General features: G+C 70.6%; 51 protein-coding genes and 2 pseudogenes. 22 read left to right on the forward strand and 31 right to left on the reverse strand.

The genetic code is table 11. From position 1 onward, the window contains the following. Positions 1 to 63 precede the first annotated feature (63 nt). Positions 64 to 789: a helix-turn-helix domain-containing protein gene (locus ACWD4G_RS42375; protein WP_451303483.1), complete on the reverse strand. Its 726-nt coding sequence runs from the start codon at positions 787 to 789 to the stop codon at positions 64 to 66. 180 nt (positions 790 to 969) lie between these two features. Here ACWD4G_RS42375 and ACWD4G_RS42380 point away from each other — a divergent pair, with 180 nt between their 5' ends. From ACWD4G_RS42380 to ACWD4G_RS42390, 3 genes are read left to right on the forward strand one after another with little or no spacing between them, the layout of a single operon-like run. Beyond that, the gene (locus ACWD4G_RS42380) at positions 970 to 1416 is read left to right on the forward strand and encodes an ATP-binding protein (protein WP_451303485.1); all 447 of its coding nucleotides are present in this window, start codon (positions 970 to 972) and stop codon (positions 1414 to 1416) included. Continuing rightward, the gene (locus ACWD4G_RS42385) at positions 1404 to 1664 is read left to right on the forward strand and encodes a hypothetical protein (protein WP_451303487.1); all 261 of its coding nucleotides are present in this window, start codon (positions 1404 to 1406) and stop codon (positions 1662 to 1664) included. The genes ACWD4G_RS42380 and ACWD4G_RS42385 overlap by 13 nt, the downstream gene beginning before the upstream one ends. Further along, on the forward strand, positions 1655 to 1969 hold the full coding sequence (locus ACWD4G_RS42390) for a hypothetical protein (protein WP_451303488.1): 315 nt from the start codon (positions 1655 to 1657) through the stop codon (positions 1967 to 1969). Before ACWD4G_RS42385 ends, ACWD4G_RS42390 begins: the two co-directional genes overlap by 10 nt. Before the next feature lie 139 nt (positions 1970 to 2108). On the opposite strand, the gene ACWD4G_RS42395 is transcribed toward ACWD4G_RS42390, so the two are convergent. Next, positions 2109 to 2891 (reverse strand): DUF899 family protein, encoded by a 783-nt coding sequence (locus ACWD4G_RS42395; protein WP_451303490.1) that lies wholly within the window; start codon positions 2889 to 2891, stop codon positions 2109 to 2111. 107 nt (positions 2892 to 2998) lie between these two features. Between ACWD4G_RS42395 and ACWD4G_RS42400 the strand changes: the two genes are divergently transcribed. Next, positions 2999 to 3217 (forward strand): hypothetical protein, encoded by a 219-nt coding sequence (locus ACWD4G_RS42400; RefSeq protein ID WP_451303492.1) that lies wholly within the window; start codon positions 2999 to 3001, stop codon positions 3215 to 3217. Beyond that, positions 3214 to 3585, forward strand: a complete 372-nt coding sequence (locus ACWD4G_RS42405; RefSeq protein WP_451303494.1) for a fic family toxin-antitoxin system, toxin component — start codon at positions 3214 to 3216, stop codon at positions 3583 to 3585. The genes ACWD4G_RS42400 and ACWD4G_RS42405 overlap by 4 nt, the downstream gene beginning before the upstream one ends. A gap of 79 nt (positions 3586 to 3664) precedes the next feature. Here the strand turns inward: ACWD4G_RS42405 and ACWD4G_RS42410 are convergent, their stop codons facing one another. The 3 genes from ACWD4G_RS42410 to ACWD4G_RS42420 form a co-directional block, all read right to left on the reverse strand. Further along, the gene (locus ACWD4G_RS42410) at positions 3665 to 6082 is read right to left on the reverse strand and encodes a serine/threonine-protein kinase (protein ID WP_451303496.1); all 2418 of its coding nucleotides are present in this window, start codon (positions 6080 to 6082) and stop codon (positions 3665 to 3667) included. Positions 6083 to 6362: 280 nt separating this feature from the next. Continuing rightward, positions 6363 to 7289 carry a VOC family protein gene (locus ACWD4G_RS42415; protein ID WP_451303498.1) on the reverse strand — a complete coding sequence of 309 codons (927 nt, stop codon included), beginning with the start codon at positions 7287 to 7289 and terminating at the stop codon, positions 6363 to 6365. 255 nt (positions 7290 to 7544) lie between these two features. Next, complete coding sequence (locus ACWD4G_RS42420) at positions 7545 to 8006, reverse strand: Hsp20/alpha crystallin family protein (RefSeq protein WP_451303500.1); 462 nt, start codon at positions 8004 to 8006, stop codon at positions 7545 to 7547. Positions 8007 to 8679: 673 nt separating this feature from the next. Here ACWD4G_RS42420 and ACWD4G_RS42425 point away from each other — a divergent pair. Then, positions 8680 to 9327 (forward strand): TetR family transcriptional regulator, encoded by a 648-nt coding sequence (locus ACWD4G_RS42425; RefSeq protein WP_451303502.1) that lies wholly within the window; start codon positions 8680 to 8682, stop codon positions 9325 to 9327. Between the two features lie 177 nt (positions 9328 to 9504). Here the strand turns inward: ACWD4G_RS42425 and ACWD4G_RS42430 are convergent, their stop codons facing one another. Both ACWD4G_RS42430 and ACWD4G_RS42435 read right to left on the reverse strand, forming a co-directional pair. After that, a complete protein-coding gene (locus ACWD4G_RS42430) occupies positions 9505 to 9981 on the reverse strand; it encodes a nitroreductase/quinone reductase family protein (RefSeq protein WP_451303504.1) in 477 nt (158 codons plus the stop codon). Positions 9982 to 10013: 32 nt separating this feature from the next. Beyond that, the gene (locus tag ACWD4G_RS42435; RefSeq protein WP_451303506.1) at positions 10014 to 11297 is read right to left on the reverse strand and encodes an acyl-CoA dehydrogenase family protein; all 1284 of its coding nucleotides are present in this window, start codon (positions 11295 to 11297) and stop codon (positions 10014 to 10016) included. Positions 11298 to 11431: 134 nt separating this feature from the next. Here ACWD4G_RS42435 and ACWD4G_RS42440 point away from each other — a divergent pair, with 134 nt between their 5' ends. After that, positions 11432 to 12628 carry a thiolase C-terminal domain-containing protein gene (locus ACWD4G_RS42440; protein ID WP_451303508.1) on the forward strand — a complete coding sequence of 399 codons (1197 nt, stop codon included), beginning with the start codon at positions 11432 to 11434 and terminating at the stop codon, positions 12626 to 12628. A 35-nt stretch (positions 12629 to 12663) separates the two neighbouring features. Here ACWD4G_RS42440 and ACWD4G_RS42445 read toward each other — a convergent pair whose 3' ends face one another. Next, positions 12664 to 12807 (reverse strand): hypothetical protein, encoded by a 144-nt coding sequence (locus tag ACWD4G_RS42445; RefSeq protein WP_451303510.1) that lies wholly within the window; start codon positions 12805 to 12807, stop codon positions 12664 to 12666. On the opposite strand from ACWD4G_RS42445, the gene ACWD4G_RS42450 reads away from it, so the two are divergent. Then, entirely contained in the window at positions 12787 to 14181 is a 1395-nt protein-coding gene (locus ACWD4G_RS42450) for an RNA-guided endonuclease TnpB family protein (RefSeq protein WP_451303512.1), read from the forward strand. The two genes, ACWD4G_RS42445 and ACWD4G_RS42450, sit on opposite strands and share 21 nt — an antisense overlap. Before the next feature lie 32 nt (positions 14182 to 14213). Continuing rightward, the gene (locus ACWD4G_RS42455) at positions 14214 to 14942 is read left to right on the forward strand and encodes a pyridoxine/pyridoxamine 5'-phosphate oxidase (RefSeq protein WP_451303514.1); all 729 of its coding nucleotides are present in this window, start codon (positions 14214 to 14216) and stop codon (positions 14940 to 14942) included. Between the two features lie 46 nt (positions 14943 to 14988). Here the strand turns inward: ACWD4G_RS42455 and ACWD4G_RS42460 are convergent, their stop codons facing one another. Beyond that, positions 14989 to 16116, reverse strand: coding sequence for a DUF3500 domain-containing protein (locus ACWD4G_RS42460; RefSeq protein ID WP_451303516.1), 1128 nt, complete (start codon positions 16114 to 16116; stop codon positions 14989 to 14991). Here ACWD4G_RS42460 and ACWD4G_RS42465 point away from each other — a divergent pair. Continuing rightward, positions 16085 to 16327 (forward strand): hypothetical protein, encoded by a 243-nt coding sequence (locus ACWD4G_RS42465; RefSeq protein ID WP_451303518.1) that lies wholly within the window; start codon positions 16085 to 16087, stop codon positions 16325 to 16327. The two genes, ACWD4G_RS42460 and ACWD4G_RS42465, sit on opposite strands and share 32 nt — an antisense overlap. Positions 16328 to 16459: 132 nt before the next feature. On the opposite strand, the gene ACWD4G_RS42470 is transcribed toward ACWD4G_RS42465, so the two are convergent. The 3 genes from ACWD4G_RS42470 to ACWD4G_RS42480 form a co-directional block, all read right to left on the reverse strand. Next, entirely contained in the window at positions 16460 to 17281 is an 822-nt protein-coding gene (locus ACWD4G_RS42470) for a class I SAM-dependent DNA methyltransferase (protein ID WP_451303520.1), read from the reverse strand. Positions 17282 to 17379: 98 nt separating this feature from the next. Then, positions 17380 to 17799, reverse strand: a complete 420-nt coding sequence (locus tag ACWD4G_RS42475; protein ID WP_451303522.1) for a Zn-ribbon domain-containing OB-fold protein — start codon at positions 17797 to 17799, stop codon at positions 17380 to 17382. A gap of 83 nt (positions 17800 to 17882) precedes the next feature. Continuing rightward, complete coding sequence (locus ACWD4G_RS42480; RefSeq protein WP_451303524.1) at positions 17883 to 18083, reverse strand: type II toxin-antitoxin system VapB family antitoxin; 201 nt, start codon at positions 18081 to 18083, stop codon at positions 17883 to 17885. Between the two features lie 633 nt (positions 18084 to 18716). On the opposite strand from ACWD4G_RS42480, the gene ACWD4G_RS42485 reads away from it, so the two are divergent. Beyond that, positions 18717 to 19883, forward strand: a complete 1167-nt coding sequence (locus ACWD4G_RS42485) for a flavin-containing monooxygenase (protein ID WP_451303577.1) — start codon at positions 18717 to 18719, stop codon at positions 19881 to 19883. A gap of 86 nt (positions 19884 to 19969) precedes the next feature. Here the strand turns inward: ACWD4G_RS42485 and ACWD4G_RS42490 are convergent, their stop codons facing one another. Then, a complete protein-coding gene (locus tag ACWD4G_RS42490; protein ID WP_451303526.1) occupies positions 19970 to 23443 on the reverse strand; it encodes an HD domain-containing protein in 3474 nt (1157 codons plus the stop codon). 189 nt (positions 23444 to 23632) lie between these two features. Between ACWD4G_RS42490 and ACWD4G_RS42495 the strand changes: the two genes are divergently transcribed. The 4 genes from ACWD4G_RS42495 to ACWD4G_RS42510 all read left to right on the forward strand — a co-directional run bounded on the left by ACWD4G_RS42495 (position 23633) and on the right by ACWD4G_RS42510 (position 28370). Next, entirely contained in the window at positions 23633 to 23953 is a 321-nt protein-coding gene (locus ACWD4G_RS42495) for a hypothetical protein (RefSeq protein WP_451303528.1), read from the forward strand. Between the two features lie 249 nt (positions 23954 to 24202). Continuing rightward, the gene (locus ACWD4G_RS42500) at positions 24203 to 26497 is read left to right on the forward strand and encodes an acetate--CoA ligase family protein (RefSeq protein ID WP_451303530.1); all 2295 of its coding nucleotides are present in this window, start codon (positions 24203 to 24205) and stop codon (positions 26495 to 26497) included. Positions 26498 to 26615: 118 nt separating this feature from the next. Further along, positions 26616 to 27497 carry an enoyl-CoA hydratase/isomerase family protein gene (locus ACWD4G_RS42505; RefSeq protein ID WP_451303532.1) on the forward strand — a complete coding sequence of 294 codons (882 nt, stop codon included), beginning with the start codon at positions 26616 to 26618 and terminating at the stop codon, positions 27495 to 27497. A gap of 102 nt (positions 27498 to 27599) precedes the next feature. Continuing rightward, positions 27600 to 28370 (forward strand): flavin reductase, encoded by a 771-nt coding sequence (locus tag ACWD4G_RS42510; protein WP_451303534.1) that lies wholly within the window; start codon positions 27600 to 27602, stop codon positions 28368 to 28370. Here the strand turns inward: ACWD4G_RS42510 and ACWD4G_RS42515 are convergent. Both ACWD4G_RS42515 and ACWD4G_RS42520 read right to left on the reverse strand, forming a co-directional pair. Then, entirely contained in the window at positions 28367 to 28942 is a 576-nt protein-coding gene (locus tag ACWD4G_RS42515; RefSeq protein ID WP_451303536.1) for a hypothetical protein, read from the reverse strand. The two genes, ACWD4G_RS42510 and ACWD4G_RS42515, sit on opposite strands and share 4 nt — an antisense overlap. A 55-nt stretch (positions 28943 to 28997) precedes the next feature. Next, positions 28998 to 30242 (reverse strand): MFS transporter, encoded by a 1245-nt coding sequence (locus ACWD4G_RS42520; RefSeq protein ID WP_451303579.1) that lies wholly within the window; start codon positions 30240 to 30242, stop codon positions 28998 to 29000. 179 nt (positions 30243 to 30421) lie between these two features. Here ACWD4G_RS42520 and ACWD4G_RS42525 point away from each other — a divergent pair, with 179 nt between their 5' ends. After that, a complete protein-coding gene (locus ACWD4G_RS42525) occupies positions 30422 to 31429 on the forward strand; it encodes a GlxA family transcriptional regulator (RefSeq protein ID WP_451303538.1) in 1008 nt (335 codons plus the stop codon). Between the two features lie 10 nt (positions 31430 to 31439). Here the strand turns inward: ACWD4G_RS42525 and ACWD4G_RS42530 are convergent, their stop codons facing one another. The 7 genes and pseudogenes from ACWD4G_RS42530 to ACWD4G_RS42560 all read right to left on the reverse strand — a co-directional run bounded on the left by ACWD4G_RS42530 (position 31440) and on the right by ACWD4G_RS42560 (position 35640). Further along, positions 31440 to 31658 (reverse strand): hypothetical protein, encoded by a 219-nt coding sequence (locus ACWD4G_RS42530; protein ID WP_451303540.1) that lies wholly within the window; start codon positions 31656 to 31658, stop codon positions 31440 to 31442. Positions 31659 to 31890: 232 nt separating this feature from the next. Beyond that, positions 31891 to 32433 (reverse strand): annotated as a pseudogene (locus tag ACWD4G_RS42535) (zinc-binding dehydrogenase); the annotation flags it as partial. Positions 32434 to 32453: 20 nt separating this feature from the next. After that, positions 32454 to 33650: an ATP-grasp peptide maturase system methyltransferase gene (gene tgmC / locus ACWD4G_RS42540; protein WP_451303542.1), complete on the reverse strand. Its 1197-nt coding sequence runs from the start codon at positions 33648 to 33650 to the stop codon at positions 32454 to 32456. Next, positions 33647 to 34618 carry an ATP-grasp ribosomal peptide maturase gene (gene tgmB, locus ACWD4G_RS42545; protein WP_451303544.1) on the reverse strand — a complete coding sequence of 324 codons (972 nt, stop codon included), beginning with the start codon at positions 34616 to 34618 and terminating at the stop codon, positions 33647 to 33649. The genes tgmC and tgmB overlap by 4 nt, the downstream gene beginning before the upstream one ends. Then, positions 34618 to 34881, reverse strand: a complete 264-nt coding sequence (gene tgmA / locus ACWD4G_RS42550) for a putative ATP-grasp-modified RiPP (RefSeq protein WP_451303546.1) — start codon at positions 34879 to 34881, stop codon at positions 34618 to 34620. The genes tgmB and tgmA overlap by 1 nt, the downstream gene beginning before the upstream one ends. Positions 34882 to 34969: 88 nt before the next feature. Further along, positions 34970 to 35170, reverse strand: coding sequence for a hypothetical protein (locus ACWD4G_RS42555; protein WP_451303548.1), 201 nt, complete (start codon positions 35168 to 35170; stop codon positions 34970 to 34972). Between the two features lie 56 nt (positions 35171 to 35226). Further along, entirely contained in the window at positions 35227 to 35640 is a 414-nt protein-coding gene (locus ACWD4G_RS42560; protein ID WP_451303550.1) for an ATP-binding protein, read from the reverse strand. Between the two features lie 530 nt (positions 35641 to 36170). Here ACWD4G_RS42560 and ACWD4G_RS42565 point away from each other — a divergent pair. After that, positions 36171 to 37166, forward strand: coding sequence for a hypothetical protein (locus ACWD4G_RS42565; RefSeq protein ID WP_451303552.1), 996 nt, complete (start codon positions 36171 to 36173; stop codon positions 37164 to 37166). Continuing rightward, positions 37151 to 37687, forward strand: a complete 537-nt coding sequence (locus ACWD4G_RS42570) for an N-acetyltransferase family protein (protein WP_451303554.1) — start codon at positions 37151 to 37153, stop codon at positions 37685 to 37687. Before ACWD4G_RS42565 ends, ACWD4G_RS42570 begins: the two co-directional genes overlap by 16 nt. A gap of 263 nt (positions 37688 to 37950) precedes the next feature. Here ACWD4G_RS42570 and ACWD4G_RS42575 read toward each other — a convergent pair whose 3' ends face one another. From ACWD4G_RS42575 to ACWD4G_RS42585, 3 genes are all read right to left on the reverse strand, one after another. Further along, entirely contained in the window at positions 37951 to 39000 is a 1050-nt protein-coding gene (locus ACWD4G_RS42575; protein ID WP_451303556.1) for a Zn-dependent alcohol dehydrogenase, read from the reverse strand. Between the two features lie 53 nt (positions 39001 to 39053). After that, the gene (locus ACWD4G_RS42580) at positions 39054 to 40199 is read right to left on the reverse strand and encodes an acyl-CoA dehydrogenase family protein (protein WP_451303557.1); all 1146 of its coding nucleotides are present in this window, start codon (positions 40197 to 40199) and stop codon (positions 39054 to 39056) included. Positions 40200 to 40525: 326 nt separating this feature from the next. Further along, positions 40526 to 41437 (reverse strand): SDR family NAD(P)-dependent oxidoreductase, encoded by a 912-nt coding sequence (locus ACWD4G_RS42585; protein ID WP_451303559.1) that lies wholly within the window; start codon positions 41435 to 41437, stop codon positions 40526 to 40528. Between the two features lie 106 nt (positions 41438 to 41543). Here ACWD4G_RS42585 and ACWD4G_RS42590 point away from each other — a divergent pair, with 106 nt between their 5' ends. Continuing rightward, complete coding sequence (locus ACWD4G_RS42590; RefSeq protein ID WP_451303561.1) at positions 41544 to 42491, forward strand: cyclase family protein; 948 nt, start codon at positions 41544 to 41546, stop codon at positions 42489 to 42491. A gap of 627 nt (positions 42492 to 43118) precedes the next feature. Here the strand turns inward: ACWD4G_RS42590 and ACWD4G_RS42595 are convergent. From ACWD4G_RS42595 to ACWD4G_RS42610, 4 genes are all read right to left on the reverse strand, one after another. Then, positions 43119 to 43718: an ATP-binding protein gene (locus tag ACWD4G_RS42595; RefSeq protein WP_451303563.1), complete on the reverse strand. Its 600-nt coding sequence runs from the start codon at positions 43716 to 43718 to the stop codon at positions 43119 to 43121. A 522-nt stretch (positions 43719 to 44240) separates the two neighbouring features. Continuing rightward, on the reverse strand, positions 44241 to 45119 hold the full coding sequence (locus ACWD4G_RS42600; protein ID WP_451303565.1) for an acyl-CoA dehydrogenase family protein: 879 nt from the start codon (positions 45117 to 45119) through the stop codon (positions 44241 to 44243). Between the two features lie 8 nt (positions 45120 to 45127). After that, positions 45128 to 46282, reverse strand: a complete 1155-nt coding sequence (locus ACWD4G_RS42605; protein ID WP_451303567.1) for an acyl-CoA dehydrogenase family protein — start codon at positions 46280 to 46282, stop codon at positions 45128 to 45130. An 11-nt stretch (positions 46283 to 46293) separates the two neighbouring features. Next, entirely contained in the window at positions 46294 to 47487 is a 1194-nt protein-coding gene (locus tag ACWD4G_RS42610; protein WP_451303569.1) for an amidohydrolase family protein, read from the reverse strand. Between the two features lie 144 nt (positions 47488 to 47631). Here ACWD4G_RS42610 and ACWD4G_RS42615 point away from each other — a divergent pair, with 144 nt between their 5' ends. Further along, positions 47632 to 49143, forward strand: a complete 1512-nt coding sequence (locus ACWD4G_RS42615) for a class I adenylate-forming enzyme family protein (protein ID WP_451303571.1) — start codon at positions 47632 to 47634, stop codon at positions 49141 to 49143. Positions 49144 to 49205: 62 nt separating this feature from the next. Here the strand turns inward: ACWD4G_RS42615 and ACWD4G_RS42620 are convergent, their stop codons facing one another. Next, the gene (locus ACWD4G_RS42620; RefSeq protein WP_451303573.1) at positions 49206 to 49718 is read right to left on the reverse strand and encodes an EF-hand domain-containing protein; all 513 of its coding nucleotides are present in this window, start codon (positions 49716 to 49718) and stop codon (positions 49206 to 49208) included. Positions 49719 to 49942: 224 nt separating this feature from the next. Beyond that, a complete protein-coding gene (locus ACWD4G_RS42625) occupies positions 49943 to 50401 on the reverse strand; it encodes an STAS domain-containing protein (RefSeq protein WP_451303581.1) in 459 nt (152 codons plus the stop codon). 474 nt (positions 50402 to 50875) lie between these two features. On the opposite strand from ACWD4G_RS42625, the gene ACWD4G_RS42630 reads away from it, so the two are divergent. Together ACWD4G_RS42630 and ACWD4G_RS42635 are read left to right on the forward strand one after the other, a co-directional pair. After that, the gene (locus ACWD4G_RS42630; protein WP_451303575.1) at positions 50876 to 51457 is read left to right on the forward strand and encodes a sigma-70 family RNA polymerase sigma factor; all 582 of its coding nucleotides are present in this window, start codon (positions 50876 to 50878) and stop codon (positions 51455 to 51457) included. Then, positions 51454 to 51903: pseudogene (locus ACWD4G_RS42635) on the forward strand (hypothetical protein); the annotation flags it as partial. The gene ACWD4G_RS42630 and the pseudogene ACWD4G_RS42635, both read left to right, overlap by 4 nt.

Here is a 51903-nt window from a genome sequence, read left to right on the forward strand (position 1 = left end):
CGGGCGAGTAGACCTTCATCACCATAAGAGATCCCTCCTCCCCGGCCCCTACCGGGGCCGGGCTCAGAGGTGTCCACCACCCGGGGACAGGTCCCCCTCTGCAGTCGACTCAGGACCGAAGCCGAGGGACGCGAACGGAGGGGTTGCCGCAAGCACCGCCTGGCCGAAGGGGAGCACCCGTACCGTTACGTTCTCCCGCTCCCCCACCTCAAGGAGCGCGGACAGTTGTTCCCGGTACACCGCGACGCTCCGCAAAGGGTGGACGATCACGGGCTCCCAGATGATGAACTCGTACGACGTCCCGCCTTCAGCAATCTTGGCCCGTCGCCTCGTGCGCACCTCAACCAGGAGGCTGACTCGTTCGGGTGCGACCGCCAGAGGCCCCGTGGTAATCAACTCCTCTGTATAGGCAGCGGTCTGCAGAAGTCCTGGAACGAGAGTTGGGTGCCAGTCCCAGAAAAAGGTGGCGTCGTCCTCCAGCATGATGTGGTCCACGTAGTCCGACCGCAGGTGCTCGGCGTACTCATGCCACCAGCCGCGCCGGTTCGCGTCCTTGGCCAACTTCTCCAACCGGCCGCGTACTTCCGGATCTTGGACACCATACGCGTCCAGCATCACGCGGACCTCGATCGCGCGGGCGATGACGTGTCCGCTCTCGATGCGGCTGACCCGAGCCTGATGGTTCGCGATGGCCTCTGCGACCTGCGGCTGATCGAGCTTGGCAGCCAGCCGGTACTTCTTCAGCGCCGCCCCAAGTCGCCTGCTGCGCACGGTGGGCCGTCCTGCCACGAAGCGCTCACCTCTCATCCCCGAGTCATGCCAGCACCACTGTAGAGGCAGCCGAGCCTCCTATCGATCTCTATTTATGTAGCTGGACCGATTGCAGCTAACTCTATATATGCAATAACCTCGCTGCACACGCACCACTACAGCGCGTGACTTGACCGCACGTCAGGGGGTCTATTCGCCATGCCCGCTCTCGCCCGACGCCCCGTCATCCCACGTCGCGACAGCTTCCGCATCCCCAAGCGCAGAAGACACGTCCCCGAAGCCCGTTCCCAAGTGCGGCGCATCCTCAAGGACTGGGCCGTGGGCGGTGAACTCGCCGATGACATCGCGACCGTGGCCACCGAACTCGTCAGCAACGCCGTACTTCACTGTCGGGTGACCCTCGCCGAGATCGAGGTCGTCGTGTCGATTCGCGGCTGTGGACTGCTGCTTGAGGTGTCCGACCCGGACCGGGACCGGCCCCCGGCCGCACGCCCGGCCCACGGCCCGGAGGGCGACGGCGGGCGCGGGCTGGTGCTCGTCGGCGCCCTCTCCGAGCGGTGGGGGCACGACGTACGGCCGTACAGCAAGTGTGTGTGGGCGTACTTCCTGGTGCCGGAGAAGGAGGCGTCCCCGTGCGGCAGTTGACACTCCCGCTCGCCCTCCCGGCCCCGCCGCCGCCCTCGCTCTCGCTCAACCCCGAACGCGCCCGGTGGCGGCGCTGGGCCGCCCGTGCGGCACACCAATGGGCCGCCCACGGCCGCTGGCTGCCCCACGTCCCCCGCGAACCCTGCTGGGAGCCAAGGCCCCCGCAGCCGGACGTACACGCCGAGCGGGACCTCGTACGGCCTTACGTCACCGCCTACTTGAGCGAGGAGCCACCGAGATGGACCTGAACGACCAACCCGGCGGTGACGAACCGGAACCGCGGCCCAACACCCCACCGGACCCGAAACCCGACCCGAAACCGAACCCGGCACCGGCCCCGTCCCCGGAGCCCGACCCCGTCATGGCCACCTTCCGCGCCTGGCTCGACCACATCCTCGCCTGCGGCGACTGCTACGGCGGCGGCCGCCCCACCGCACGCCACTGCTACCACTCGGCACTGCTCGGCGACCGCCACCACGAGGCCGCCAGAGCCGCCCGAGCCGACAGAGCCGCGCAAGCCACCCGAGCCGCCCGACAACCGCCTCGGCGCTGACCGCACCCCGCGCCCGCACGCCTCCCCATCCCCACCCCGCCGCATGGCGCCCCACCCGCCCCCGGCGTAACGTCATGGCCGGACGGCCGCCGTCCCACCCCCTTCCTGACGACGGCCGTCACCCAAGACGACCACCAGGTCACCCGTGGCAGCAGCCTGAGCCCCCCGCACTACGGGGCCCTCCGCCGTGGAGGTCGTCGTCGTGCCCGGCGGCGACGCGGGACCACTGCGCGGTCGGGCGGCCGTTCTCGCGGAACTGGCCGCCGAGGGTGTCGTACGGCTGCGGCCAGCCGGGCGGGGAGTCCTCCCAGGTCTCCTGGCGGCCGCGGACGGTCATGTCGAGGATGCCGTAGGACGGCGCCATGGGTTCGACGCCGCGACCGGTGGTCCAGTACGTCTCGTACACGCGGTCCCCGGCGCGGAGGTAGCACGCCTTCATCCCGAAGTGGCGGCCGGCGACGAGCCGTTCGTGGGACTCGGCGGGTACGGAGTACCACGGCAGGTCCCAGCCCATGAAGCGGCGGTAGCGGTCGGACTCCTCGTAGGGGCCCTGGCAGAACACGGCGAAGGTGACGTCACGCTGGTGCAGATAGGACAGCTCCCGGACCTGGCCGGTGAAGAAGGTGCAGCCCTCGCACTGGTCGGCGGCGGCCTGGCCGTCGTGCCACATGTGGTACGAGACGAACAGCTGGGTGCGCCCCTCGAAGACGTCGATCAGGGGGACGTGCCCCTTGTCCCCGACGAGCGGCGCCGACGGGTCCACCTCGGTCATGGGCAGCCGCCGCCGGGCCGCGGCGATCGCGTCACCCTCGCGGGTATGCGCCTTCTCCCGGCCCCGCAGGGTGTCGACAGCGGCCAGCCACTCCCGGCGGGAGACGACCGGCGGCCTGTTCTCAGCGGTCTGAGCAGTGTCAGCAGTCATGCCCCTACCGACTCCGCTCCGCGCGAGAACTCATCGGCCGAGCGCTCCGGACTTCCCCTGGTATCAGCCAATAGCCCACCCCTGGTATCAGGTGGCACCTTCCCGGCGTGGCCAAGACGCAGATCAACATTCGCATGGATGACGAGACCGCCGAGATGGCACGGCAGGCGGCGGCGACGCGGCGGATACCGGTCAACGAGTACGTCGAGCAACTCATCCGGAACGACAACGAGCAGCTGCGCGCCGTGTTCATGGCCGCCGCGCAGGAGGTCCTCGACGAGTACGGCGATCTCATCGACGAGATCGAGGGGGAGCCCGGCCGGTGAATGCCGACATCGACCTCGCATGGATTCTTGAGGTCGCGCGGCGCGCCGGGCAGAACGATCCGGCCATCGACGACTACGGCGTCGCGATCGCCGCCGTCGAGCGCCACCGGGCGGCCGTCGTCGGCCAGGACGTGTATCAGGGGGCCTACGCCAGGGCAGCCGCCCTCGCTCACACCCTCGGCCGCATGAGGTGGCTGGAGCGGTCGAACCTACGGGTGGCGGTCGCGGTCGCCCACGCCTACCTGATCGCCTCCGATGTCCCGGCCAAGCTCGACCAGGAACGGGTTTCCGCCCTGGCGGCCGAGCTGAAGAAGGAGACCTGCACCGCGCGAAGCGTGGCGGACGTGCTCAGGTCGTGGGCTCTGTAGACCAGTCGCAGGTTTCGCAGACCTGTCGCGCGCCCTGCCCGCGCCCCCGAAGGGGCACAGAGGCAGGGCATGCGTCAGGTCACGACGTCCGGGCCGTCCCCGTGCCCTTCTCCGCGTCCAGGGCGTACACGCAGCGGTCCTTGCTGCACGCGTACACGACCCCGTCCTTGACCACCGGCGAGCCGGTGATCTCGCCGCCCGTCGCCAGCTTCCAGCGCAGGCGGCCGTCGTCCGCCTTCAGGGTGTACAGCAAATGATCGGTCGAGCCGAAGTGGATGCGGCCCTCGGCGACCGACGGGGCGCCGACGATCTCGCCGCCCGCCTGGAAGCGCCACTTCGGCGTGCCCGTGACCGCGTCCAGCGTGTACAGGCCCTTGCCGCTGCCGACGTGAACATGCCCGGCGGCGACGAGGACCGGCTCCAGGGAGGAGCGGGACTCGGTCGCGATGCGCCAGCGGTCACGGCCGTCCGTCGCGTCGAGGGCGTAGACCGTGCCCAGGTAGTCGGCCAGGTACACGCCGCCGCCCGTCACCGCCGGGCCCGGCGCGAACGTGGGCGCGGAGAGGAAGACGGCCGGCGCCTCGAAGTGCCAGCGGACATGGCCGCTCGCGATGTCCACGGCGAGGACCCGGCTGCCGGCGGCGACGTACACGTAGCCGTCCTGCGCCGGGGTCAGCCGGACCGGGACGCCGCCGCAGGACGCCGCGTCGCCGACCGGGTACGACCAGCGCTCCTCACCCGTACGGGCCTCCAGCGCGCGCAGCCTCGCGTCGCGCCAGATGTACACCGTGCCGTCCTGGACGACCGGGCCCGCCTCGGGGGTCTCGAAGTCGGTCTGGGCGCCGGTCAGTTCCCAGAGCTTCTGCCCGTTGGACGCCTCCCAGCCCTGTACGCCGCCGCCCCGGGTCGCGGTGACCACCGTGCCCCGGTCGGCCTTGAGCGAGTACACCCAGGCGTCGGTGGACAGGCGCCAGAGGTCCGTGCCCTCGCGGGCGTCCAGGGCGAACAGCGTGGGGCCGTCCGAGGCGTGGATACGGCCGTCCGCGACCGACATCGACCAGGCCACGTCACGCGTCTTGAAACGGCGGCGGCCGGTCGCCACGTCCAGGGCGTGCACCTCGAACGACGTGACGTAGACGAGGTCGTCGGCGACGGACGGGGTGCCCCAGACATCGTTCGACATCCGGAACCGCCAGGGACGCCAGCCGGAGGCGGCCGGATCGGGGGCGGGCGGGGCGGTGGTGGGGGGCGCGGGGTCGGCGCCGTTCACTCCGGCGCGCGGCCGGGACCAGGACGCGGCGAGGCCCGCCTCGGGAGGAGGCGCCTTCACGGCGGCGGCACGGGCGTCGGCCACCCTCGGCCCGGGCCCGATCGGCACCTGGGCCCCGGCCAGCCGTACGGGCCCGGCGGTGTCCGGGGCGCCGCCTACGGACACGGGAGAGCCGGGCGCGGGCTCGTACGACGGCGGGGGCGGGGGCGGCGGTACGGGAGCCCTGCCCGGACCCGCGCTGGGGCCACCGTGGCCACCGTGGCCGCCGTGGCCCCCCGGCCCGCCATGGCCGCCCGGCCCGCCGGAGGTCTGCTGCGGCTTGGCCGCCGGACGCCCCCCGCGTCGGGTCTCGATCAGGGCCACCGCCTTCTCCGGCAGCCACGCCGACGCCGTACCGCTGTCGTCCGAACCGGACGCGAAGAGATGGGGCGCGAGCTGGGCCTGGAGGTCGGCGGGGTTGGGGCGGGCGGTCGGGTCCATCTGCATACAGGACTCGATGAGGGGGCGCAGGTCGTCCGGCAGCCCGGAGAGGTCCGGCCCCTCCCTCAGCAGCATGAAGACGGTCTCGACGGGGTTGGCGCCATGGAACGGCGCGTGCCCGGTGGCGGCGAACACGAGCATCGAGCCCAGCGAGAAGACATCGCTCGCGCCGGTGACGCTGCGCGAGTCCTTCGCCTGCTCGGGGGACATATAGGCGGGCGTACCGACGGCGACGTTCGTCATCGTCAGACGGGTGTTCGAGACGCCGGACGCGATACCGAAGTCGATGACGCGCGGCCCGTCCTCGACGACGAGGACGTTCGACGGCTTGAGGTCCCGGTGGACGAGCCCGGCGCCGTGGATCGACTGGAGCGCCTCGGCGACGCCGGCGGCGAGCCACCGCACCGCCTGGACCGGCATCGGCCCGCAGTCGTTCACTATCTCTTCCAGCGAGGGCGCGGGAACGTACGCGGTCGCCAGCCACGGCACGGCCGCGCGCGGGTCGGCGTCGACCACGGCCGCCGTGTAGAAGCCGGACACCGCGCGGGCCGCCTCGACCTCGCGCGTGAAACGCACCCGGAAGAGCTGGTCCTCGGCCAGTTCCGTCCGCACGGTCTTGATCGCCACGCGCCGCCCCGACGCCGAGCGCGCCAGATAGACCAGCCCCATGCCGCCGGCACCCAGCCGTCCCAGCACCTCGAACGGCCCGATCCGCCGCGGATCGTGCTGCGTCAGCTGATCCACCACTTGCCCTGCCACCTCCCCGTACGGCCCCGCGTCACCCACGTTGTGAACGCGCCGCCGTGCAGCGTCTCACCACCGCACCGCCATGACGGCACGCACCCCGATTCTTCCTGTACCGGGGGCAGGTTGCGAACCCGGGGGCGGATCGGGGTGTCTCAGGACAAAACCACGTTGTCCGCCCCCTGGGAAGCGGGAGCCCGGATGGTGGGACACCACGACAAGCGCCGTACCACCGGCGCACAACCCCCGCTCGACCGGCCGCGCGACGCCCCGCGCGCGCCCGTCATCTCCCGGTCGTACGCCCGTCGTCCGCGCCTCGGTCCCGCTCTCCGCCAGGGGCCTCACGCCGGTCGCCGCGCTGGTCAGCGCCCCGGCCACCGCTCTCGCCACCCTCTCGTGGCTCCCCCTCGCCCTCCTCCGCCCGCGGCAGATCATCCGCCCGCGACTCCCCCTCCCGCGCCTCCTGCTCCCATCCCTCCCCGCCCCTCCGCCGGAGCAGCGCGAAGGACGCCCCCTGATTGTCCGTGACGACCGCCACATTTCCGTAGGACGTCTCGAACGGGGGTGTGGTCACCCGCCCTCCGAGCCGGCTGACGGTCCCGAGGGCGGCCTCGACGTCGTCCGTGCCGAAGTGGACGAGGAAGTGGGGAGGCATCTCGGCCGGGAACACCTCGGTGAGCGCGGCCCGTCCGAAGTCCGGGGCGGCCTCCGGCCCGAACAGCGCGTCGTGGAAGAGGTGCGCGTAGAAGGAGTTGGCCGCCTGGGTGTCCCGTGTGTACAGCTCGGCCCACGCGAACGTGCCCGCTTCGTGCCGCCGCCCGAACCCGAGGTGCGTTCCCGCCTGCCACAGCCGGAACACCGCGCCCTCCGGGTCGGTGGCCAGCGCGGTGACACCGAGGGGGCCGAACGGCGTGGGCGGCGTGATGATCCGCCCGCCGGCCGCGGTGATCCGCTCCGCGAGGCCTACGGCGTCCGGGGTCGCGAAGTACAGCGTCCAGACGGTGGGCAGCCGCCCGTCCGGCTTGGGCGCGAGGGCGGCGACGGGGGCGTTCTCGCGGTACGCCCAGACCTCGTGCGCGCCGTCCGAGGAGGCCACCCGGAACGTCCACCCGAACAACTCCCCGTAGAACCGCTTCCCCGCCTCCACATCGGGCAACTGCGCATCGACCCAGCAGGGGACGCCCTCGCCGTACGCACGGGACCGCCCCAAGGCCCCGGAATGACCGGAATGAACCGTCTGCTCACCCATACCGCCAAGCTAACGGCCGCTTACGCGGGGCGCGCGGCGGAAGCGCTCCGCTGGGGGCCGGGGGGGGTGCGACGGCGGGGACCCGGGCGCACGTCGCAAAGGGGTGGCGCGGGTCCCCCGCCGCGAGGACGACTCCCGGTGTCACGCGGAGTCGGTGTATCGCTCGGAGTCGTTGTGTCACTCGGAGTCGCTGTGTCACTCGGAGTCGGTCGGCCCTCAGTCCGTGATCTCCACATGGCGAGGCTTGCTCGCCTGGGCCTTCGGGATGGTCACGGTGAGGACGCCGTCGGTCAGGGACGCTCGCACGTTCTCGGCCTTGGCCTCGGAGGGCAGCAGCGCCCGGTACTCGAAGCGCCCCGAGCGACGGGTGGCACGGCGGAGCACACCTTCGCGTTCGCGCTCCTTGAACTGCCCGGTGATGGACAGCTCGCGGTCGCCGATCTCGACGTCGATGTCCTCCCGCTTGAGGCCGGGCAGCTCGCACTCGATCACGAACGCCTCGTCGGTTTCGCGCAAGTCCGCGAGCGGCGCCCACGCCGACGTCTCGGACAAGGACGGCGCGGCAGCCTCCAGGAACCGGCTCATCCTGTCGAACAGCTCGTCGAACTCGCTCGCCATCGGTTCACGGAACGCCCGCTCCAGCAGGCCGCCGGGCCGGTATCGCACAGGCAGTGTCATCGCGGTTCACCTCCGGAAGACGGAAAGGTACCTGTCCGCTCCTTCCATGGTCGCTCCGAACGGAGACGAGCGGCGACCGAGGCCGTACGTCACGGTGTGCGCCCCCCCAATGCGCGGGGCGCACACCGCCGTACCTCGAATGGGGCAACGCCCATCGGCACGGCCCAGGGTGTGGTCACCGAGGGTGATCGGTGACCCGGCAGCGGACGCGCTGGTGTCCGACCTGATCGACAACAATCAGGTCGACGGGGTCAACGGGCTCTTCCGCACGGTCAACGTGGACCTGTCCCACCCGCCGGAGCCGCTCGCCCAGGGCATTGGCCCCCAGCGGGCGAGGTTGAAGGGCAACGCCCCCCGACCATGCCCCCGGGCGGACCCCCGTGACCGCAGGGGGCGAGGGGCGGCAGCGCCCGGGAGGGCGGGCGAGGGGCGGCAGCCTCTGGGGCCGGGTTGATGGGAAAGCGCCCCTGGCAGGGACCGGGGCGGAGCCCCTCCTCGGGGGCCGGGGTTGAAGGGGCGGCGCCCCTGGGGGAGGGAAGGGTAAGGGCGGCGGGGGCGAAAAGAACCCGCCAACACGGCCCGGCCCCCAAACTCGAACCCCTTGGTGAAGCCCGTACTCCCCATTTGCAGTCGGCCGAATCGCGCTCCGATCACCCCTCGGTAAGCTGACGGCATGACAGGACAAGTGCGTACCGTCGACGGCCGCGTGGCCGGCCGGCGAGGGCAGGCGACCCGGCAGAAGCTGCTCGACTGCCTCAGCGAGATGCTCAGCTCGTCGCCCTACCGTGACGTCAAAGTCATCGATGTCGCCCGCAAGGCGGGCACGTCCCCGGCGACCTTCTACCAGTACTTCCCAGATGTGGAAGGCGCGGTCCTGGAGATCGCCGAGCAAATGGCCGCCGACGGCGCCACGTTGACCACCCTCCTCGAAGACCGCTCCTGGGTCGGCAAGGCCGGCTGGCAGACCGCACAGGAACTCGTAGACGGTTTCCTGGAGTTCTGGCGCAAGAACGACGCCATCCTCCGCGTCGTCGACCTGGGCGCCGCCGAGGGCGACAAGCGCTTCTACAAGCTCCGTATGAAGATCCTGAACTCGGTCACCAACTCCCTCGCCGAGACGGTCCGCGAGCTCCAGGCCAAGGGCCGCGTCGACAAGGACGTCAGCCCGATGGCCCTCGCCGGCTCCCTCGTCGCGATGCTCGCCTCGGTCGCCTCGCACCAGAAGGGCTTCCAGTCCTGGGGCGTGAAACAGGCCGAACTCAAGCCGAACCTCGCCCTGTTGGTCCACCTGGGCATCACCGGCAGGAAGCCGACGAAGTAGCCGGCCGTAGTCGGCCCGACGGCGTGCAAGCCGCACCACAGCATCACCCGGCGCGAGCCGGAGAGCCGAGGGGCAACGCGAATCCTGTCACGCGGGCGGCACCCTCCCAGAGGTGCGCCGCCCGCCGCGTCCACACAACCCCCGGCCGACATGAACCGCCCCACACCCAGGCCCACCTCACCGCCGTACGATCCGGAACACCCGTATCTCCCGGTCCACCCGCGCCTGATACGTCGAGTACGGCGGCCAGAAGTTCAGCAGGGCCTTCCAGGCGGCGGCCCGCTCCTCCCCCGTCAACAGCTGGGCGGTGACCGGGATGTCCTCCCCCTGCCAGCTGATCGAGGCGTCGGGGTGGGCGAGGAGGTTGGCGGTCCAGGCGGGGTGGTCGGTGCGGCCGAAGTTGGAGCCGACCAGCAGCCAACTCCCGCCGTCCGCCTCGGGCATGCACGCCAACGGCGTACGACGCGGCACCCCGCTCCTCGCCCCGGTCGCGGTCAGCACCACTCCCGGCAGCAACTGCGCGCTGAGCAGCACCTTTCCCCGGGTCACCCGATGCACCGCACGGTCCAGCGCGGGAATGACATGCGGCGCGACCCGCGCGAACGCCGGCGCGGAGGACACCTTCTGCACCCACCGCACCCCCATGTTCTTCATGCGCCGCCCCACTCCCCGAACTCCCCGAGCCATCAGTCCCGCACCTCCTCGTCGAAGACCCCCGCCGCCTCGGCCGCCCGCGCCCGCAGCCGGTGCACCGGCCCGAACAACGCCTCGTCCCCGGCCGCCCGCTTGAAGTACAGATGAACCTCGTGCTCCCAGGTGAACCCGATGCCACCGTGCAGCTGAATCCCCTCCCCGGCCGCCACCCGCAACGCCTCAAGCCCCTGCGCGAGCGCCAGCCCCCCGACCGACTCCCGCCCCGGCGCACCACCCGGCCCCGGAACCCCCGCCCCCGGCGCACCACCCCGGCTCGCCTCCCCCGCACCCGCCGCCCACGCCGCGTAGTACGCCGCCGAGCGCGCCGCTCCCACCCGCACATACACCTCCGCGAGCCGGTGCTTCACCGCCTGGAACGACCCGATCGGCCGACCGAACTGCTCCCGTTGCCGCACATACGCCACGGTCCGCTCCAACGCCCGCTCGGCGGCCCCCACGGCCTCGGCGGCGAGCACGGCGGCGGCCCCGTCGCCGAGGACGGACAGCGCGGACGGCACATCCGCGTTCTCGTCGTCGCCGAGCAACTCCGCCTCCACGTCCCGCAGTTCGAGCCGCGCCGACGACCGGGTCTCGTCGAGCGCGGTCTGCCGTACGCGTACGAGGCCCCCGGCGCCCGCGCCTTCACGCTCAGCCGCAGCCGCGTCCACCAAGAACAGCAACGTCCGCGACCGCGCGTACCCCCCGGCGTGCGCGGCCACCAGCACCACCCCCGCACTGTGCCCGTCGAGCACCTGCCCGACCTCGCCGTACAACCGCCAGCCACCCCCACCTCCCCGTCGCGCCTGCACGCCCCCGGCGCGCCCGCCCCCGGCCCACTGCCCACCACCGTCCCCGCCGTCACCGGTCAGCCCCAGCGCGACACCGAGGGCGGCCCCCGGTACGGCGAGCGCGGCGGTCAGTCGCCCGGAGGCGAGGCGGGGCAGTAGGCCGGCGCGCTGGCGCTCGGTCCCGAGGGCGAGTACGAGGGGGGCGACGAGCGCGGCGGTGGACAACAACGGCGTCGGGGCCAGAGCCCTCCCCAACTCCTCTGCCACCAGGGTGAGTTCGGTGAGCGAGCAACCGACGCCGCCGTACGCCTCGGGGAGAGCGAGCCCGGGGAGGCCGAGTTGTTCGGCGAGGGCGGACCAGAGGGCGGGGTCGTAGCCGCTCTCCGTCCGCACGGCCGCCCGCACCTCCTCCGGACCGCACCGCTTGAGCAGCAACTCCCGTACCGTACGCCGGATTTCCTCCTGCTCGGAGGTGAAGCGGGCGTCCATGACCAGGCCCCCAACCGCCCGCAGCCGGGCTTCGCGACACCGATCTGACGGTCCGTCATATTAGGGCGGAGGGAGAGAGAAGCACAGGGTCTGCCCGGGGTCCACTCCCTTATATCTGATGTACCGTCAGATCTATGTCTACTGTCACCGGGGCCGGGCGACGGCGTCGGAAGGTGGCCGTCGTGGGGGCCGCCCTCTCCGACTGCGGCAAGGTCGACGGAACCACCCCCTACGCCCTCCACGCCCAGGCGGCCCGCCGGGCCCTGGCGGACGCGGGCCTGGAGCACACGGCGATCGACGGCCTCTGCTCGGCCGGGCTCGGCACCCTCGCCCCGGTCGAGGTGGCCGAGTATCTGGGGCTGCGGCCGACCTGGATGGACTCGACCTCGGTCGGCGGTTCGACCTGGGAGGTCATGGCGGCGCACGCGGCGGACGCGATAGCCGCCGGCCACGCCGACGTCGTACTCCTCGTCTACGGCTCCACCGCCCGCGCCGACATCAAGGCGGGCCGCCGCACCGGCGACCTCTCCTTCGGCGCCCGGGGCCCGCTGCAGTTCGAGGTGCCGTACGGCCACACGCTGATCGCCAAGTACGCGATGGCGGCCCGCCGCCATATGCACCAGTACGGCACCACCCTCGAACAGCTCGCCTCGGTCGCCGTACAGACACGGGCGAACGCGGCGGCGAACCCGGAGGCGATGTTCCGCACCCCGATCACGATCGACGACGTACTCGGCTCCCCGCCGGTGGCGGACCCGTTCACCAAGCTCCACTGCTGCATCCGCTCGGACGGCGGCGCGGCGGTGCTGCTGGCGGCGGAGGAGTACGTACGGGACTGCCGGCCCGCGACTCCCGTCTGGGTGCTCGGCACGGGTGAGTACGTCTCCCACACCACGATGTCGGAGTGGGAGGACTTCACGGTCTCCCCGGCGGCGGTGAGCGGGCGCCTGGCCTTCGAGCGCGCGGGCGTACGCCCCTCGGAGATCGACTTCGCCGAGATCTACGACGCGTTCACCTATATGACCCTGGTGACGCTGGAGGACCTGGGCTTCTGCGAGAAGGGAGAGGGCGGCCCGTTCGTGGACGCCGCCAAGGGCCGCCTCACCCTCACCGGCGACCTCCCCACCAACACCGACGGCGGCGGCCTCTCCGCCCAACACCCCGGAATGCGCGGCCTGTTCCTCCTGGTCGAGGCCGTACGCCAACTCCGCGGCGAGGCGGGCGAGCGCCAGGTCCACCGCGCCGACGGCCAACTGCCCCACCTCGCCGTGGCCTCCGGCACGGGCGGTTGGTTCTGCTCCTCGGGGACGGTGGTGCTGGGGCGCGGGTGAATGCGAGTCCCCGCGGAGCAGGGCAAGAACAGCCGTTACTCCTCCTGGGCGGAACGGCGTTCACCCGCCTCGACGGCACGTCGCACTAGGTACAGCAACTCCGAGTCGGCGGAGCGCTCTTCGGACGCGGCGAGATCTTTGACGAGCAGGAGCAGCAGATGCTGCTGCACTGCGCGCACGCCCGGTACGTCTGGAACCTCGCCGTCGAGCAGCACACGCACTGGCGCAGGTGGCGAAAACCCGCGCCAGGCTTCGCGGAGCAGTGCCGCCAGCTCACCGAAGCCCGACGCGACAACGAATGGCTCGGCGCCGGGAACGCCGACGTGCAGCAGCAGGCGCTGAAGGACTTCACCAAAGCCAAGAAGGCCCGCTTCACCTCCGGGTTCGGTGAGCCGACCTGGCGCAGGAAGTTCCGTCACGAGGGTTTCCGGGTCATCAAGGTGCCCGGCTGCGGCTGGGTCCGCCTCAGCGTCAAGGGCAAGGGTGCGCTACTGCCCGAGGCGAAGACGTTCCGGGTCACCTTCCGCAACGGGCAGTGGCACATCGCCTTCGCGGTCATCCCCGAGCCCACACCCGCACCCGGCACCGGCAAGGTCATCGGTATCGACCGGGGCGTGACCATCACCGCCGCGCTGTCGGACGGCCGCACCCTGAACTGCCCGCAGCTCACCGTCAAGCAGCGTGCCCAGATCCGCAAGCACCAGCGGCGCGCGGCACGGGCGAAGAAGGGCAGCCCCGAGAAGGCGGCCGAGTACGCGAAGGCCGCCAAGCTCAAGGCGCGGGAGGTAAACCGGCGCAAGGACTGGTGCGAGAAGACCAGCACCATGCTCGCCCGCGACTACGATCTGATCCGGTTCGAGAAACTGAACATCAAGAACATGACCCGCTCGGCGAAGGGAACCGTCGAGCAGCCCGGCACCAACGTCGCCCAGAAGTCCGGTCTCAACCGGGCGATCCTCGCCCAGGGCTGGGGTCTTCTGCGGCAGCGCACCGAGCACAAGGCCCCCGGCCGGGTCCGGGACGTTCCAGCCCCGTACACCAGTCTGCGGTGCAGTGCCTGCTGGGGGCACCTCCCACGCCCTCAAGGCAGTGGGGGAGGACCGACAAGAACTCGCGCAAGAGCCAAGCCGAGTTCGTCTGTTTTTCCTGCGGCTTCACCTGCAACGCGGACACCAACGCGAGTATCAACGTCGCGGCAGGACAGGGCGGGATTCCCCGCCCCCGGCGCTCAGCCGGTGCCGGAGGGACGACACCGCCCACCAAGCGGTCGAGCGTCCGTGAACCTCAACCCAACTGGGCTGGAATCCCCCTCTTTTAAGAGGGGGAGGATGTCAATACTGGAGCACCCTGACCGCCACCACCCTCCTCCGCCTCCCCACCGCGCCGCGCACCCCCGACACCGATCGCCTCGCCGACGCCATCCTCCGCGCCAACGACCAGGACTGGCACCTCGTCCTGTGGATGCGGACACAGGACGAGGGCGAGGGCGAGAGGCCCGAGGAGGGCGAGGGCGAGAGGCCCGAGGAGGACGGCCGCCGCGGAAAGCCCCATAGGGAGCTGTCGGCCCCATGAGACAGTCGAGGTCATGAGCACCAACACGCCCGCCCAGAGCCCGGAACCCTCCACCCCTCCCTCGCCCTCCTCTTCCTCCCCCGCCGAGTTCGTGGAGGCCCTGCGGGCGTCGCGGGTGTGGGACGCGCGGGTGACCACGTTGCCGTCGTTCGAGCCGGGTGGGGCGCCCGGCGAGCCGTTGGGGCTGTTCACCGCGTGGTTCACGGAGGTGGTGGCGGCCGGGGAGGTCGAGCCGCACACCATGTCGCTGGCGACGGTGGACGCGGAGGGCCGACCGGACACCCGTACGGTCATGCTGCACGACGTCGACGCCCACGGCTGGCACTTCGCCACGCACGCCGGAAGCCGAAAGGGCCGGCAGCTGGCGGGACGCCCGTACGCGGCGCTCGGTTTCTACTGGCCCGTACTCGGCCGCCAGGTACGGGTGCGGGGCCGGGTCGTGGTGGAACCGGCCGAGGTCGCGCACGCCGACCTGCACGCCCGTTCGACGGGAGCACTGGCAGCCGCCCTGGTGGGCCACCAGAGCGAAGTCCTCTCCTCGTACGCGGAGTTGGAACGCGCCTCCGAGGCCGCCTGGACCCGCGCCGAACGCGAACCGGACGCCCCGGTTCCGTCCTGGACGGCGTACGTCGTGGAGCCGGACGAGGTCGAGTTCTTCCAGGGCGACGCGAGGCGACGACACGTACGGCTCAACTACCGCCGGGAGGGCGAGGGTTGGATCACCGAGCTGCTGTGGCCCTAGAACCCACTCCGCTGCCGCCCCCTCCGCCCGCCACGCCGCCCTCCGCTCAGTGGTCCGTCTCCAGGTGGAGCTTCAGCAGGTCGATGCCGTAGTCGCCGCCGTTCGGGGTGCGGATGATGGTGTGGATGTGCTGCTGGGTGGGGGTGCCGCCGGGCCCGCCCATACCGCCACCGCCGCCCCCGTTCCCACTGCTGTCGTCGGCGTTCTCGGTGCTCTCGGCGTTGTCGGGGTTGTAGGCGAGCGGGGACTGGGCGTCGTACTCGATGAGGACGACCGGGCTGTGTATCCGGTAGTAGAACGCGGAGTCGTCGTCGGTCTCGCCGATCCAGAGGAAGTAGGTGTCGTCGAGGTGCTCCTCGACCTCCTTCATCTTCACGTCGGCGTGGGCGTCGGCCATGTTGCCGACGTAGACGCGCACGAGGGCGAGCAGTTTGCCGCGCTGGGCGTCGGTCCAGTCGGCGGCGGCGAGACCCTCGTAGGCGAGTTCGAGGTTGTCTCGCCCGGCACCGGCCTTGAGGTTGTCGCCGGCCTTGGACTCGGAGGAGATGACCTTCTCGCGCTGGGCATCGGTGAGGGAGCGCAGGAGGGTCAGCCCGGCCGTCGTCTCCTTCTTGAACGTCGTGATCTTCTCGCCCTGGTAGGTCGCGGACGTCGGCTCGGAGCCCATGAACGTCGGGGTCATGACGACCTGGTCGCCGAGGACGAAGTAGTTGATGGCCAGGTGGTGGCCCTCGTACTGGAAGCCCCACGGCTTGGTGGTGGACGGCGTGCCCATGAAGGTGAAGTAGTAGTGCCCCTCGGTGAGGGTCTCCTTGCCGCCGCCGTTGTACTCGCCCAGGAACGCGTTGAGCTTCATGATGTTGCGGGACTGGGTGAGCCCGTCGGCGGACAGCGCGACACCGAGGAGCGCGAATCCGGCTGCGCGCCGCTTCTCGGTGAGGTCGCCCATCCGCACGCCCTGGCGCTCGTAACCGTCGACGTTGCTCCACTTCAGCCACTCGTCGTCCTCCACGTCGAAGACGCAGGACTTGCGTTCGCCGCTGCTCAGCCCGTCCAGGAAGGCCTGCGCCTTCCGCACGATCCTGTCGGTGGACACCCCGGTGGAGTGGATCGAGTACAGATCCTCGACGACCTTGCCGTCCGTGGTGACGCCGACGAAGTCCGCGTACTTCACCTCGCTCGCCCCCGGCCCCATGCCCCCACCACCCCCGCCGGGTCCTCCGGAGGGCATCCCGCTCGGCGCGGCGGAAGAGGAGGACGAGGCGGACGAACTCGCCGTACCGGACGACGATCCCGACGAACACCCGGTCATCGTCGCCATCGCGGCCACACCACCGGCGAGCAGCGCCTTGTTCATGAACCAGCGCCGGGTGCGCTCGGCCTGAGGGGTACGGGTCCGATGCCCATGGCTGTGGCCGTGGGGGTGGCTGTGACCGTGGGCATGGTCGTACGAAACGGGATGCGCGTTCTCAGTCATGCGCCCAAGGTCGGGGGCGGAGCTGAAGCATTCCTGAAGGTCAGTCCCCGGCCTTCTCCCACACCGACACATGACTGGTGCTGTCGTTCGTGAACGGCTCCCTGTTCCACCCGGCCCAGCGGTGGCGCAGCCGCATCCCGGCGAGCCGGGCCATGAGATCCAGCTCGGCCGGCCACACGTACCGGAACGGCAGCGACCAGTGCGTCGTCCGCCCGTCGACGGTCATGACGTGGTGCGACCGCATCCCCTGCGTGGCCACGTCGTACGAGTCGATCCCCAGCCGGTCCGGCCCGATCCGGTACGGCACCGCGTTCTGCCCCGGCGGCAGCCGGCGCAGGTCCGGCACACCGACCTCGATGACGAAGCAGCCGCCGGGTACGAGGTGGGCGGCGGCGTTGCGGAAGCAGTCCACCTGGGCGTCCTGCGAGGTCAGGTTGTTGATGGTGTTGAAGACGAGGTAGGCGACGGCGAAGTCCCCGTCCACCTCGGTCGTGGCGAAGTCCCCGATGGTGACCTCGATGTCCGCCCCGCCCGGCTTGGCCCGCATCCGCTCCACCATGGCCCGCGACATGTCGATCCCGTGCACGGGCACACCACGACGGGCGAGGGGGAGGGCGATACGTCCGGTGCCGACACCGAATTCGAGCGCGCGGGGCTTGCCGGTCCCGGATGCCCCGGAGCCACGGTGTTCCTCGGCCAGCCCGGCGATCAGATCCACGACCGGTTCAACGGCCTCCGCGCTGAACATCTCGGCGGACGTCCGGTCGTAGCGGGCGGCGACGACTTCCCCGAAGTAGCCGTCGGGGTCGGCGGGTTCGACGTATCCGTGTCCGTCTTCGTCTGCGCGCGTCTCGGAAGGCATACGGGGACGGTAACGACCCCACACCCGGCCCCGCACACGAATTTTCCCCACCCGGCGGCCACGGTTCGCGGCGCCCGCCCGTTCCAACGCGTACGCCCTCAAGCCCGCCCACGAAAAACGGGCACGGCGACCCCGTCCACCTCCCTGAACACCACCTCAAGCCCCATCCCCACCCGCAACGCCCCCTCCTCGCACTCCACGACCTCACTCATCATCCGAGGCCCCTCGGCGAGTTCGACGACGGCCGGAACGTACGGCACCCGCTCCCCGAACGGCGGCAGATCGTTGCGATGCACAACGGACCAGGTGTAGAGCGTGGCGAGCCCGGACGCCTCCTCCCACCCCACGTCCTCACCCCAGCAGTACGGACAGAACTCGCGCGGATAGTGATGCGCCCGCCCACACCCCCCACACCGCCGCACCAACAACCGCCCCGCGGCAGCCGCGTCCCAGTACACCCGAGTGAACTGATCGACATCCGGCACATCGAACCGAACGCCCCACCCATCACCGCCCATTGGCACCTCCCCGGCCTCTTTCTGACGGTACGTCAGTCAAGCGGCCGGGGAACAGAGCCCGGTTGCCCCACAGGGGCGGCCGCTCACCCCTGCGGCTCCTGCGGTCTGCTCTCGACCTCCCGCAACCCCTGATCCTTCAACTCCGTACGCGCCTCCGTCCGATGCCCCCGAGCGATGTAATCCCGAACAACCAACTCAACGGCATCCTGGGGCGACCCCACCCCCGCGAGCACCATCGCCTCCACCACCAACTCGGCATCCAGACTGACGCTGACCTTGGCCATGACACTCCCTTTCGCCACACGCTGTCCGACCCCAACGATCCCATCCGACCCACCGAACGACACCGGCCAGCTCCAGCGCAGTCGGCGCTTCGGGACCCCGATCGCCTTCCAGGTCACCGCCAATCCGCCGCCGCGCCTTCGAGTCGGTCACCACGCCGCCGCCGACCTGCCCCAAGGACGTACCGCACATGGTTCGCCCCGGCCCGAGCGCATACTCCCGGCACACCGTCTCGAAGTGCGGCCCGGCCACCCGCGCCGCGAACGCTCCGCCGACGCCGCCCACACCTGCGCCGCCTGACCGCTCTCCAGCCAGGGACCCGACCACCCCTCCCCCACATTCCAAGAGACCTACGCCACAAGCCCCACCCATCTCTCCTACAGGCGTGATCAATCCGCAACCAATTCCGGGCTTGACCGAGACCCATCAAATGAGCGCGCGCATACGCTCGGCACATGGCCGACCCCGCAGCTTCCGACTCCCCCGCGCCCGCCTCCGCCCCCGAGGCATCCGACACCGCCGCGCCCGGCGTCACCGCCTCTGGCATCACCGCGTCCGACGCCACCCCGTCCGGGTCCGCTTCCGCCGCGCCCGAGACCTCGGCGGCCGGGAGTCCGTCCTCGTCCGAGCGGCCCGTGTATGTGATCGGCGGCGGGCCCGGCGGACTGGCCGCCGCGTACGCCTTGCGGGCCCGGGGTGTGCGGGCCGTGGTGCTGGAACGGTCGGACCAGGTCGGCGCGTCCTGGCGGCGCCACTACGACCGCCTCCACCTGCACACCACCCGACGGCTCTCCGCACTCCCCGGCCTGCCCATGCCGCGCCGCTTCGGCCGCTGGGTCTCGCGCGACAACGTCGTCCGGTATCTGGAGAAGTACGCCGAGGTCCACGAGCTGGAGATCGTGACCGGCGTCGAGGTCTCCCGCGTCGAGCGCTCCGCCGACGGCACCGGCTGGCTGCTGCGCGCCACCGGCGGCCGTGAACTCATCGGCGGCGCGGTCGTCGTCGCCACCGGCCACAACCACACCCCCCGCGTCCCCGACTGGCCCGGCCGCGACACCTACACCGGCGACTTCGTCCACGCCGCCCAGTACCGCAACGCCGAGCCCTACGCCGGCCGCGACGTCCTGGTCGTCGGCGTCGGCAACACCGGCGCCGAGATCGCCGTCGACCTGTTCGAGGGCGGCGCCGCCCGCGTACGGCTCGCCGTGCGCACCGCCCCGCACATCGTGCGCCGCTCCACCGCCGGCTGGGCCGCCCAGTACACCGGCGTCCTCGTACGACACCTCCCGGTCGCCCTGGTGGACCGGCTGGCCCGGCCGATGGCCAAGCTCGCCGTGCCGGATCTGTCCGAGCACGGGCTGCCCCGCCCCGACACCGGCCTGTACTCCCGCGTCAACGAGGGCTCCATCCCCGTCCAGGACGTCGGCCTCATCGACGCCGTCCGCAAGGGGCGCGTGGAGGTCGTCGCGGCGGTCGAGGGCTTCGAGGACGGCAAGGTCGTCCTCACCGACGGCAGCCGCCTCGAACCCGACGCCGTGATCGCCGCCACCGGCTACCGCCGCGCCCTGGAAGGCCTCGTGGGCCACCTCGACGTCCTGGACGGCAGAGGCCGCCCCGTCGTCCACGGCGCCCGCACCCCCAAGAACGCCCCCGGCCTCTACTTCACCGGCTTCACCAACCCCATCTCCGGCATGTTCCGCGAACTCGCCCTCGACGCCGAGAAGATCGCCAAGGCCATCGCCCACAAGGGCGGAGTCGCGACGCGCGACGCCATCACGGTGGAGGGCCGCGCCGCCCGCTGAGCCGCGGCCGGGACCCGCCGTCCGGACCGCCCACCCTTGACATCACCGCTGCCGACCATCACCGCTGCCGACCAGCCCCAGCGGGCCTACCGGTCCAGCGGCGGTGTGAGGTCAGGCCTGAAACGGGCGATCTGTTCGAGGAGTTCACCGATGGCAGCCTTGTCCACGGCCTCGTCGCCCGTTTCGTTCTCCGCCGCCAGCACGGTCCGCAGTTGGTCGTAGCAGACCGGCAAGTCCCGTTGCAGAGCACCGACGTGATCGAGTAGCCATGCGATCACCGGGTGGTCGATGTTCCAGACTCCGGACAGGAACCGGATGCGCTCGGTGGGCTCCTGACATGGCAGGAAAGTGAGTGGCGGAAACGCGTCGACCTCAGGCCGTGGGCAGGGCAGCCGGTCATCCACCACCACGAGGCGGGCCTCGCGTTCCCACCACTCATCCGGGTCTTCGTCCCACCACTCATCCGAGTCCTCATCGTCGTATGGCTCCCGTTGTTGAGGAACCGCGAGGTTGAGCCGATGGTGTGCGACCGCTTCACCGATGATCTCGCCGAACGCGAAGGGGGTCTCGTCCTCATGCCCCGGTCTGGCCCGAATCCACTCGCCACGGCGCTCGCCGGGGACTCCGGCCAGCCGGGGCGCCACCGGTTCCCCGCCTGCGACCCGGCCACGAATCTGATCAACGCTCAATATCTCTCGGTGGCCGCTGATGACCGGTTCGGCGTCCCATGCACCACCCCTCAACAAGTCGTCCTGGAGGGCGGACGCGGAGAACCGCTCGGCGGGCGGGATCTCAAGCATGTCCGCACTCCGTAGCGGAGCGACGAAGTCGGCGAACGGCCCGCCGTCATAGGCCGCGACGGCCCGCCGCACCGCCAGTTGGAGCGCCGAGTGGGCCCCGAACGGAACACCGCGCACCTCATCACGGGCGACTGACACATCCGGCCGCAGGATGTCGGTCAGGGCCACCACGCCGCACACGTTTATGTGCCGGGGTGCGAGCTCGAACCAGCCGCCACTCATGCGGAACCGGTCGCGCTCGCTCAGACTTTGGGGTACGGCGATCCCGTTGTGCCCCAACCACCGGTCCCTCGTCGGCAGCGACCCGAGATCCCCCGGGCCACGAAGCACGGCCCAGGAGACCTCGAATGGGCTGGACACGCTGCCGGTCGGCGATTCCAGGTGAAAACGATCACGCCAACTGTCCGATTCGCGCATGTTGTGCAGAGCATGCAGCAGCTCACCGGGCGACACATCACCGCTTCTCATGTCGCCTACGCACGGCTCGTAGCCGGCCTGTTCCAAGAGCTCGACCGCCTTGTCCACGGCGGCTTTGACGACTCGTCGGGTCACCGTGACATCCACGCGGCCGGGGCTCGGGTCCTCGTCCTGCCACCGACGACTCTGGCATACCAACAGGCATGTCCAGCCGACCACGGCGGTACTCAACAACTCGCGTACCTCAGCCAGTTCCCGGTCCCCGGCGGGGAAGCGCAGGCCGACCAGCAGGTCGGCGCGCTCACCCAACTCGCCGTGTTCCAGGTCCTCAACGACGTGACAGCTGAGAAGTTGGCCGCGCAACAGCGGTGTGGCCGAGTATCGGGTCAGATCAAGGGGCACCAGCGCGATGCGCAGCGGCCCCAAATACGGCAACTGCGTTGACTCAAAGCGCCGGTCGGCTGCGGCGACGTCGACCACCCGAGGAACCGGGACCCACGGTCGTCGCACCATGTCCTCGGTGATCAGGCCGATCGGCTCGGAGTTGAAGGTCACCGGCACCGGCGGGCAGAACAGATACCGCTCCAGCGCCTCGGTGACCCCCTCGACGGTGATCCGGGCCCTCAACGGATCGACACGGACCGCGAGACTCGTACCGCAGCGGTCCCGATACCTCGCGCGGTCCTCAGCCGTCGCGCCGGGCATCGGATCGACCGGCATGCCCGCCTCGCGCAGTACGAAGAAGTCCTCGTCACGGTGGAGCGACAACCGCAGGGCAGTGGCCTCGGCGTCGTCCGGATAACGCCGTCTGGTGCTGACCTCCACCCGGTCGGCGACGATGAAGCACGACAGCACGCCGATACCGAACCGGCTGATCGGACGGAAATCCTCGCCCGCCTTGCCGCGACGAAGCAGTTCAGCCTGTAGCTCCGGTGACCGGTAGTAGGACCGGCCGACCCGCAGGAAGAAGTTCAGCAGCGCGTATTCGTCCATCCCGATGCCGTCGTCGTCGATCCGCACCCACAGGTACCCGCAGTCGTCCTGCCAGCAGGTGACGGCGACCCGGTCGCGTTCGTCCGGGCCATGCAGGAGGCGGCGCAGCCGCACCGCGTCGAACGAGTTCTGCAGCAGCTCGCGGATGAAGACATACGGCTCGCCATAGAGCTGTTCGCCCATGAAGAGTTCGAGGACCGCCGCCCGATCGAGCTCGAACCTGAACTCGCCGTACTTGTAGGCATGCGGTTCGATCCGATCGCGGGAAACCTTGCCGGGCAACGAGAACCCCTGCCAGCCCGCCTGGAACTGGTGCTGCAACGCACGGCACCGCAACAACGTGCTGTCCACGTCGTCGAGATGGCGGCGCAGCGCGTGCTCGGCGGCCGGATGGTCGGGCTCCGCGAACAGCTCGATCGCATATCCGGCCGTACGGGCGGACGGCAAGGACAGTCCACCCATGTTGAGCCGCCCGGAGTACGTCATCGTCGGCTCGGCCCCCGAGCCGAGGTGCCCGCACACGGCCGTCGGCGGGCGGTCGTCACTTACGTCGAGCAGGTCGGCGATGCGCAGCAGTACCGCGCAGAAACGCAGGTCCGCCGACAGTCCGGGGATCGAGTCGAACGACTCACCGCGCAACTCGTGCGTCGGCAGCCGAAAACCGCAGACAAGCGCCCCGATCGCTTCACGCCACTTCGCACCGAGCCGGGCCAGGCGCCTGAACGGCAGACTGTGCAGCTGTGTGTCACCGGCTGCGGCGGTGTGCTGGTGCGCGGCGACGATCAGCAGCACCGCCTCGGCCACGCCGAGCCGTTCGAGGTCCGGCCCGAGCAAACGGGCGACCAGGTCGAGCAGCCTCTCCGCATGCTCTGCCGCCGCCGGCTCGGACTGCCCACCCGCCGACTCGGACGCCGTCGACCGAGCCGTCATCTCTTCGACCGCCTCGACCTCTGCGGGCTCGGCGTGCCGACGCAGCACACCCCAGATGCCCTCCGCCACCATGCCGTCGGCGGAGGGGCCTGGGCCACTCTGCTCCTCAGCGGCGCAGGAGCCAGGCTTCTTGCGGGCAGCCCACGAGATACGGGCGGCCCGCATCAACTTCTCCGCCCGTGCGATGTCCTCCGCGCTCCCTCCGAGCGCCTTGACGAAGGCCTGGGCTTGCTTGGCGTCCCTCGGCAAAGCGCTGCCGTTGAGGAACTCGCCCACCCTGCTGTGGGAGCTCCCGCTCAGCCCAAGCATCGATCTGGCGATCTCGCGGTAGGACTTGGCCCCGTTCCCCTCGTGGACCTTCCTGAAATGGGCGAAGAGGCGCTCGTGAGCGGGCTCCGGCCGGGCTGCCCGAGGCGGCATCACACCTCCAGTTCTGATCGGCGAGCGAACCACAGCGTGCCACGGGCGACGTCTGGATTCCTCCCGTTCACTGTTCGTTCTGCGGGGAACACCACGGAGCGCAGGTCACATCCGGTGAACAGGCGCGATGAACAGGTATGACACGGCACGGCCACTCCGATGAACGGTGGCCACGGCCCTAATGAACCCATGCGAACCCACCTGAAGTTCATCGCCGTCGTCTGCCTCCTCGCCCTGACGAGCGCGACTCTCACCGGCGGACTGGCCGTTGCCGTCGGACACCGGCTCGGTCTCGCCCCCGGAGAGCTGCTCCTTCTGTTCAGCGGCACTGCGGGTACGGCCTTCACCTCCGTCGTGGCCCTGGCCGAGCTGGCGACACGGACGCGCCCCGACCGCCGCCCGGAAACGACCCCGGCCTCCCCGGTCCCGGTCCCGGTCCCGGCTCCCGCCCCGGCCCCGGCCCCGACCCCGGACAACAACGGACGCACCCCCGACCGCCACTGTGAGTAGTCAGCCCTGTCGAGTGAAACCCTGTTCATCGTTCAAGTCGCCCGCTTCGCGGGTACAACCTCCTTACTGCCGCGTAACTTTGCCCGTAGACCCATTCCTGACAGAGCGTCAGTTCAGTAGTCTGGAATCTGACGTAGTGTCAGATGATTGATGACGTTACGTCGTCGACCCAACGAGGCTGAACCGGTCGACGAACTCGTCAATTGCCCTGATCGACGAATTGGCTGTCACACAGGAGCGGGCGGACCGATGCTTGGATCAACCCACGGCACCCTCACCACCGACTCCCGCCGGGCCCGGGCCATCGCCTGCGGCGAGCATCCGCGGCAGGCCGTGCACGGCAGGTCCGCCGAGGACGGCGATCTGGACGTCAGCGGGCGCCCGCTGTACGCCGCCGTCCCCGATCTGGACCGCTTCTTCCGCCCCGAGTCCGTGGCCGTCGTCGGCGCCTCGGACACCGAGGGCCGGCCCAACACCGGCATCACCCGCCAACTGCTCACCTGGGCCGAACGGGTCGGCGCCCGGCTGCACCCCGTGCACCCCACCCGGCAGTCCGTCTTCGGCATCCCCTGCGCCCCTTCCGTCGCCGCCCTGTCCGAACAGGTCGACCTCGCCGTACTCCTCGTCTCCGACCCCCTGCCGCTGATCGACGAACTCGCCGAGGCCAAGGTCAAGTTCGCCGTGGCCTTCGCCTCCGGCTTCGCCGAGACCGGTGACGAGGGGGCGGCCGCCCAGCAGCGCCTGGCCGCCGCCGTCGCCCGCGCGGACGGGCTGCGGCTGCTCGGCCCCAACACCAACCTCAACGCCTTCGAACGCTTCCGCGACGATCTCGACGGCCCCGCGATCGCCCTGATCACCCAGTCCGGCCACCAGGGCCGCCCCGTCTTCTCCCTCCAGGAACTCGGCATCCGCCTCTCCCACTGGGCCCCCACCGGCAACGAGGCCGATCTGGAGACCGCCGACTTCATCTCCTACTTCGCCGAACGCCCCGAGGTCGGCGCCATCGCCGCGTACGTCGAGGGCCTCAAGGACGGCCGTGCCTTCCTCCTCGCCGCCGACCGCGCCGCCCGCCGCGGTGTCCCCGTCGTCGCCGTGAAGGTCGGCCGCACCGAGACCGGCGCCCGCACCGCCGCCACCCACACCGGCAAACTCACCGGCAGCGATCAGGTGGTCGACGCGGCGATGCGGCAGTACGGAGTGATCCGCGTCGACGGTCTCGACGAACTCCAGGACACGGCCACTCTGTTGGCACGAGCACGGTCACGGGCACCAAGGCCGACGTCAGCGGCAACGGCCGCCGCCCCGGCCACGCGACCGGCCCGCCCCGGCCCCGAGGCCGACGGCGTCGTCGTCTATTCGATCTCCGGCGGTACCGGTGCGCACTTCGCCGATCTGGCCACCGAGGCGGGGCTGCGGCTGCCGACGCTCTCGGCGGCCAGGCAGGCCGAACTGCACCAGTGGATACCGGAGTATCTGAGCGTGGCGAACCCCGTCGACAACGGCGGGCACCCGGTGGGCGACTGGCGCGGCCCACGCATCCTGGACGCCATCCTCGACGACCCGGAGGTGAGGGTGCTGATCTGCCCCATCACCGGCCCCTTCCCGCCGATGAGCGACAAGCTCGCCCGGGACCTGGTGGACGCGGCGGAGCGGACGGACAAGCTGGTGTGCGTGGTGTGGGGGTCGCCGGTGGGCACCGAGGCGGCCTACCGCGAGACCCTGCTCGGCTCGTCCCGGGTGGCCACCTTCCGTACCTTCGCCAACTGCATCACGGCCGTCCGCGCCCATCTCGACCACGCCCGCTTCACCGCCGCCTACCGCTCCCCCTTCGACGAGGCCCCGCGCAGCCCCTCGCCCTCCTACCGCAAGGCCCGCGCCCTGATGCGACCCGGCGAGCAGCTCAGCGAGCACGCGGCGAAACAGCTGCTGCGGGCGTACGGGATACGTGTGCCCCGCGAGCAGTTGGTCACCAGCGCGGCGGCGGCCGTACGCGCGGCGAGCCTCGTCGGCTACCCGGTGGTGATGAAGGCCTCCGGCGCGCGGATCGCCCACAAGACCGAACTCGGCCTGGTGAAGATCGGCCTCACCTCCGCCAGCCAGATCCGCGACGCCTATCGCGAACTCACCGACATCGCCCGCTACGAGGACGTCTCCCTCGACGGTGTGCTCGTCTGCCAGATGGTCGAGCGAGGTGTGGAGATGGTCGTGGGCGTCACCCATGACGACCTCTTCGGGCCGACGGTCACGGTCGGGCTCGGCGGTGTCCTCGTCGAGGTGCTCCGCGACTCCGCCGTACGCGTGCCCCCCTTCGGTGAGGACCAGGCCCGCGCCATGCTCGCCGAACTCCGCGGCCGGGCCCTGCTGGAGGGTGTACGCGGGGCTCCCCCGTCCGACGTGGACGCCCTCGTGGAGGTCATCCTCCGCGTACAGCGCATGGCCCTCGAACTCGGGGACGAGATCGCGGAGTTGGACATCAACCCGCTGATGGTGCTGCCGAGGGGGCAGGGAGCGGTGGCCCTGGACGCGCTGGCGGTCTGCCGCTGAAGCCACCGGGCGCCCCCACGACCGCCCCCACCACCGGCACCACCATCGCTCCCGCCACCGCCCCCACGACCATCCCCGCAGGGCCGTCATCACTCCGCGTAAGAAAAGGACAACCCACATGTCCGACTCCCCCCTTGAACATCCCGAAAAATCCCGTGACTCATTGATACTGCACGCCACTGACAACGCCGTCTCGTGGATCACCCTCAACCGCCCCGAGGCACTGAACGCCATCACCCCTGACCAGCGCGAACGTCTTATTCAGCTCTTCTCGGCGGCCTCCGCCGACCCCGCCGTGCGCGCGGTCGTGATCACGGCGACGGGCCGCGGCTTCTGCGCCGGCGCGGACCTTCGCGGCGCGGCAGCCAGCAGCATCCCCGCGGCCGGCGGCGGCGCGCCCACTGGCGGCGGCCCTGCAACCGGCGGCAGCGAGCGCGTCCCCGGCGACGTGGCCCGCACCATCCGCCTCGGTGCCCAGCGCCTCATCGCCGCCGTACTCGACTGCGAGAAACCGGTGATCGCGGCGGTAAACGGCACCGCCGCCGGCCTCGGCGCACACCTCGCCCTCGCCTGCGATCTCGTCCTGGCGGCCGAGGAGGCCCGTTTCATCGAGGTGTTCGTACGACGCGGACTCGTCCCCGACGGCGGCGGTGCCTATCTCCTCCCCCGCCTCATCGGCGCCCACCGCGCCAAGGAGTTGATGTTCTTCGGCGACGCCCTGTCCGCCGCCGACGCCGAACGCCTCGGCCTGGTCAACCGCGTGGTCCCCGCCCAGGACCTGGAGAAGACGGCCCGCGACTGGGCCGAACGCCTCGCCACCGGCCCCACCCGAGCCCTCGCCCTCACCAAGCAGCTCGTCAACGCCTCCCTGGACACCGACCGCACCACCGCCTTCACGGCCGAGGCCACCGCCCAGGAGATCAACATGACGACAGCCGACGCCCAGGAAGGCGTGCGGAGCTTCGCGGAACGCCGGGCACCGCGTTTCGAGGGCCGCTGATGCCCTCCGTCCAGGCCCGCCGGACCTCGTACGACCCCTTCCCGACCCTTCACTTCTGACGGTCCATCAGATTCACTGGGTGATGTGATGGGACATGCGGGAATGGCAGCGGCGGCCGTCCGGTATCTGCGGAGGGACCGGCCGGGCGGGGCGGCACCCACGAGGGGACCGGTCGAGGCACTGCCGCGCCCCGAACTGCGCTGCGTCGGCGACGACGAGCGCGCACCGGTCGACCAGACCGAATTCCGCCGCGTACTGGGCAACTTCGCGACCGGCGTCACGGTGATCACAGCCCCACCCACCGAACACCCCGACCCGGGCGCCGACCCCCACGACCACCCTGGTCCCGCCGCCGCCCCCCACAACCACCCCGCTCCGGCCACCGCCCCCCACAACCACCCCGGCAGCGCCCCCGGCGGCCACGCCGACGCCCACCCCGCCGGCTTCGCCTGTCAGTCCTTCTCCTCCCTCTCCCTCGACCCGCCCCTCGTCGTGTTCATGGTCGGCCGTACGTCGACGACCTGGCCGCGCATCGCCCGCGCCGGGGTCTTCTGTGTGAACGTACTCGGCGCGGATCAGGGCGAGTTGTGCCGGCGCTTCGCGGTGAGCGGGGCGGACAAGTACGCCGGGGTCGCGTACGACGCGGCTCCCGTCACCGGCTCGCCCCGCCTCTTCGGCGCCCCCGCCTGGATCGACTGCACGATCCACGCCGTGCACACCGGCGGCGACCATCTGATCGTGGTCGGCCGCGTCGAGGCCCTGGGCACGACCGCCGAGGGCAGCGACGGGGAGCCCGCACCGCTCCTGTTCCACCAAGGCCGCTTCGGCCGCTTCACACCCACCGACCGACCACCACAGCAGCCCCCGCCCTAACCCCCCACCATCACCCCGCCCACAACCACCACGCACACCACCAGCAACGCCCCCCACGTCAGGATCGCCGCGCAGGGCTGGATCGGGCGGCCGGATTCCGCTCGTACGACGGTGAAGTGGGCCGTGAGGGTCGGAGGGAGGGCCAGGGCGTAGAGGGCGAGGCCGGCGAGTTGCCAGGACGGGATCGCCAGGGCCGGGAGGACCCAGAGGGTGCAGGCGGGCGGAATCCACCACCAGGCGGTACGGCCGGTCAGTTGGCGGGCGGTCCAGTGGGCGAGGAGGAGCGCCGGGAGGACGTACGCCACGGTCAGTACGGTGGCGGCGAAGAGGACGGGCAGAAACAGCAGCGGGGTCATGAGGAGGGCCGCGATCAGCTCGCTCTTCTCGATCGCGGCTCCCCTCCGCGCCCCCTCCGCGAACGCCGTCCCCGAACCGCCCGCGAGCGCCACCAGGAAGAGCACCGCGCACAGCAGCGCGCCCTCCACGCCCAGTACGGCCATGGAGACCGCCGACGGCTCGGCGCTCTTCCGTATCGCGTCCTCGCCGGTCACCCCGGTCGCTGCCATGGACATCACCCACGCCCCTCCCTGCCTGGAGGGAGTGTTCCCGGCCCCAAACAGTTGCGTCTCAGACCCCGGCGACCATACGCGCGCCCGGCGCGCGCCGGATCACCAGCGCCATCAGCGCCGCCGCCGCGCACAGCGCGCCTGAGGCGTAGAAGACGACGTCGTACGAGCCGAAGGTGTCGCGGGCGAGGCCGCCGAGGAAGGCGACGAGGGCGGCGCCGACCTGGTGGGAGGCGAGGACCCAGCCGAAGACGATGGCGCTGTCGTCGCCGTAGTGGGCGCGGCACAGGGCCATGGTGGGCGGGACGGTGGCAACCCAGTCGAGGCCGTAGAAGACGATGAAGAAGATCATCGGGAGGTGGACGGAGGGGGCCAGGAGGAGGGGGAGGAAGAGGAGCGAGAGGCCCCGGAAGGCGTAGTACACGGCAAGCAGCCGGCGCGGTTCGAAGCGGTCGGTGAACCAGCCGGAGGCGATCGTGCCGACCACGTCGAAGACCCCGATGACGGCGAGCAGCGGGGCCGCGGCGGTGATGGGCATGTCGTGGTCGTGGGCGGCGGGGATGAAGTGGGTCTGGATCAGGCCGTTGGTGGAGGCGCCGCAGATCGCGAAGGTGCCGGCCAGCAGCCAGAACGGCCCGGTCCGGGCGGCCGAGAACAGCACCTTCACCGCCCGGCTCGCCGCCCCCCGCACCGGCGGCGGCTTCGGCACGAACTCCTTCGCCCCGTACGGCTTCAGCCCGACGTCAGCCGGGTGGTCGCGCAGCAGCAGCCAGACGAAGGGGACGACGGCCAGCGCGGAGAGGGCGACCGTGACGGAGGCCGGACGCCAGCCGTGCTCGGACACGATCCACGACAGCAGCGGCAGAAAGATCAGCTGCCCGGAGGCGGAGGCCGCCGTCAGCACACCCGACACCAGGCCGCGCCGCTCGGTGAACCACCGGTTGGTGACCGTCGCCGCGAACGCCAGCGCCATCGACCCCGATCCGAGGCCCACCAGCAGCCCCCAGCACAGCATCAGCTGCCACGGCGAGGTCATCCACACCGCCGACCCGGCCCCGACCGCGATCACGGTCAGGGCCACCGCGACCACCCGCCTGATCCCGAAGCGGTCCATCAGCGCGGCGGCGAAGGGCGCCGTCAGCCCGTACAGCGCCAGATTGATCGACACGGCCGAGGCGATCGTCCCCCGCGACCACTTGAACTGGTCGTGCAGCGGATCGATCAACAGCCCCGGCAACGACCGGAAGGCCGCCGCCCCGATGATCGTCACGAAGGTGACGCCGACGACGAACCACGCACGATGCATACGACTAAGCCCGCTGCGGGGCTCACGGAACTCGCCGGGCTCGCGGTTGCCGTCGATGTGGCTGTCGATCTCGATGCGGGCGGAACGCTCGTCGGCTGTCTGGGTCATGCCACCAAGCTTCGGACCTGCGAACTTCCCGAACGAGTGGCCAGAAGGACAGCTATCGCTAGGATCGGGCCATGGCCCCCGAACAAGCCACGTACCCCAACCCACCCCGCCACCGTGTCGTCGTACTGGCGCTGGACGGCCTGCTGCCCTTCGAACTCGGCATCCCGCAACGGATCTTCGGCAAGGCGCGGAACGCGGACGATCGACGGCTGTACGACGTGGTCACCTGCTCGATCCGCCCGCCGGGCCCGGTCGAGACGGACGCCGACTTCGAGGTCCTCGTCCGCAACGGCCCGGAGGCCCTGGCGACCGCGGACACGGTCGTCGTCCCGGCGTCGTACGAGCTGGGCCCGGTGTACGAGGAGGGGGTCCTCACCCCCGAACTGGCCTCGGCGCTGGCCCATATCCGTCCCGGCACCCGGCTGGTCTCGATCTGCACCGGCGGCTACGTCCTGGCCGCCGCCGGTTTCCTCGACGGCCGCCCGGCCACGACGCACTGGCACCACGCCGAGCATTTCCAGCGGCTGTTCCCGAAGGTCGGGGTCGACGCGGACGTCCTCTTCGTCGACGACGGCGACGTCCTGACCTCGGCGGGCGTCGCGGCCGGCATCGACCTCTGTCTCCACGTCGTACGACGCGACCACGGCATCGCCGTGGCCAACGACGTGGCCCGGCGCACGGTGGTGCCGCCGCACCGGGACGGGGGTCAGGCGCAGTACATCCGACGGCCGCTGCCGCAACCGCAGTCGGCCACCACGACCGCCGCCCGCGCCTGGGCACTCGACCGACTCCACGAGCCGATCCAGCTCCGCGACATGGCCGAGCGGGAGTCCATGTCGGTCCGCACCTTCACCCGCCGCTTCCGCGAGGAGGTCGGCATCAGCCCCGGCCAGTGGCTCACCCAGCAACGGGTGGAACGAGCCAGGCACTTGCTGGAGTCCACCGACCTCTCCATGGACCACATCGCCCACGACGCGGGCTTCGGCACGGCCCAGTCAATGCGCCAGCACCTGCAGAGCGCCCTGGGCGTGACACCGACCGCGTACCGGCGGACGTTCCGAGCGGAGGGCGCCCGGTGACAAGGGTCGTTCACTCAACTTCAGCCATGTGCATCCAGCCGTACGTCGCACTGGCGGCCGACATGAAGAGAAGTACTTTTCGCATGCCGAACCTCACCTTCTTGTTGTTTCGCTGCGGCCTGTCGGAGTTGCTCTTGCTGCGTGCTTCCTGAATGTGCTGGAAGAGTTCGTACGCGTGCCAGATTCCAAAGATGACCGCGAGTGCGACTGCCGGAATCGAACCGGCCATGGCTATAGTTCAGTGAACGAACCAACCCTCAAATACTACCACGAGTAGCGAATCTGACGAAGCGTCACACAGGCCGCCGGTTCGGCCGGGCCGCACAGCTCGCGAATTCCTTGAGGCCGAAATCAGAGCTGAGATGGTTGGGAATTTCATTTGGGTCTGAAACCACCCCCGCCCCAAAGTCCAAAACCCACAACCCGCAATCCACAACCCAAAACCCACAACGAATTGCCCCTCAGAACGTCAGCACAGCCCGAGCCACCCTCCCCGCCTCCGCGTCCGAGCGTGCCTTCGCGAAGTCCTCTACCGGGTAGGTGGCCGTGACCAGTTCGTCGAGGAGCAGTCGGCCCTCGCGGTACAGGCCGGCGTAGAGGGCGATGTCCCGCTGGGGGCGCGAAGAGCCGTAGCGGCAGCCGAGGATGGACTTGTCGAGGTAGAGGGAGGAGACGAGGAAGGACGCCTCGGCGGTGGCTGCGGGGACGCCGAGGAGTATCGCCTGGCCGTGGCGGTCGAGCAGGTCGATGGCCTGGCGGATCAGTTCGACGCGGCCGACGCACTCGAAGGCGTGGTCCGCCCCGGTCGGCAGCACCTCCCGCACGCCCTCCACGGACGTCAGGAAGTCCGTCGCCCCGAACCGCCGTGCCATCGCCTCCTTCTCCGGATTCGCGTCCACGGCGACGATCCGCACCGCCCCCGCGATCCGCGCCCCCTGGATGACGTTGAGCCCGATCCCCCCGGCCCCGATGACGAGCACGGTGTCCCCCCTCTCGTGTCGTGCCGTTGTCCGGATGCTGGAGGTCAGGCCGGCAGATCCCAGCCTGGCCCTTCGGGGGAGCCCAGCCAGACGCGCTGACGGCTGGGAGTGACGGTCAGCCCGAACTCGGTCTGTGGGGGCGCTCCGGCTTCCCGCCACGTGCTGATCGCCTCTTCGAGGGTGTCCCACAGCCGCAGCGGACCGCCCTGCCGCACCACGAACCCGCCCTCTCCGTCCGGTACGAGCGTGGCGAACGACTTGGTGGCCTGCTCGACCACGTGGTTCAGCATCGGGCCGTCGCCCATGCTCATCCCGATGTACTGGGCGCCTGGTACCGCGAGTTGGGCGATGAACTGGGGTGTCCAGTCGGTCAGTGCTTCGGGGCCGACGTGTGCCGGGCGTTCGTCCGAGTCCTGCGCCAGCACCTCCGCGACGCCGGACAGCGGGGGCGCGGCATGCGGGCGAGCGATCATGAACGACACCGTGCCGGGCAGGAAACGGCCCTCGGCTGTTCCGCCGTCGCCGACGGTCAGCTTCAGCAGACCCGACCCGTACAGCCACCCGGAGACGGTGGTGATGAGGGTGCCGCCGGGCCTGACCTGGGCGAGCCAGGCCGCAGGGATGGTACGCACGGAGCATGTGGCGATCAGCCCGTCGTACGGGGCGTTCTCGGGGCTGCCGAGCAGGCCGTCGCCGGTGATGAGCGCTGGTTCGTACCCGGCCGCCGTGATGGCTGCTCGGGCACGTTCGGCGGCGGCTGGGTCGACCTCGACGGAGGTCACATGCTTGCTGTCGAGACGCTCGCACATGAGGGCGGTCGAGTATCCAGTGCCCGTGCCCACCTCCAACACCCGGTCTCCGTCCTGCGGGTCGAGATCCTGGAGCATCCGCACGACCAGGCTCGGCAGGGTGGACGACGAGGTCGGATCGCCTTGGACGGGTCCGTCCACGTCTGCGGGATGCACGTGGCCGTCGAGCTGGGTCACCAGCGTGTCATCGGTGTACGCCTCTTCCAGCCAGGCGTCCGCGTCGTCCCGGCCCGGGACGACCGGCGTCCACATGGTGCCCTGCGGGCCGTGGGACCGGCGGAAGTACGCGCGCACGAACTCGTGCCGGGGCACGGTCTCGACAGCGGACCGCCAGACCGCCGACCGCAGGTGCCCGTCCCGTTCAAGCCGGTCGGCCAGGGCCAGGCGCAGTTCGACGGCAAGGTGCTCGTCCAGGGGCGGCGTCTCGGTCATGCGGGGTGTCCCTTCTCCAGCAGGTCGGCCAGGGCACAGGTGATGGCCCTGGTCGTATCACGGTCCACGAACGCCCACTGGCCGTTCGGATTGCACTCCAGGAAACGCCACGCTCCGCCTGCTTCCAGGGCGAAGTCGAACGCGCCGAAGACCAGGCCGAACGCCTTCAGGTAGGCACGGATGCCCTGGCGGACGGGGGCGGGCACGTCGACGGGATCGATGGCGGTGCAGGTGATCAGGTCGTAGTCGAGCCGCCAGTCGAGGTGATCGCCGTCGGTGGTGATGCGGGTGGCGAACAGCAGGTCGCCCACGGCCGCCACCCGCACATCGGCGGTCTTGGTGACGGCCTGCTGGAACAGGTGCGGGCAGGCCGCGACACCGTCGCCGATCTCACTGGCTTCGACCGGCCGGACCCAGATGGTGCGCAGCTCGCCGCCCTCGCGGTATGCGGTCGACCTGAGTGGCTTGTAGACCACCGGCCCGTATTCCTTGGTGAACGACCGGGCGGCTGCGGGGTCGTTGGTGACGAGCGTCGGGGGCACGTCCAGCCCGGCCCGCACGGCTTCGCTGATCTGCCGGGGCTTGAACTCCGCCCCCGAGTTCCGGTGCGGGTGGTTCACGTAGAGACATCCCGGGAGCGCCGCCAGAAGCCCGCCCAGGCCATGCCGGAACTGGCCTGCCGCGAAGTCCCGTTCTTGACCGTCCAAGCCATCGGGGGCGACGTAACGGGTCGGGCGGCGGTAGTACACGGCTCGGGCGTCCTCCAGGCCGAGGGCACGGGTCGGGGTGGTGAGCGGGCCGTGCCACGACCGGCCGCCGCCTGCTTGAGCGGAGAACGTCACCTCGGCCGGCGAGCCAGGGTCGAACCGCACGACCGGGACGCCCCGGCCGTGCAGCTCGGTGATGACGTAGTCCGCTGTCAGGTCGTCCAGGGCGGTCAGCACAACGACCGGACGCGAAGAGGCCATCAGTCCTGGTCCGAGTCCTGGTCATGGCCCTCGTCGGAGTTGGCGGGGCCGGAGCCGTCGCCCTGGCTTGTCTGGGTCTTGGTCTCCGTGCCGGTGCCACTGCCGTGCTTGCCCATCTCGATGGGGCGACCCTGGGAGTCGTGGAAGAGAGCCGTCTGCGACGCCGGGTCCAGGGCTACGGCTGTAGCGGCGGCGTGCAGTTTCGGGTATGGCTCCATGCGGGTCAGGCCCCATGGGCGGAGAGTCTGGACGGTCAGTTTCATCAGCGCTTCCTCTCAGTTGTGTTGGACGGCGTGGTGCCCCGTCCCGGTCGCGAGGCCCGAGGGGCACACTCACGACCGGGACGGCGGTTTAGGTGCCGCCGGAAACAGACGGCAGGGTGCTCCGCTGTGCGAGCCCCGGGAACGGCAGGCAGGCGGGCGCACATGTCCACAGCTGGAAGGAGAACCCCAGGTGCTTGGCCTCCCCCAGCACACGACCGTGCATCCCCAAAGGACGCCCGCAGAGAGCGCAGTCCATGCCCATCTGCTGGCGCGGCCGGAGACGGGTCATGTCAGGCAGGGTGGGCAGGCTGCCGGGCGCGACGGTAGCCGTTGGCTGAGGGCCGGTCACGGCGAGACCTCCGCAATCAGGTGGGCCCACACGCGTTTCCCTCCGTGCACCAACTCGGCCCCCCAGTCGTCGGCGACCGCTTTGACCAGTTGCAGGCCACGTCCGTGCTCCTCGTCGCCGTTCGGCGTCTGGGTGATTGGCCGTGCCCGGGAGGTGTCGGTGACGGTGATCCGCGCCGAGTGCGGGCCGGTCCGGGTGACCGAGGCGCCGATCGTGGTGGCGTCGGTGTGCTCAACGGCGTTGGTGACCAGCTCGCTGACGACCAGTCGGGCCGCATCGACCAGACGGGACAGGCCCCAGGTCTCCAGGGCCAGGCCGACGTCATGGCGTGCGCGAGGAACAGACTCTTCCTTGGCCGGGTAACGCTGGTGGTAGCGCTGCGGGCCTACTGGTGCTGCGGTCATGGTCATCGGTTCGCCTCGTTGTCCGTGCCGCCACCCCCGCCGCAGCGGACCGGACGGGGTGGAACGGTGACGGCGGATCAGAGCCGCGTCTTGCTACGCGGCGTGTCCAATGCCAATACAACGGGCTTCTTTGACAGGTCGTTAGGAAAAGCCCTGGGTGCACCACTCGCACGCAACCGGAAAATTCCCGGGCGCGCTTCCCAGACCCTGCTGTGCTCCGTGTGCCCTCTCGCTACCGTGGCGCTGTGGAGGAGAACACGCCGCGACAGTCCAACCCGCGTCTTCAAGAACACATGAACGAGGCGGGGTTCACGCAGAACGAACTCGCCGACAAGGTCAACGTGCTTCTTGTCGATGCCGGACACCAGGGCACGGTCTCCGACCGCACCGTCCGCCATTGGCTGACCGGAAAAACCCGTTGGCCCCACCCTCGGCAACGCCACGCCTTGGAGTCACTATTCGGATGTACTGCTGAAGAACTGGGATTCGCACCACCCCCAGGCCACAGCACCGCCACCAGCACCCCGGAGAGTCCCGTGCTCCGCCGCGATTTCCTCACCGCGACTACCGGGACGACCGCCGCCGCCGTCGTCCCCTCCCTCTCGTACCGCCCCACCCGCGTCGGCACCTCTGACGTCATGGAACTCCGCAAGGGCTTGGATGACCTGCAGGCCCTGGACGACCACCGAGGCGGACACGAAGCTCTGGAGAGTGCCGCCCTGTCCGGCGCCCGCCAAGCACTCGACCTCCAGCAGAAGGCGGCCACACAGCGCATCCGGCAGCGCCTGTTCTCCGTCGCCGCCGACTACACGGCCACAGCTGCCTGGTCTGCCATCGACGCCCGCCAGCCCCAACGTGCCGGACAGCACCTCGACCGGGCCTTGCAGCTCGCCGGTATGGCCAACGACGGCGTGACCCAGCTGCGCGTGTGGAACTCGTATGCGATGCTCGCCCACCAACGCCAGGAACGCACCAAGGCCGTGGATGCCGCCTACGCCGCCCAAGCCGTGAGTATCTGCCGCCGCGACCCCTTGTTCGCTTCGCTCGCGCACGCCCGTGCCGCCGTCGGTCACGCCACTATCGGCGACCGGAACGCCGCCCTGCGCTCCCTCGGGTACGCCGAGAACACCCTGTCGAAAGCCGCCCCCGACCAGGCGCGCCCGTCGTGGATCGCGTTCTACGGCCCGTCGGAACTGTCCGCCCTTACGGCCATCGTCCGTGACCGGGTCGGGAACTACGCCCAGGCCGAAGCCGCCTCGCATCGCGCCCTGGCCTCGATCCCGCGCCAGTTCCACCGCAACCGCGCCTTGGCCACCGCCCGACTGGCCCTCGCTCAGCTCCACCAGCACGACATCGAGCAGGCATGCGCCACCGCAGCCACCGCCTTCGACCTGATGACCAGCCATCCCATCCCCGGCCGCATGCGCTCCCTGTTGGGCGACTTCTACCGTGACCTGATCACCATCGCCCCGACCGCTACCGTGGCCCAGGACTGGGGCGACCGTTTCCGCAGCGAATGGAGCCGAGCTTGACCATCGTCTTCCGACATTTCACTCACGACGACGCGGCCGACATCCGCCAAACCCTCCTCGACGTGCACGCCGATGCCTACGCCGACCAGACCGACGACCCGTTCGTCCAGCGCTTCGCATGGTTTGTCGACCACTGGTCCAGCCACCCCGGTTTCCACTGTGTCATCGGCTACGACGGCCCCGAACCCATCGGGTACGCCTACGGGGCCGCCGCCAACCCCGGGCGCGAATGGTGGCGCGATCACCTCGCCCCGGTCCCGGCCAAGACCCGTACCTTCCACGTCTCCGAACTGATGATCCGGCCGAAGTGGCGCAGACAAGGGCACTCCGAACGCCTCCACCAGGCCCTGCTGGCCGACCGGGAGGAGGATCTGGCCGCTCTCCTGGTGGACGTCACGCACCCCAGGGTGCAGTCCATGTACGAGACGTGGGGGTACCGCAAGGTCGGCGAACGGCAGCCGTTCCCGGACTCCCCGGTTTACGCGGTCATGCTCGCCGAACTTCCGCTCGCCGCCACCTGATCCGCACTCCCCATTGCCATTGCCCGTCAGCCGGGGTGAGCACCGCACGCTCAGACATGCCAAAGCCCCTTGTTGACGGCCCCGGTCAGGCCACCTGCCCCACGACGGTAGAGGGGGTGACGCACCGCGTCCATGCATGAACGCGGGTATGCGCGTTGTTTCATGAAGTGCCCCGGCGCACGGTGGTGACCGCAAAGGAATCCATGTCCATCCGCACCTTCACGCGCCACATCCGCGAGGAGGCCGGCATCAGCCCCGGTTTCTCAGAACGTCAGCACAGCCCGAGCCACCCTCCCCGCCTCCGCGTCGGAGCGTGCCTTCGCGAAGTCCTCTACCGGGTAGGTGGCCGTGACCAGTTCGTCGAGGAGCAGTCGGCCCTCGCGGTACAGGTCGGCGTAGAGGGCGATGTCCCGCTGGGGGCGCGAAGAGCCGTAGCGGCAGCCGAGGATGGACTTGTCGAGGTAGAGGGAAGAGACGAGGAAGGACGCCTCGGCGGTGGCTGCGGGGACGCCGAGGAGTATCGCCTGGCCGTGGCGGTCGAGCAGGTCGATGGCCTGGCGGATCAGTTCGACGCGGCCGACGCACTCGAAGGCGTGGTCCGCCCCGGTCGGCAGCACCTCCCGCACGCCCTCCACGGACGTCAGGAAGTCCGTCGCCCCGAACCGCCGTGCCATCGCCTCCTTCTCCGGATTCGCGTCCACGGCGACGATCCGCACCGCCCCCGCGATCCGCGCCCCCTGGATGACGTTGAGCCCGATCCCCCCGGCCCCGATGACGAGCACGGTGTCCCCCCGGTCCACGCGCGCGCGGTTCAGTACCGCCCCGACCCCGGTCAGCACCCCGCATCCGATCAGCGCGGCCGACGTCAACGGAATGTCGTTCGGAATCCGCACCGCCTGCACGGCCTTGACCACGGTCCGCTCGGCGAAGGCCGAGTTCGCCGCGAACTGGAACACCTTCCCCTCCCCTCGGGCGAACGGCCGATCCGGGCGTCCGATCGCCCGGCGGCACATGGTCGGCCGCCCCCGGCCGCAGTCCGCGCAGGTCCCGCAGTTCGCGAGGGTGGACAACGCCACATGGTCCCCGGGCCGCACATGCCCGACCCCCGCCCCCACCGCCTCGACGACCCCGGCCCCCTCATGTCCCAGCACCACCGGCACCGGGAACGGAATGGTCCCGTCCACCACCGACAGATCGCTGTGGCAGAGCCCGGCCGCCGCGATGGCCACCACCACCTCACCGGGCCCCGGCTCCCGTACCACCAGATCGTCGACGACCTCGACCCGCGAGCCGTCGAACACCACACCTCTCACGCCCTCCGCCACCTCTCCCTCTCGACCGTTCGGCTCTCGCTCTCAGCCCTGCTTCAGCCCTTCGGCTCTCGCGGCAGCCCCAGCACCCGCTCGGCGAGGATCGTGCGCTGTACCTCGTCCGAGCCGCCGTAGATGGTGTCGGCCCGGCTGAACAGGAACAGATGCTGGAGCGGATCGAGCCGGTACGGTTCGGCCGGCGACCAGTCGACGGGCCCCACGGCCGCCCCGGCCCCCCGCACCTCCATGGCCAGCTCCCCGAGCCGCCGATGCCAGCGCCCCCACAGCAACTTGGCCACGCTCGGCGCCCCGGGCTCCTCCGAACCGCCCAGCGTCCGCAGCGCGTTCCACCGCATCACCCGCAACTCGGCCCACTGCCGTACCAGTCGCTCGCGTACGACGGGATCGTCCGCCGCCCCGCTTTCCACGGCCGTACGGACGACGGCCCTCAACTCCTCGGCGAACCCGATCTGTTGGGCGAGCGTCGACACCCCGCGCTCGAAGCCGAGCAGTCCCATGGCGACGCGCCACCCGTTGCCCTCCCCGCCCACGACATGGTCCGCGCTCACCCGCGCGCCGTCGAAGAACACCTCGTTGAACTCGCTCGTCCCCGTCATCTGCCGGATCGGCCGGACCTCGATCCGCCCCGGCTGATCCATGGGCACGAGCAGAAACGACAGTCCGCGATGCCGAGTCGATCCGGCCTCCGTACGGGCGAGCACGAAACACCAGTCGGCGTCATGGGCGAGGGACGTCCAGATCTTCTGTCCGGTGACCCGGTACGACCCGTCCGCCGCCCGCTCGGCGCGGGTCCGCACCCCCGCGAGGTCGGAGCCGGCGCCCGGTTCGCTGTAACCCTGGCACCACAGTTCCTCGCCCCGCGCGACGGCCGGCAGAAACCGTCGCTTCTGCTCCTCGGTCCCGAAGGCGATGAGGGTGGGTGCCAGCAGCTTCTCCCCGATGTGCCCCGACCGTGCCGGAACGTCGGCCCGCGCGTACTCCTCGGCCCAGACGACCTGCTGGATGAGCGTGGCGGTCCGATTCCCGTACCCGCCCTCGCCCCACCCGAGCCCGATCCAACCGGCGGCGCCGAGCGTACGTTCCCATGTACGGCGTTCCCGTACGACCCCGGCGTGCGCCGCGAGCCATGCCTTGGCCTCCGCCCGGAAAACCTCGTCCTCTTCGCTGTACCCGAACTCCATGCGTGCCGCCCTTGGTTGGCCGACCGGAACTCTTGCGTTGACAGCTGCTCGGCGCGCGGGCTGGCCGGGCCGGGGTCTCGCTTACCGGCGCTGACAGGGTGCCGCTCTCTTTGGGATGGGCGCCGCCCTAGCGGCACGCCTGCCCGCAGCTACGACGACTGCTGGGTGGGCGCCGCCCATCGGCACGATTGCCCGCAGCCAAGGAGCACTTATGGCTGCCGGTCACCAAAGGGGCGCGGGGCTATATCGATTTTGCGGCTCCGCCGCGTGCGCGCGACCAGCCACACACGACCCGCACCCGCCAAACAACCCACACCCCCACCCCACTAGGCGTTCGGCCGCTCCTGCGCAGACGCGGCCCTCGCCATCTCCTCCACCCGCTCAAGCATCGGCATCGGGTCCACCCCCACCGCCCCCGGCAACACCTCCGCGATCATCTCCGGCGTCCACCCCCCATCCGCGTAAGCCGAGCGCAGCTCACCCGGCTGGGCCCACACCGCGATCTTCGGCCCCGCCACCGTGTACACCTGCCCGGTGATCCGCTCCTCCCGAGCCCGGTCCGACAGCAGATACACCACGAACGCGGCCACATCCTCCGGCTCCCCGATCTCGGCCAGTTCCATGGGAACGCCCGCCGACATCCGCGTACGCGCCACGGGGGCAACCGCATTCGCGGTCACCCCATACCGGTGCAGACCTAGCGCAGCGCTCCGCACCAGCGAGATCACCCCGCCCTTGGCCGCGCTGTAGTTGGCCTGCGACACGGACCCCTGGTGGTTGCCGCTGGTGAACCCGATCAGCGTCCCCGCCCGCTGCTTGCGCATCACGGCCGCCGCGGCGCGGAAGACCGTGAACGTGCCCTTCAAGTGCGTGGCGACAACCGGGTCCCACTCCTCCTCGGTCATGTTGAAGAGCATCCGTTCCCGCAGAATCCCGGCAACGCACACGACGCCGTCGATCCGCCCGTACGAGGCGAGGGCGGTGTCGACGATCCGCTGCCCGCCCGCCATCGTGGACACGTCATCGGCGACGGCGACGGCCTCGCCCCCGGCCGCCTCGATCTCCTTGACGACCGCCTCGGCGACGGAACTGGTCGGCTCGGAGCCGTCCACAGCCACCCCGTAGTCGTTGACGACGACCCGTGCCCCCTCGGCCGCCGCGCCGAGGGCGACCGCGCGGCCGATACCCCGCCCCGCTCCGGTGACGGCGACGACCTTGCCTGCCAAGAAGTTCCCCACTCCGGGCCCCTTCCCCTCACCACGTTTCTGACGGACCGTTAGATTTGCGGCGCACGGCGATTCTACGACCCGTCAGATGCACCCACACAAGCCCCGGGGAGGGCCGATGTCACCGCCCACCGAGTTCGCCGCGTTCGCGGAGATCGCCAAGAGGGTGAACAACTGGGGCCGTTGGGGTCCGGACGACGAGAGCGGCACGCTGAACCTGATCACCGACGAGGTGGTACGCGAGGCGGCGGCGTCCTGCGTACGCTCCGGCCGCCGCGTCCCGCTCGCACTGCCCCTCCAACAGGACGGCGTGCAGACGGGGATGATGCCGGGCCGGGTGAACCCGCTGCACACCATGACGCAGATCAATCAGGAGATCTTCGGCCCCGGCACGGTCGCGTGCAGCGACGACGCCGTGACCATGGGCCTCCAGGCGGCCACCCACTGGGACGCCCTCACCCATGTCTCCCACTCGGGCCGCGTCTACAACGGCCGCCCGGCGACCACCATCACCCCGCACGCCGGCGCCACGTTCGCCGGCATCGACAAGGCCCGCCCCGTCGTCTCGCGGGGCGTCCTCCTCGACATCCCCCGCGCACTCGGGCTGCCGCCGGACGCCCGCCTCCCCGGCGACCACGCCGTCACGCCCGAAAACCTGGACTTGGCGGAGGAGTTGGCGGGTACGCGTGTCCGCGCGGGCGACATCGTCCTCGTCCGTACGGGCCAGATGCAGGCGTATCTCGTCGGCGACAAGCACGCGTACGCGTACCCGTCGCCCGGACTCTCCCTGCGCACCCCCGAGTGGTTCCACGCGCGCGATGTCGCCGCCGTCGCCAACGACACCCTCGCCTTCGAGATCTTCCCCCCTGAGATCGAGGATCTGTGGCTGCCCGTCCATGCCCTCCATCTCGTCGAAATGGGCATGCCGCAGGGGCAGAACTGGAATCTCGAAGAGTTGTCCACAGCCTGTGGAGAAACGGGCCGCTACGACTTCCTGCTCTCCGCGATGCCGGAACCCTTCGTGGGCGGCACGGGAACGCCGGTCGCGCCGGTGGCGATTCTGTAGTCCCGGCGGTACGGCGTGCCCCCGGGCCCCGGCCCCGGGTCGGCCGGCGGCGCGCTCCTGCCCGCCCCGAGCTCGGCAGCGCGCGCCGCCGTCCGGCTTCGGCGTACCCGCCCTGCTCCCCGGGCCCGGTCGGCAGCCGACGCCGAAACACGACCCACACTCGTCGAGGGCTTCCGTCGAAGCCCTCGGCGTCCCCTCGCGGCGAATCGCTGAACACAAGCGTGATGAAACGGACACGGTGCGTCAATGGGCGTTCGGTGATTCGCCGAACGCACGAGGGCGGGGACGGCGCACGCCACGAAGGTGTCCCGGGTGCCGTGAAGCCCCGTGCGCCCGTGCGCCAGCGCAGCCGCGCGCGCCGGGTGTGTGGTGGTTCTGGGCTACGCCCCGTTGTGCGCCGTACGCTGCCGCACCCGCCGAACGCCTAATAGCTCGGGGGTACGCGTGAATTGGCGACCGCGGGCCCGTCGTGGCCGATCGCGCCCACGCGGCGGAGCCGCACATCGATACAGCCCCGCGCCCCTTCAATGCACAGCCCAGCCGCCACGGTCACCCCACCCCGGCCGAGGCCGGCATCGACCGCCGGTGCACGCGCAACCCAGGTCCAGCAAGAACCCCCCAGCCGCACTAAACCCGCACAGCCAACTCCACCCGAGCCTCACGACCCACCGCCACAGCCCCAGCGGTCACCGCGCCCGCAGTCACCGCCGCAACGCCCGTAACCGCCCGCCCCGCCGGATAGACCACCGGAGTCACCACACCCCCGGCCCCGGACGCGGCCCCGGCCACCTCGGGCGCGGCCCGGTCCAGTTCGCACCAGATCCGCTTGCCGCCCCCCTCGTGGCACCAGCCCCACCGATCGGCGAGCCCTTCCACCAGGGCGAGCCCCCGCCCCCCGGTCTCCTCACCGTCGGCACACCGAGGCGTAGGCGCACAGGAACAACCGTCGGCAACCTCCAACCGCACCGTCCCGACGGCCCCAACACCCCCGCCGCCCCCGACGCCCCCATCGCCCCGCCCCGACATCAACAGCCGCAGCACGGCCGGACGCCCGGTGTGGACAACGGCGTTGGTGACCAGTTCGGAGACGAGCAGGATCAACGTCTCGGCCAGCGGCTCGTCATCCCCTATCCCGGACCCCGCGAGCCGTGAACGGGCCCATCTCCGGGCGCGACCCACCTCTGCGGGGTCGGGCCGGATCTCCAGCTGCACTTGAAGCACCTGCACCGCTCACACCATCCGAACCGGCGGACACATCTCCGCACGCCCCTCCGGGGCCACGATCGTGGTCATCTTCTGCCTGGCCGACTCCACCGTCGTCGATGCCAGGATCACAGGGATCACGGACCGTGATCCCCTTACAAGACAGCATGGTTGACGTACAGTCACCCCAACAAGCGCTTCAGGCATATTCCAGCGCGAAGGAGTACGCGTACGGCATACTGTGCGACGCTCATTTCGGGGAGTCGAACAGACCGAGCGAACCGGAGCGAAAGGCTTCCGGCCCACTTCACGCGCGGCGCGCATCGCCGGAACCGGGGCCGCCTCAGGGGCAACACCGGACAGGTTCGACCTCGCAACCGCTCGCATCCCCCAGAAGGTACCGGAGCGGAACTCCGACTCCAGGCCGTGACAAGTCACACCTAGGACACAACCCGGTATCAACGCTCGGTAATTCCGGTATGCCACATTCCGCGACATCCCCTCAAGGCCGTGCCACACCTTCAACGCTCACGCAGGTCAGCGCGCTCACCCCGCCCCGCTCAACAGTTCCCCCGCCAACAACTCCTCACTGTCCGTGATCAATCCGCCACGTTCTGCCCGCACCCACGCCCGTTTCAGACACAGATGTACGTCGGCCTCCCAGGTGAACCCCATCCCGCCGTGGACCTGGAGACAGTCCCTCGCCCCGCGCACGGCCGCCTCGTCCGCCAACAGCCGGGCCGCCGCGATGTCCACCGGGTCCACGGTCACGGCCGCCGCGTACACCGCCGCCCTCGCCAACTCCACCCGCACCAGCGTCTCGGCGCACAGATGCTGGATCGCCTGGAACGCCCCGATGGGCCGCCCGAACTGCTCCCGCGTCCGCGCATGGCGCACCGCCGTCTCGCACACCCGCCCCGCCGTCCCCAGTTGCTCGGCGGCGGTCAGCAGGACGAAGAGGTCATCGGCCGGACCCGCCACGGGCGCCCGGTGCAGCGGAGTGAGCGGATCGACCGACCTCAGCGGTACGGCCCCGGCCGCGTCCCCCCGTACGACGTCCGCCGTGTCCAGCCACTCCACCAGCCCGCCCGGACCCACGGCGGTGACGACGGCCTCCCCGGCCGCCGCGCCCGGTACCGATCCCGCCGCCAGATGCGTGGCCGCCAACGGCCCCGGCACCAGCGCCCGTCCCGCCTCCTCGAAGACCAGCACGGCCTCCGGAATCCCCAGCCCGACCCCGCCCTCCGCCTCCGGCACCCGCAACGCGAAGAACCCGGCCGCCCCCAGCTCCCGCCACAGCCGCCGGTCCAGTACACCGGGCGCGTCGACGGCCGCCCGTAACGCCTCCCGGTCGAAGCGGCGGGCCAGCAGCTCCCGCGTCCCGGCCCGCAACGCGCGCTGGTCCTCCGTGAGTTGGAAACGCATCGCGCACCTCACCGCCCCTTCGGCAGGCCCAGAATCCGTTCGGCCACGATGTTCCGCTGGATCTCCGAGGTCCCCGCCGCGATGGTGTACGAGAGCGACGACAGCCGGTCGAGAACCCAAGGGTGGTCGAGGTCCAGCGAGCCCGCCCCCAGGACTTCGGCAGCCGCCTCGTACAGCTCCTGACGCGCGCGCGAGTACCTCAGTTTGAAAACCGAACCCCCTACGCCCGGTACTCCGCCGCTCGCCTCCGCCTCGCTCACATTCCACTGGGTGAGCCGCCACAGCGCCCTGAACTCGGCGTTCAGGCGGCCGAGTCGGCGTCGTACGGCCGGATCGTCCCAGCGGCCGTTCGCCCGCGCCTTGCGCGCCACCTCACCCAACACCCGCCCGCACGCCACCACTTCGCCCACGAACGCCGTGCCCCGCTCGAAGGACAGCGTCACCATGGTCACGCGCCAGCCGTCGTTCTCGTCCCCGACCCGGTTCGCCACCGGCACCCGCACCTCGTCGAGGAACACCTCGGCGAACTCGGTGGAACCGGCGAGCGTGCGCAGGGGCCGTACGGTGACGCCGGGCGCGTTCATGGGCATGGCGAGCCAGGAGATGCCCCGGTGCTTCGGCGCCTCCACATCCGTACGGACCAAAAGCTCGCACCAGTCGGCGACTTCGGCGTGCGAGGTCCAGATCTTGGAGCCGGTGACGACGTACTCGTCACCGTCCCGCCACGCGCGCGTGCGCAGCGCCGCCAGGTCGGAGCCGGCGCCCGGTTCGCTGAAGCCCTGGCACCAGACCTCCTCGCCGCGCAGGATCGACGGCAGCCAGCGCGCCCGCTGCCCGGCCGTCCCCTCGGCGGCGATCGTGGGCCCGGCGTGCAGCAACCCCACGAAGTTGGCGCCCACATAAGGGGCGCCCGCCCGCTCCGTCTCCTCCAGGTAGATCAGATGCTGGGTCGGGGTCGCCCCCCGCCCGCCCGCGTCCACCGGCCAGTGCAGCCCCGCGTACCCGGCGTCGTACAGCATCCGCTGCCAGCCGAGGTCGTACGCCCGCCGCCCCGGCCAGTCCTGAGGCGACGGCCTCGGCGGCAGTGACGGCAACGCCTTCGCCAGCCACTGACGCAACCGGGCCCGGAACTCCTCCTCCTCGGGCGTGTACGTCAAGTCCACGGGGCACCCGGCTACTTGTCGAAGTCCAGGTCGAGCATGCGGATCGCGTTGCCGCGCATCAGCTTGTGGACCGTCTCGTCGTCGAGGCCCTTGACGTGGTCGAGGGCGACCTCCTTGGTGTGCGGGAAGGTCGAGTCGACGTGCGGGTAGTCGGTCTCGAACGTCGCGTTGTCCCGCCCGACGACATCCAGGGACGCCACCCCGTGCTTGTCCCGGAAGAAGCAGCAGAACATCTGCCGGTAGTAGTACGTCGAGGGCGGCTCCGGGATCAGATCGCGCACCCCGCCCCAGGCCCGGTGCTCCTCCCACACGTCGTCGGCGCGTTCGAGCGCGTACGGAATCCAGCCCATCTGCCCCTCGCTGTAGGCGAGTTTGAGGCGCGGGAAGCGTACGAGGACCCCGCTGAAGAGGAAGTCCATCATCGACGCCATCGCGTTGTTGAAGGACAGGGACGCCTGGACGGCGGGCGGGGCGTCCGGGGACGCGGCGGGCATCTGCGAACTGCTGCCGATGTGCATGTTGATGACCGTGCCCGTCTCCTCGCAGACCGCGAAGAACGGGTCCCAGTACCCGGAGTGGATCGACGGCAGCCCGAGGTGGGTCGGGATCTCGGAGAAGGTGACCGCGCGGACGCCACGGGCCGCGTTGCGGCGGATCTCCGCCACGGCCAGGTCGATGTCCCACAGCGGGATCAGACAGAGCGGGATGAGCCGGCCGCCGCTGTCGCCGCACCACTCCTCGACCATCCAGTCGTTGTAGGCGCGTACGCAGGCCAGCGCGACCTCCTTGTCGTGCGCCTCGGCGAAGGTCTGCCCGCAGAAGCGCGGGAAGGAGGGGAAGCAGAGGGACGCCTCGACATGGTTGAGGTCCATGTCCGCCAGTCGCGCCTTGGGGTCCCAGCAGCCGCGCCGCATCTCCTCGCGCGTGATCCCCTCCAACGTCATCTCGTCCCGGTCGAAGCCGACGGCCGCGATGTTCCGCTTGTACGGGAACTTCAGGTCCTCGTAGATCCACCAGTCGGTCGGCGGCCCCTCCGGGTCCATCGTGATCTGGTACTTCCCGGCGACGTACGCCAGCTCCCCGATCCCGGCGGTGAGCGGCTGGGGCCCGCGGTCCCGGTACTTCTCCGGCAGCCAGGTCGAGAAGAGATGCGCGGGCTCGATCACATGGTCGTCGACGCTGATGATGCGGGGCAGTTCGGTCATGGGGTCCCCTCCGCCGGACGGTGTCCAACCGATATCTGTCTCTGTCCAACCGATATCTGTCTCTGTCTGACCAGTCTCCATCTGATGGTCCGTCAGATAGCATCCCATCTGACGAGTCGTCAGCCAAGGAGGGGGCAGACAGTCGTGAACGACACCCCGCACACCTTGAGTTCCTCACCCACCCTGTGGGACCTGGTCGCCCGCCGCGCCGATCTCACGCCCGACCGGCCCGTCCTCCTCCAGGACGACCGCGCGCTCACGTTCGGCGAGTTGCGCACGCGCGCCGAGCGGGTGGCGGCCGGGCTGTACGACAGGGGCGTACGCCCGGGCACGGTCGTCGCCTGGCAACTGCCCACCCGTATCGAGACGGTCCTGCTCTCCCTCGCGCTGGCCCGCCTCGGCGCCGTGCAGTCCCCGGTCATCCCCTTCTACCGGGACCGCGAAGTCGGCTTCGCGCTACGGGAGTCCAGGGCGGAGTACTTCGCCGTGCCGGGGCGGTGGCGGGGCTTCGACCACACGGAGATGGCCCGGCGGCTGGACGCCAAGGGCGTCTTCGAGGTGTACGACGCCGACGGCCTCCCGGAGGGCGACCCGGCCGTACTCCCCGCCCCGCCCTCCGCCGCCGACGGTACGGCCGTCCGCTGGATCTACTGGACCTCGGGGACGACCTCCGACCCCAAGGGCGTCCTGCACACCGACCGTTCACTGATCGCGGGCGGCTCCTGTCTGGCCCACGCGCTCAGGCTCACCCAGGAGGATGTCGGCTCGATCGCGTTTCCGTACGCCCACATCGGCGGCCCGGACTACTTGGTGATGCTCCTGCTGTACGGCTTCCCGGCCGTGCTGTTCGAGCACTTCGCGCTGCCGGCCGCGCTGGAGGAGTATCGGCGGCACGGGGTGACGGTGGCGGGCGGGTCGACGGCGTTCTACTCGATGTTCCTGGCGGAGCAGCGGGGGCAGCCGCCCGGCCGCAAGGCCGTTCCGTCGCTACGGCTGCTCGCGGGCGGCGGAGCGCCGAAGCCACCGGAGCTGTACCACTCCGTCGTACACGAGATGGGTGTCCAGCTCACCCATGGCTACGGCATGACCGAGGTCCCGATGATCACGATGGGCGTCCCGGACGACTCGGCGGAGAACCTGGCCACGACCGAGGGCCGGCCGCCGGAGGGAATGGAGATACGGATCGTGGACGGGGAGGTGCGGCTGAAGGGAGAGGCCGTCTGCCGGGGGTATCTGGACCCGGCGCAGACGGCCCAGGCCTTCGACGCCGACGGCTTCTTCGTGACGGGCGACCTCGGACACCTCACCGACAGCGGCCATCTGGTCCTCACCGGACGCCTCAAGGACGTCATCATCCGCAAGGGCGAGAACATCTCCGCGAAGGAGATCGAGGACCTGCTGCACCAGCATCCGGCGGTCGCCGATGTGGCGGTGATAGGGCTGCCGGACCCCGAACGCGGGGAGCGGGTGTGCGCGGTGGCCGAACAGCCGCCGGGCGCGGAGCCCCTGACCCTGGAGCAGGTGACGTCGTATCTGCGCGCGGAAGGGCTGTCCGTCCACAAGCTGCCGGAGCAACTGGAGGTGGTGGACGCCCTTCCGCGCAACGAGACCCTGCGGAAGGTGCTCAAGTACAGGCTGAGGGAGCGGTTCTCATGAGCCGGGCCCTGGATTGCCGGACCACTCGGGCCCGGTGAGGGCCGGCACGGTGGCTGTGGGGCCTACTCGGGCACGGTGAAGTAGCGGGCGAACGCCGTCACGACCTCCGTCTCGCTGACCTTGCCGTCGGCGTCGGTGTCGAGGGCGGCGGCGGAGGCGGTGGCGATCTCCTCGGGGACGCCGAGGGCCTTGAGGACCCGGGCGGTCTCCTCGACCGTGGCCGTACCGTCCCCGTCGGCGTCCGCGACGGCGAGGGCCGCGTGCAGGAAGGGGCGGGCGATCTCGGCGAACCTGTCGGGGTTGTCGCGCAGTCGCTTGACCGCGCCGTTCACGAACTCGTCGCGTGTGATGCGCTGGTCGCCGTCCCGGTCCGCTATCCCGGCCATGCCCTGCCAGAACGCCTCGGCGCCGATGTACAGGGCCTGGCCCTTGTCGGAGCGTGCGGTGGTACCGAACTCGTTGAGTACCGCCTTGGTCGCCGCGCTGAAGTCCTCGCGGTCGATCCAGCCGTTGCCGTCCTGGTCGAAGGTGGCGAACCGGGCGGCGATCCTGCGCTCGTACTCGCTGCTGACCATGTCTTTTCGAGCCCGCCTTACGTCAAGTGGGTGCTTCTCGCACGGAGCGTACGACGTCGGGGGCCGACACGGTGCGGGAAAGGGGTGCTTGTACCAAGACTGCGGGAATTCCAGGACAACAGTGTGGCCATCGGGACACCGGCACGTGGTCGACATCACACCTGCGGGGCGTCCCGGTGGGCCGCGCGAACACGTGGGACGAGCGCGTGTAGAGGGCGGGCCGGTCAGGCGGAGAGGGGGTCCGCCCGGTCGTCGGGGTCCGGGGCGGTCGCCGAGTCCACGTCGGGGTGAACGTCGAAGAGGCGGCGCACTCCGAGGGCGGCCATGACCCGATTGACGTGCGCGCCCCCGGCCGCGCCCCCGGCCGCACCGCCGCCGTCCCGGCCGCCGCCCGTCGCGCCCGCCCGGCCCCCGCTCGCCCGTCCGTCCGCCGGCAGGATCAGCCGGAGGCGGCCCTGGCAGGAGCGGATGAGGCGGCGGGTGGCGATGAGGACGCCGACGCCGCTGGAGTCGCAGAAGACGACCCCGGAGAGATCGAGGACGAGACTTCGCCGGCCCTCGGCCACCGCCTCGTGCACCCGCTGCCGCAGAACCGGTGAGGTGACGAGGTCCATCTCCCCGGACACCCGCAGCACGGCCCACTCACCCCGCCCGCCGTCGGTCACTTCGAACGCCACCGCGATGCCTCTCAGTCGCCGAACCGGAAGCCACAACACCGCTTCCTGCTGCGCGGCTGCCCCGCCGTCGTTCCATGAAACACCCCCGCGCCAGCGGGAGCGCGTGGTAACCGAGCCATTTCAGGGCCCTTTTCGGTGCGTTTCACATCGAGTACGGTCGCGAGTGATCGTCAATCGATCGAGAACCGACTCTCGGCGTTCTCGTGTGGTCGTTTTCGCACGGGGTAGACGCCGTACAGAGCTGCGACAAGCCCCGAAAGGGTGGCGTACGGGTGGACAGAGGCCCAGGTGGGCCACCGGTAAGCGCTTGACCGAGGAGGTCCCTACCATCTTCGCCGCCCCGAGGGGCGCACATTGCCATAAAGGGGCGTGCGCGGTCAGCGGTGCCGACTACATTCGAGAAGGCGGTGCACACAGGCTGGACGCGGGCAGCGGGACGATCAGGAACGGCGCAGGTACGACCGGGGGTGAGGGAGCCGTATGGCGACGAAGGACGCACCACCCCGCTGGGACCGCAGAATGCAGCAGCGGCTGGCGCGCGGCGAGGCGGCGGCCCTCGGTGAGCTGTACGACCGGTACGCGTCGCTGGTGCACGGCCTCGCCCACCGCGTCCTCGACGACGAGCGGGGCGCCGACGGCATCACCCGCGAGGTGTTCGCCCAGCTCTGGGAGCACCCCGAGTCGTACGACCCCAAGCAGGGCCCGCTGCGTTCCTGGGTGGCCGCGCTGACCCACCGTCTGGCCGTACGGCGGCTGCGCGCCACGGAGACCGCCGCGCTGGCCGAGGGCGGCGAGGGCACCACGGCGGACCTGGAACGCAAGGTCCACCAGGCGTCGGTGGCCGCCCGCGCCGACTACATAGTGCAGGCGATGCCCACACCACTGCGGGCCGCCCTGGAGCTGGCGTACTTCCAGCGCCGCGACTACCGCCAGACCGCCGCCGACCTCGACGTCACCGAGGACGAGGCCCGCCGCCGACTCCGCCTCGGCCTCCAACTCCTCGCCACCGCCCACGACACCCGCGCCTCCGGCACCCCTCCCGAACCCGGAGGTGCGGTGTGAACGACGGCACCGCCGACTTCGACGCACACGACGACGAGGAGCCGGAGGACCGGCAAGAACAACAGGACCGGCAGGGACGACAGGACCGACGAGGACGACAGGACCAACGAGGAGCGGACTCCAGCGCCGGGGACGGACAGGGCATGGGTGCCGAGGGCAGAGAGGCCGAGGCGCCACGCGTGGGAGGCGGCGCGGACGAGGCGGCCGATGGCGGGCCGGATCGGCGTCGGGCGCCGGATGACACCGCGGACGGAGGCACCCCGGGCGGCGGCCCCGCCGACGACGGCCCGGCTGGCGATGGCCCGGCCGACGATGGCCCGGCCGACGACGGTCCGGCCGACGACGGTCCGGCCGACGACGGTCCGGCCGACGACGGTCCGGCCGACGATGGCCCGGCCGACGACGGTCCGGCCGACGACGGCCCGGCCGACGACGGCCCGGCCGAC

This window comes from Streptomyces sp. NPDC002643 (genome assembly GCF_053592555.1).

What these genes read in the sequence shown, in the direction of transcription:
- ACWD4G_RS42420 (WP_451303500.1), bottom strand. Translation starts at nt 8,006, where the DNA reads ATGACACTGCCTGTGCGATACCGGCCCGGCGGCCTGCTGGAGCGGGCG.
- ACWD4G_RS42435 (WP_451303506.1), bottom strand. Translation starts at nt 11,297, where the DNA reads ATGGACGCCCGCTTCACCTCCGAGCAGGAGGAAATCCGGCGTACGGTA.
- ACWD4G_RS42580 (WP_451303557.1), bottom strand. Translation starts at nt 40,199, where the DNA reads ATGGAGTTCGGGTACAGCGAAGAGGACGAGGTTTTCCGGGCGGAGGCC.
- ACWD4G_RS42515 (WP_451303536.1), bottom strand. Translation starts at nt 28,942, where the DNA reads ATGTCCATGGCAGCGACCGGGGTGACCGGCGAGGACGCGATACGGAAG.
- ACWD4G_RS42520 (WP_451303579.1), bottom strand. Translation starts at nt 30,242, where the DNA reads ATGCATCGTGCGTGGTTCGTCGTCGGCGTCACCTTCGTGACGATCATC.
- ACWD4G_RS42500 (WP_451303530.1), top strand. Translation starts at nt 24,203, where the DNA reads ATGCTTGGATCAACCCACGGCACCCTCACCACCGACTCCCGCCGGGCC.
- ACWD4G_RS42505 (WP_451303532.1), top strand. Translation starts at nt 26,616, where the DNA reads ATGTCCGACTCCCCCCTTGAACATCCCGAAAAATCCCGTGACTCATTG.
- ACWD4G_RS42380 (WP_451303485.1), top strand. Translation starts at nt 970, where the DNA reads ATGCCCGCTCTCGCCCGACGCCCCGTCATCCCACGTCGCGACAGCTTC.
- tgmC (WP_451303542.1), bottom strand. Translation starts at nt 33,650, where the DNA reads ATGACCGAGACGCCGCCCCTGGACGAGCACCTTGCCGTCGAACTGCGC.
- ACWD4G_RS42630 (WP_451303575.1), top strand. Translation starts at nt 50,876, where the DNA reads ATGGCGACGAAGGACGCACCACCCCGCTGGGACCGCAGAATGCAGCAG.
- ACWD4G_RS42530 (WP_451303540.1), bottom strand. Translation starts at nt 31,658, where the DNA reads ATGGCCGGTTCGATTCCGGCAGTCGCACTCGCGGTCATCTTTGGAATC.
- ACWD4G_RS42440 (WP_451303508.1), top strand. Translation starts at nt 11,432, where the DNA reads ATGTCTACTGTCACCGGGGCCGGGCGACGGCGTCGGAAGGTGGCCGTC.
- tgmA (WP_451303546.1), bottom strand. Translation starts at nt 34,881, where the DNA reads ATGAAACTGACCGTCCAGACTCTCCGCCCATGGGGCCTGACCCGCATG.
- ACWD4G_RS42510 (WP_451303534.1), top strand. Translation starts at nt 27,600, where the DNA reads ATGGCAGCGGCGGCCGTCCGGTATCTGCGGAGGGACCGGCCGGGCGGG.
- ACWD4G_RS42430 (WP_451303504.1), bottom strand. Translation starts at nt 9,981, where the DNA reads ATGAAGAACATGGGGGTGCGGTGGGTGCAGAAGGTGTCCTCCGCGCCG.
- ACWD4G_RS42570 (WP_451303554.1), top strand. Translation starts at nt 37,151, where the DNA reads ATGGAGCCGAGCTTGACCATCGTCTTCCGACATTTCACTCACGACGAC.
- ACWD4G_RS42525 (WP_451303538.1), top strand. Translation starts at nt 30,422, where the DNA reads ATGGCCCCCGAACAAGCCACGTACCCCAACCCACCCCGCCACCGTGTC.
- ACWD4G_RS42390 (WP_451303488.1), top strand. Translation starts at nt 1,655, where the DNA reads ATGGACCTGAACGACCAACCCGGCGGTGACGAACCGGAACCGCGGCCC.
- ACWD4G_RS42425 (WP_451303502.1), top strand. Translation starts at nt 8,680, where the DNA reads ATGACAGGACAAGTGCGTACCGTCGACGGCCGCGTGGCCGGCCGGCGA.
- ACWD4G_RS42450 (WP_451303512.1), top strand. Translation starts at nt 12,787, where the DNA reads ATGCTGCTGCACTGCGCGCACGCCCGGTACGTCTGGAACCTCGCCGTC.
- ACWD4G_RS42395 (WP_451303490.1), bottom strand. Translation starts at nt 2,891, where the DNA reads ATGACTGCTGACACTGCTCAGACCGCTGAGAACAGGCCGCCGGTCGTC.
- ACWD4G_RS42475 (WP_451303522.1), bottom strand. Translation starts at nt 17,799, where the DNA reads ATGGGCGGTGATGGGTGGGGCGTTCGGTTCGATGTGCCGGATGTCGAT.
- ACWD4G_RS42600 (WP_451303565.1), bottom strand. Translation starts at nt 45,119, where the DNA reads ATGCGTTTCCAACTCACGGAGGACCAGCGCGCGTTGCGGGCCGGGACG.
- ACWD4G_RS42480 (WP_451303524.1), bottom strand. Translation starts at nt 18,083, where the DNA reads ATGGCCAAGGTCAGCGTCAGTCTGGATGCCGAGTTGGTGGTGGAGGCG.
- ACWD4G_RS42555 (WP_451303548.1), bottom strand. Translation starts at nt 35,170, where the DNA reads ATGACCCGTCTCCGGCCGCGCCAGCAGATGGGCATGGACTGCGCTCTC.
- tgmB (WP_451303544.1), bottom strand. Translation starts at nt 34,618, where the DNA reads ATGGCCTCTTCGCGTCCGGTCGTTGTGCTGACCGCCCTGGACGACCTG.
- ACWD4G_RS42490 (WP_451303526.1), bottom strand. Translation starts at nt 23,443, where the DNA reads ATGCCGCCTCGGGCAGCCCGGCCGGAGCCCGCTCACGAGCGCCTCTTC.
- ACWD4G_RS42470 (WP_451303520.1), bottom strand. Translation starts at nt 17,281, where the DNA reads ATGCCTTCCGAGACGCGCGCAGACGAAGACGGACACGGATACGTCGAA.
- ACWD4G_RS42455 (WP_451303514.1), top strand. Translation starts at nt 14,214, where the DNA reads ATGAGCACCAACACGCCCGCCCAGAGCCCGGAACCCTCCACCCCTCCC.
- ACWD4G_RS42590 (WP_451303561.1), top strand. Translation starts at nt 41,544, where the DNA reads ATGTCACCGCCCACCGAGTTCGCCGCGTTCGCGGAGATCGCCAAGAGG.
- ACWD4G_RS42610 (WP_451303569.1), bottom strand. Translation starts at nt 47,487, where the DNA reads ATGACCGAACTGCCCCGCATCATCAGCGTCGACGACCATGTGATCGAG.
- ACWD4G_RS42560 (WP_451303550.1), bottom strand. Translation starts at nt 35,640, where the DNA reads ATGACCATGACCGCAGCACCAGTAGGCCCGCAGCGCTACCACCAGCGT.
- ACWD4G_RS42620 (WP_451303573.1), bottom strand. Translation starts at nt 49,718, where the DNA reads ATGGTCAGCAGCGAGTACGAGCGCAGGATCGCCGCCCGGTTCGCCACC.
- ACWD4G_RS42495 (WP_451303528.1), top strand. Translation starts at nt 23,633, where the DNA reads ATGCGAACCCACCTGAAGTTCATCGCCGTCGTCTGCCTCCTCGCCCTG.